The following is a 55766-nucleotide window of genomic DNA, read 5'->3' as shown; positions in this document are numbered from 1 at the left end:
GCGCCGGCCGCGTTGGCCCCGGGTGGCAGGAACTGGACCACGACGTCGCCGCCACCCCGACGGTCGAACGCGTGCACGCACGACCACATGCCCTCCCCGGCCGCCTCCGGCAGGTCGAAGTGCGCGAACTCCCAGTTGTCCACCAGTCGCAGGCCCCGCCCGCGCAGCGTCTCCAGCACACAGGCCGTGCGTGACCACGCGGTCAGCGCCCGCTCGGTCGAGGCCGCCTCCGCCGGCCGGCCGGTGTGCGCGAACTCCGGCGGCGGCATGTAGGTGAGGTGGGTCGCGGACACCTCGCCCAGGTCCGCGAGCAGGTACGGGTGGCCGTCGGCGGCCCGCCTGGACACCAGTTCGAGCACCGGCACCGTCGCGCAGCCCTTGGCCACCGTGTCCGGATCCGGCATCGGGGCGGTCGTTCCGTCGGTGACCGACAGCGGCCTGCTCTTGTCGTCGGGTCGGCGCAGATCCCGCGTCGCCGCCTCGTCCACCCACGGTGCGAGCAACATCCGCACGCCCGCCACGCCCCGGTGCAGCACCACGGCAGAGGCGGAGCGGGCGTCCGAGTCGTCGGCCGCGGCCACGTCGAGACGGTGGCCGCCGCGCTCCTCGGTGTAGCGGGCCAGGCGCGTACCGTCGGTGAGCAGGACCACCGCGGCCCCCTCGACGTCGCCGGCGTACAGAAGGCGCGGCAGGCCGATCGGCGGGCCGGCAGCGGCGCCCTGTCCGAGCGCGACGACGGTGCCGGCCTCGGGCTCGAACCAGGCCCGGACCGCACGCCGGGTCAGCGCCTGGTCGTCGGCGCGCGTCCCTCGGGTGGACCAGACGTCGAAGTCCAGCCGGGTGGTGGTGGTCCAGGCGTCGGCCGGGACCATCCGGGGCGGCTCGACCACGACCCGGGCGGCGGGCGCGACGCGGGCGCCGGACTCGGTCGCGTCGCCGACATACGGAACGAGGCCGGCCGGCACCGCCGCGATTGCGAGCGCACCCAGCACGGCACGCCTCCGGCGCCGTCGGCGCAGCAGGTCCGACGGGGTGGCCCGGAGCGTGCACGGGTCGAAGTGGGCGGCGTGCAGCAGTCGCTCCCCCGCCGATCCGGGCCCGTCGGCGCGGGCCGCGGGGCCGGCCGCGAGCGCGTCGGCCTCGGCCTCCGCGCTCGCGATGTCCTCGACGCCGGCCATCAGCAGCAGTTCGACCACCCCGACCGGATCGAGACCTTCGAGCGCCCGCAACACGTAGGCCGCCCGCCCCGGCCCGGACAGTCGGCCCAGCGCCTGTTCGATCGCCGGCTCGTCGGCGGCGCCGGTCGGCGGGAACAGGCGCAGCCCCCAGACCTGCGGCAGCGCCGCAGGTCTGGCCGCCCACCGCCGGGTGGACCGACATCGCAGCAGCGCGCCGCGCACGATCCGCAGCCGAACGAGTTCCGCGTCACCCATCCCCGCCGCACCCGGTCGACGCCCGACGTCGCGCCACCGACCGGGCAGTGCGTCCTGGACCAGGGCGTGGGCCGCGAGCACCCGGCGGTGCCGTTCCAGGCCGGGCGGCAGGATCAGGTAGGCGAGCCGCACCAGTTCGGGATAGCGGCCGACCACCAGGGCCTCGGTCCGGTGCACCGCGCGCCCGTCGAGCCGCCGCCGACACAGGTCGGCCAGGCCCGCCCGGGCCCGGCGCGCCCGACCCCCGATGCTCGATTCGCTTCCGAGCTCCCGGACGGGCTCGGCCGCCGGTTCGGACACGCTCTCGTGACCGCCGCGTGGCATGTGATGGGTCCCCTCTCGCCGCGCCGTGGTCGACGCCCGCGATGGGGTGCGGGGCCGTGCGCACGGTGGCCAACGAGCGCCCTCGCAAGAGGTCACACATGGTACGAAAATCGCTCTTGTATGACGCCTGCCGCCCGCCTGCCTCCCGAGTCGCGATCGGCAACCTCCCGACCCGCCGCCCGCCCCCGCCCCGGGGTCAGCCCGGCGCGACGAACCCCGACTCGTAGGCCGCGATCACCGCCTGGGTGCGATCACGCGCGCTCAGCTTGGCCAGCAGCGCGCTCACATGGCTCTTGACCGTCTCGGTGCCCAGGTACAACTCCGCGGCGATCTCGGCGTTGTTCAATCCGCGGGCCATCGCCCGCAACACGTCGGCCTCACGATCGGTCAGCTTGGCCCGGGCCACCGCGTCGCTGCGCGCGGTCTTCCCGAAACGCTCGGTCAACGCGCGCAGCTTGGCCGGGAACAGCAGCGAATCCCCCGTGGCCAGCGTCCGCACCGCGTCGGTGATCTCGGCCGGGCGGGCCCGCTTGAGCAGGAAGCCGTGCGCGCCGACCCGAAGCGCCTCGTAGACGTATTCGTCGTTCTCGAACGTGGTGATGATCAGGATCTTGGGCGGCTGATCGAGGTGTGCGAGGAGGTCGCGGGTGGCCTGGATGCCGTCCACCCGAGGCATCCGTACGTCCATCGCGACCACGTCCGGGCGCAGCGAGCGGACCAGCGCGAGCACCCCCGCGCCGTCGCCGGCCTCGCCCACCACCTCGAAGTCGGGCTGTGCGGCCAGGACGGCCCGCAGGCCGGCCCGCACCAGTTCGTTGTCGTCCACCAGCAGAATCCGGATCGTCACGACGCCCACCGTAGGGGCAGCCGGGCATGCACCCGCCAGTAGCCGTCGTGCGGCCCCGCGGTGGCCTCGCCGCCCAGCAGCGCGGCCCGCTCGCGGATGCCGCGCAGCCCGCTGCCGCCGCCCCCGCCGGTCCCCCGCCGCCCCGCCTCCGCCGAGGGAGTGTCGTTGCGCACGGTCAGTTCGACCTCGTGGTCGTGCACCGCCACCGTGACCTCGACCGGCACCGGACCGGCGTGCCGCAGCACGTTCGTCAGCGATTCCTGCACGATCCGGTAGCCCTCGCGCGAGATCACCGCCGGCACCGCGTCGAGCGAGCCCAGCACCCGCACCTCGACCGGGGCGCCCGCGCCGCGCGTGGTGTCGGCGAGCACCTTCAACTCGGCCAGCCCGGGTCGGGGGGCGGCCGGCTCCGGCGCGTCGCGCAACAGCAGCAGCATGCGCTCCAGGTCCTCCAGGGCCTGCCGCCCGGTCACCTCGATCGCGTCCAGTGCCCGGTCGGCGAAGACCGGGTCGGTGTCGAGCAGTTGCCGCGCCGCGCCCGCCTGGAGCACGGTCACCGACAGCGCGTGGCCGATCGAGTCGTGCAGTTCGCGCGCGAGCCGATTGTGTTCGAGCAGCTGCTCGGTGCGCCGTTCGAGGGCGGCCAGCTTCTCGCTCGCGGACGGCCCGAGCAGCCGCTTGGCCAGCACGGTGAGCAGCAGGCCCGCGCCGACCAGGTAGGCCAGCGCCACGACGATGACGGTCAGGCCCAGCGGGACCAGCCACCAGTGCGCGGCGCCGCCCGGGAAGCTCGCCCCGTCGAACGCCAGACCGTCATCGGTGGCGGGCGACCCGATCATCGCCACGGCGGTGAAGATCGCGGACGCCGCCGGCGCGAGCCCGAGCCAGCCCAGTTCGACCCGCAACACCAGCCACAGTGCCGTGCGCCAGCGGTCGGGCCAGGTCTGCGACCGGGTGACCGCGATGTCGCTCTCGTCGCCGGGGCGCAGCAGCAGCCGGGCCTGGAACCCCTCGAACCGGCGCGCCTCGGCGATCAGTCCGAACGCGGTCAGGATCGGGACGGGCATGGCCAGCAGCGCGACGCGATGGCCGAGCCCGCCGCCCTCCAGACCGGGATAGACCATGGCCACCGCGACGCCCAGGAGCAGGCCCGTGAACAGGTGGAAGCCACGCGTGTAGGTGGCGGCCGTGACCAGGGGCCGGGCGAGGCGCCGGAGCCGGGCGCGCGGCGAGCTGCGGGACGAAACGATGCGGAACACCCCGCCATCCTCCAGGGTCGTCCCGGCGCCGCCCTCCCCCGCCCGGGGGAGGCCGTCCCCACGGTTGGGGGATCCGGCCCGAGGTCCCCGGGTCGCAGTCTTGAGGCACCGCAGCAACCGGGCGGCGACCACCGGGTGTCGACGAGGTCTTCGGGCCCGACACCCTCCGCATCGACTCGGCCCGACCGGCCCGGGGAGCACCACAGATGATCCGCATCCGAAACCTGACGAAGCGCTACGGCGACGTCCTCGCCGTCGACGACCTCGACGTCGAGATCGCGGCCGGCACCGTGACCGGCTTCCTCGGCCCCAACGGCTCGGGCAAGTCGACCACGATGCGGATCGCCCTGGGCCTGGACCGCCCGACCTCGGGCGGGATCACCATCGACGGCCGGGCCTACGGCGAGCTGCCCGACCCGCTGCGCCACGTGGGCGCCCTGCTGGACGCGGGGGCGGTACACCGGCGCCGGCGCGGCTACGACCACCTGCTCTACCTGGCCCGGTCCAACCGCATACCGAGGTCGCGGGTCGACGAGGTGCTGGCGCAGGTGGGGATGACCGACGCGGCCCACCGCCGCGCCGGCACCTACTCGCTGGGGATGCGCCAGCGCCTGGGCATCGCCGCCGCGCTGCTCGGCGACCCCGGCGTGCTGATCTTCGACGAGCCGGTCAACGGCCTGGATCCGGAGGGTATCCGGTGGATCCGCGAGCTGATCCGCTCGCTGGCCGCCGAGGGCCGCACGGTCTTCGTGTCCAGCCATCTGATGAGCGAGATGGCGCTGACCGCCGACCACTTGGTGGTGATCGCGGGCGGGCGGCTGCTGGCCGACGCCACACTGACCGACTTCGTCGGCGACGGACCGTCCCTGGAAGACGTCTATCTCCGGCTGACCGCCGGACACGAGCAGTATGTGGGAGGTGGCCGGTGATGACCACGGCAACGCGGGAAACCACGAAAACGCGGGAGACCAGGGCAACGCGTGTGCCCAGGACGAGCTTCGCGGCGGCCCTGGAGGCGGAGTGGATCAAGCTCCGCTCGGTGCCGTCGACGCGCTGGCTGCCCCTGGCCGCGGTGCTTTCGATCGCCGGGGTGAGCGCCCTGGTCGACGCGTTCGTCGCCGAGGGCCAACGCCGCGAGGACGGCGCCGAATACGACGCGTTCACCCTCGTGCACTACGGCGTCAACTTCGGCCAACTGGCACTGGTGGCCTTCGCGGTGCTGGCGGTGGCGGGCGAATACGGCGCGGGCACCATCCGCGCCTCGCTGGCCGCGGTGCCCGACCGGCGGCTCTTCGCCGCCGCCAAGCTGACCGTGATCACCGCCGTGGCCCTGGTCACGGCGATCGCCTCGAGTCTGACCTGCACTCTGGCGGCCCGGTTGTTGATGCCCGCCGGCGACATCTCGTTGACCGCCGCGGCCACCTGGCGCACGGCATTCGGTCAGGTGGTCTATCTGGTGCTGCTCGCGGTGATCTGCGCGGGCGTCACCTTCGTGCTGCGCACCCCGATGGCCTCGATGGGCCTGCTGATCCCGCTGATCTTCCTCGGCACGGCCGCGCTCACCGCGATACCCGGGGTGCGCGAGGTGGCCAGGTTCCTGCCGGACAAGGCCGGGCAACGCATCATGCGACTGCGCGAGTTCAACGCCTACGAACTCGCCCCGTGGCCGGGCGTGGTGGTGATGGCGTCGTGGGCGATCGCGGCGGTGGTCGCGGCGGTGACGCTGTTCCGCCGGCGCGACGTGTAAGCACGACAGCGCTGTAGCCATCACAGCGCTGTCACCACCGCGATACCTCCACCACCGCGACACTCCGGTTACCCACGGTCACTTGTGGGAACTCCAGAGCGCATGTCCAGATGGCGGCGGCGCAAGACGGCGGCAGGCGAGCCCCTGCCGCCGACGCGGCGCAACACCGAATTCCTGCTGCTCGTGTTCGCGGTCCTGGTCCCGGTCTTCGCCTACGCGAACGTCGGCCTGGCCAGGCACGGCTCGATCCCCCCGGACACCGCGAAATACGGCCTGGGGCTGGGCCTGCTGGTCCTGATCGCGCACATCCTGGTCCGCTTCTTCGCGCCCTACGCCGATCCGGTGCTGCTGCCGATCGCCGCCCTGCTCAACGGCCTGGGACTGGTGTTGATCTACCGGCTCGACCTGGAGACGCCGAAGGTGCAGGCCGCGTCCTCGCAACTGGTGTGGTCGGCCATCGGGGTGATCCTGTTCGCGGCCGTGATGATCGCCGTGCGCGATCACCGCTCCCTGGGCAAATACGCCTATCTCGCCGCCGCCGTCGCGCTGTTCCTGATGATCGTCCCGGTCTTCTTCCCCGCCATCAACGGCGCGAAGGTGTGGATCCGACTGGGCGCGTTCTCGTTGCAGCCCGGCGAGTTCGCCAAGATCATCCTGGTCGTCTTCTTCGCGTCCTACCTCGCCGGCACCCGCGAAACGCTGATGATGATCGGGCACCGGTTCTGCGGCGTGAACCTGCCCCGCGGCCGCGACCTGGGACCGGTGCTCGCGGTGTGGCTGGCCTCGGTCGGCATCCTGGTCCTGGAGCGCGATCTGGGCACGTCCGTCCTCTACTTCGGCGCGTTCGTGGTGATGCTCTACGTGGCCACCGCCCGGATCGGCTGGATCCTGGTCGGCCTGATCCTGATCGCCCTGGGCGCGTTCGCGGTCGGCTCCGCCGAACCTCACGTGCACAGCCGCGTACAGAACTGGCTGGACCCGTTCGCGAGCATCCACGCGGGCCTGGGCCCGGGGCAACTCGCCCAGTCGCTGTTCTGTTTCGCCGCCGGCGGTCTGCTCGGCGCCGGGCTCGGCCTGGGCCACTCGATCCTGGTCGGGTTCGCCGCCAAGAGCGACTTCATCCTGGCCACCGTCGGCGAGGAGTTGGGACTCACCGGCATCGCCGCGCTGTTGGTGCTCTACGCGCTCCTGGTCGCCCGCGGCTTCCGGGCCGGGCTGACCGCGCCGGACGCGTTCGGCTCGCTGCTGGCCTACGGGCTGTCCGCCGTGCTGGCGATCCAGGTGTTCGTGGTCGCCGGCGGGGTGACCGCGCTGATCCCGCTGACCGGCATGACCATGCCCTTCCTCGCCCAGGGCGGCTCGTCCGTGGTCACCAACTGGGCCCTGATCGCCCTGCTGATGAAGATCAGCGACCGGGGCCGCCGCCCGCTCGCGCCGATCGAGGAACCCGTACCCCTGCCCGAGGAGGTGCGCGCGTGATCGTCACCGCCCGACGCGCCGCCGGATTCTGCCTGCTGCTGCTCCTCGCGCTGCTCGGCAACGCGACCTGGGTGCAGGCCCACAAGGCCGACACCTACGACCACATGGAGGGCAACCGCCGTCCGCAGATCATCCGTTACCAACAACCGCGCGGCGACATCCTGGTGGCCGACGCGCCGATCACCGGATCGCCACATACGGCCGAATCCTTCGACCTGGCCTACGGACGCAGCTACACCGACGGCCCGCTCTACGCCCCGGTCACCGGCTACGCCTCCCAGCTCTACGGCACCTCACTCCTGGAGGGCGTCGAGGACGACATCCTCGCGGGCACCGATCCGCGCCTGGGCGCCTGGCCGGTGATCACCGCCGTCACCCGCGGGCGCGCCGCCGCCGGCAACGTGGCCACCACCATCCTGCCCGCCGCCCAACAGGCCGCGTTCAACGGCCTCGCGAGCACCGGCAACAAGGGCGCGGTGGTCGCCCTCGACCCCACCACCGGCGCGATCCTGGCCCTGGTCAGCACCCCGTCCTACGACCCGGGCACGGTGGCCGGCGCGAACAAGGCCGCCCGCGCCGCGTGGGCCGCGCTCGACGGCGACCCCGACCGGCCGATGCTCAACCGCGCGCTGCGCGAGACCTATCCCCCCGGCTCCACGTTCAAGGTGGTCACCGCCGCCGCCGCGCTCGCCTCCGGCACGGTGTCCGATCCCGACGAGCCGACCACCACCCCCGACCCCTATCCGCTGCCGGAGACCCACACCCTGCTCGGCAACGAGGCCGACGGTTGCCGCAACGCCTCGCTGCGCTACGCGCTGACCGTGTCCTGCAACACGGTCTTCGCCAAGCTCGGGGTGGACATGGGCGCCGAGGTGATGCGCCGTCAGGCCACCGCCTTCGGCTTCGACGACCCGAAGTTGCGGATCCCGGTCGCGGTCACCCGGAGCGTGTTCCCCAAGAGCCCCGACCGACCGCAGACCGCGCTGTCCTCGATCGGCCAGTTCGACACGCGCGCCACCCCGCTCCAGATGGCGATGGTCGCCGCCGGCATCGCCAACGACGGCGAGGTGATGCGCCCGTACCTGGTCGAACGGCTCACCCGCGACGACGGCAGCACCGTACGCGGCACCGAACGGCAGACCCTGGCCCGTGCCGTCCCCGCGTCGGTGGCCCGCCGACTCCAGCGCATGATGCAGGACGTGGTCACCACCGGCACCGGCGGCAACGCCCGGATCGACGGCGCGATCGTCGGCGGCAAGACCGGCACCGCCCAGCACGGCGAGCACAACCGCGCCGTGCCCTACGCGTGGTTCATCGCATACGCCAAGCCGAGCCCCGACGCGAAGCCCGCCGTCGCCGTCGCGGTCGTCGTGGAGGACGGCGCCGCCGACCGCGCCGACATCACCGGCGGCGGCCTCGCCGCCCCGATCGCCAAGGCCGTGATGACCGCCACCCTTTCCCGATGACCGCCCCGCACCCCGCACCCCGGCCGCGACGGACCCGCCCCCGCTCAGCTCTTCCGCAACCCCGCCAACACCCGGTCGATGACCTCCCCCACCTCGCGCCGCGCCACCGCCGGATCTGCGGCACGCGCGGTGTACAGGCTCGCCTCCGAGATCAACGAGGCCAGCAGCCGAGCCAGCGGCGGCACCGGCAACTCGTCGATCTCGCCGTTGTCCATCGCCTGCCGCAACCACGCCGCGAGCAACCCGTGCCCGTGCTCGTCCACCAGCGCGTCCCACGACCCGGGCCCCAGCACCGCCGGGCCGTCCACCAGCACGATCCGCTGGAAGTCCCCGGTCGTACACACATCCAGGAACGACTGGAACCCGTGTCGCAACTGATCCCAAGGTTCACTCGGATGGTCCTGGGCATGACTCATCTCGTGGGCTACGAGCGCCTCTGCCGCCTCGGCCGCGACGGTCTCCATCACGGCGCGGAACAGGTCGGCCTTGTCCTTGAAGTGGTGATAGAGCGCACCCCGGGTCACCCGGGCCTGCGCCACGATCTCCTCGGTACCGGTCTGTGCGTAGCCCCGGGTCGCGAACAACTCGCGGGCGGCGGCCAGCAGAGCCGCACGGGTGTCTGCGACATGTTGTGCCCGACGCGTGACCGCCATACAACCCCCACGTGACGTACAGCCTGTATGTTGAAGATGTTGTCATCATCGGGCGCCCCCGGGCAACGACGCCACGCCGAGCACGGTTTCAGCGGACGCCGACGCCCCCGGGTACGGGGATAGAGAGGTGCGACGGTCATGGGCCTGCCGCTGAATCTGGCTGTGAAAATCGGTACGCATCTGGTCAAGCAGAAGATCAAGCGCGTGGACAAGTTCGCGATGATCGTGGAGGTCGAGCCGCTCTTCGCGTGCAACCTCAAGTGCGGCGGGTGCGGCAAGATCCAGCAGCCGCACGACGTGCTGCGCAAGCGCATGTCGGTGGAGCAGGCGGTGGCGGCGGTCGAGGAGTGCGGCGCCCCGATGGTCTCGCTGGCCGGCGGCGAACCGCTGATGCACAAGCAGATCGACCTGATCGTCGAGGAACTGCTCAAGCGCAAGAAGTTCGTGATCATCTGCACCAACGCGGTGCTGCTGCCCAAGCACCTGCACAAGTTCAAGCCGAACAAGAACTTCGCGTGGATGGTGCACATCGACGGCCTGCGCGAGAAGCACGACCAGGCGGTGGCCAAGGACGGCGTCTTCGACGAGGCCGTGGCCGCGATCCGGATGGCCAAGGCGGCCGGATTCCAGGTCTACACGAACAGCACGTTCTTCAACACGGACTCCCCCGAGACCATCGTCGACGTGCTGGACTTCCTCAACGACGACCTCAAGGTCGACCGGATCCAGATCTCCCCCGGATACGCCTACGAGAAGGCGCCGGTGCAAAACCGCTTCCTCGGCGTCGAGCAGACCCGCGCGTTGTTCAAGGCGGCCTTCTCCGGCGGCAAGCGCAAGAAGTGGCGGCTCAACCACTCCGCGCTGTTCCTCGACTTCCTCGAGGGCAAGCGCGATTTCGAGTGCACGCCGTGGGCGATCCCGTCCTACTCGCTGCTCGGTTGGCAGCAGCCGTGCTACCTGATGGGCGACGGCTACGTGCAGAGCTACAAGGAGCTGCTCACCGACACCGAGTGGGAGAACTACGGTCGGGGCAAGGACCCGCGCTGCGACAACTGCATGGCGCACTGCGGCTACGAGCCGACGGCCGTGCTGGCCACGATGGGTTCACTCAAGGAGAGCCTGCGCGCGGTGGTCTCGGGCTGAACCGCCCACAAACGCCACACAGCGGAAATTGGGTGGCTCGGGCACCCCTCACCGGCGCCCGAGCCACCACAACCTGATGAAACGTGAGCGTAGCGGAAGCCGCGTTGACACGTGTCGCATGGGGGGCGTCCGAACCAAATCTTGACTCTTTTCTGCACGTGGACACTGGCGTGTCGGGTAGCTTCGTCCCGCTGTCGGCCCACCACGGGGCCGGGGCGACACCGCGAGGCGCGTGTTCCGCGGGGTTCGAAATGGGGGCTTGTCCAGATATGGTTCAACGTTTTCTTCGGCGTCTCGCCGGTCCGATCCTGCTCGCCGTGTTCGCGGCGGTCCTGACCGCGGCGCCCGCGCAGGCCGCGCCCGACCGGGCGCAGGTGCGTCAGGTCTCGTCCGCCTCGACGCAGACCTCGCTCACCTCGACCGGCGTGTCGACCGGCGTGCAGACGCTCGCGGACACCTCTGCTCGAACCAGCGCCCAGCGGGCCTCGGTTCCGCAGCTGCACCCGGTCAAGACGAAGAAGAAAAAGAAGAAGAAGAGCTTCTTCAAGAAGGCCGGGAAGTTCATCTTCGCGATCATCGGCATCATCGTGCTCGCGATCGTCATCTACTTCGTCTGGCGCGCCCTCAAGCGCCGCAGCTGATCGACCGCCGGTCGACCACCGCCGCGCCATACGCCGGCGGTCGCCGACCGATCCACCTCACGAAACACCGCGCGCGCCCGGCCGGGTCCCCCGTCCGGGCGCGCGTTTCGCGTGTCCGGCTCCGCGCCGGACCGCATCAGTGGTGCCACGACGGGGACTTGCCCCCATCGCGCGTATCGGCCGACCGCCCCAGGGCGGACAGCACACCGAGAATCACCGTGGTCACCAGGAAAATCGCCAGAACCGTCATACCCCGAGCATGCCATTTGCTTGCACATGCATCGAGTGGCCGGACTGCCTGATTACCGCAATATCCTGCCACCGCCATCCTGTCCTCACGATCACCGCGCCGGCATGCTGGTCGCATGCTGCGCAATGTGGTCGTGATCGTCCAGGACGGGGTCGCACCCTTCGAACTCGGGGTGCTGTGCGAGGTCTTCGGCATCGACCGAAGCGAGGAGGGCTGCCCGGTCTACGACTTCGCGGTCTGCGCGGTCACTCCCGGCCGGGTGCGCACCAAGGCCGGCTACGACCTGTACGCCGAACACGGCCTCGACCGGGTCGCCGACGCCGACCTGATCGCCATCCCGGCCGCCGTCGAGCACGACGAACGGGTGGCCTCCGACCCGGTTCTCCTGGACGCCTTGCGGGCGGCCGAGGCCCGGGGCGCGTGGATCATGAGCGTGTGCACCGGCGCGTTCACCCTGGCCCGGGCGGGCCTGCTCGACGGCCGCCGCTGCACCTCGCACTGGAAGTACACCGACCGCCTGGCCCGGCAGTTCCCCCGGGCCGTGGTCGAGCCGGACGTGCTCTACGTCGAGGACCGCCGGGTGATCACCAGCGCCGGCACCGCCGCCGGCATCGACGCCTGCCTGCACCTGGTCCGACTGGAGGACGGCAGCCGGGTCGCCAACACGATCGCCCGCCGCATGGTCGTACCGCCGCACCGCGAGGGCGGCCAGGCGCAATACATCGCCCGCCCGCTGCCCGGGCCGACCGGCAGCCCGCTCCAGGCCACGCTCGCCTGGATGACCGAGCGCCTGGCCCGGGATCTGACCGTCGAGCGCATGGCCGAGCACGCGCTGATGTCCCCGCGTACCTTCGCCCGCCGCTTCCAGCAGGAGACCGGCACCACGCCCTACGACTGGCTCATCGCGCAACGGGTGCTGCTCGCCCAGGAGTTGCTGGAGGAGACCGCATTGTCGATCGACGCGGTCGCGGAGCGCTCCGGTTTCGGCAGCGCGGCGACGCTGCGCCACCATTTCCTGCGCCGTCGCGGCACCACGCCGCAGAACTATCGCCGAACCTTTTGCCCGGGGAGCGTCACCGCATGACCGCACCGATGATCCGCGCCGCCCGCGCCGACGACTACGACGCCATCGTCGCGGTCGTCGACGACTGGTGGGGCCGGCCGATGACCTCCGCCCTGCCCCGCCTGTTCCTGGACCACTTCCACACCACGAGCCTGGTCGCCGAGGACGTCGACGGGCTCGGCGGCTTCCTGGTCGGCCTGCTCTCGCCCGCGCGCGTCGACGAGGCGTACATCCACTTCGTCGCCGTCCGCCCGGACCTGCGCCGATCGGGCCTGGCGGCCGAGTTGTACGAGCGCTTCTTCGCGCTCGCGCGGGCGGCCGGGCGGGTTCGGGTGCGGGCGATCACCGGTCCGGGCAACACCGGTTCGATCCGCTTCCACACGACGATGGGCTTCACCGTGCGCGGACCGGTCGCGGATCTGGACGGGCCCGGTCGGGACCGGATGCGGTTCGAGCGGAGCCTGGATGTCGGACCGGGCGCGTAGCCTTCGAGGTTCGACGGTCCGGTCCGGCACTCTCTTGCCCCTGTCCGGCCCGGACCGTCGTCAGGACAGCCGGGCCGCGGCCCGCAGCGCGCGCATGACCTTGAACCGGTTCGGCCCCAGCACCATCATCGGGTGCGCGTGCAGCGCGTGTATGGCGTTGCGTTCCGCGCGCACCGCCGCCGACCACTGCCGGGTCAGTTCGGCGTCCAGTCGCCCCGGGTTCTCGCGCGCGAAGGTGGTGACCACCTCGGCCGCGTGGTCGCGGTCCCGCTGAAGGGCAATCAGCTCCGCCGGGATTTCCGCCGCTTCATACATGCGGATCATCGTAGGTGGCCGAATGCCCGACACCTAGGACATGCGTACGTCACATATGCCGCGAATCCTCCGGGGCGGTCGCCGGCGTCGCCTCCGCCGGCGGCCCCGTCTCCCCGCGCCCCGCCGCGCAGTACAGCGCGACCGCCACACCGAGCGCGGCGGCCCCGAGCAGGATGAGCCGATAGTCCACCACGACCAACAGACCCGCCACGCCGAGCACGGCGAACGCGGTGGGCGCGAACATGACCGTCCCGGCCGTCGCCGCGACCCGGCCCACCAGATGCGCCGGCGTCTCCCGCTGCAACACGGTCATCGCCGCCACGTGCACCGCCGGCAACCCGAACCCGTTCAGCACGCTGCCGGTCGCCACCGCGGGCAACCAGGGCAGCGCCCGCAGCCCCACCGCGATCGCGAACAACACCAGGCCGAGCACCGCGAACCCCTTCGCGCCCAGCCGCCGAATCAGCGCGCCGGCGGCCAACCCGGCCGCCACCGAGCCCGCGCCCTGGGCCATGTACAGCACCCCGGCGAACTCCGGCGAGCGACCCAGCCCCTCGTCGACGACGGCGTAGGTCACCCCGCCACTGATCCCCGACACCACCATCGCCAGCCCGCCGGCGACCACAAGCCGGCGCAGCGGCCGGTGCGCCCACAGGTGGCGCACCCCTTCCGAGGTCTGCGCGACCCATCCGGTCGCCGAGCGTTCCCGCACGGGCTGTTCGAAGCGCATCAACGTGAACACCCCCGCCGCGAGCACGAACGTGCCCGCGTCGAGCAGCGCGACGGTGTGTCCGCCCGACCACGCGAACAGGCCCGCGCCCGCGAGCGGGGCGATCAGTTTCATGCCCTCGGAGGCGCTGAGCCGCAGCCCGTTCAGATCGCCCAGGATGCCCGGCGCGACCGCCGCGGAGAGTGCGGTCGACTCCCCCGCGTCGATCAGCACGAAGCCGAAGCCGTAGCCGAGCATCACCGCGAACAGGATCCACACCTGCGCCTCGGACCGCACGGTGAGGGTGGCGGTGAGCAGTACGGCGAGCATCGTGTTGACCACCACGAGCAGCCGTTTGGCCGGCCATCGGTCCGCGAACGCGCCGAGCACCGGGCCGAGCAGGGTCGGCGCGAACACGCCGAGCGCCATGAGTGCGGCGATGCTGTCCGATCCGGTGAGCGACTTGGCCCAGACCCCGGCGACCAGGGTCATCGCGCTGCTGCCGAAACCGGAGATCACCACCCCGCTCAGATACAGGCCCGCGTTGCGGTCCCGGAGCACTTTTACCCCACTCCACGCCACGCCTTCACCACGCCCCTCGTCGTCGGTCTCGCGGCCGTCATTGCTCTACTTGCAGCCATGAGCAGCGCCGTCAGCCGATTCGTCGCAGAAGTTGAGCCCACCAGACTCAGGCCCGAGGGGGTCGAGCGTAGTGGACCGGAGGCCACCGACGTTGAGCCTTCCGCACTCAATTCCGAGAAACTTGAGCCCAGCGGACTCAAGTTCGACCTTTTCGAAGGTAAAAGTCCCGATCCGGACGCGTTCCGAGTGTTCGGCGGTTGGCTCGTCGCCCAGGCCCTGGCCGCCGCCGGGGCCACCGTCGACGCGGACCGGGTGCCGCACTCGCTGCACGCCTCGTTCCTGCGGCCGGCCGACGCGACGCTGCCGCTGACCTACCGGGTCACCCGGACCCTCCAGGGACGCACGCTGAGCCACCGTCGGGTCGACGTGCTGCAGGGCGACAGGATCGTCGTACACCTGGTCGCGTCCTTCCAGGTGACCCGCCCCGAGAGCGCGTTCGACCACGCCCCGAGCGCGCCCGCCGCGCCCGACCCGCACACGCTGCCCACCCTGGAACAGCTCCTGGACACGCTGCGCGGTCCGCTGCGCAGGCCGGGCCTGGTCCGGTACAACCCGATCGACATGCGCTTCGTCGCCCCGCCGACCTGGGCGGACGAGACGTTCGCCGCCCGCCCGCCACACAACGCGCTGTGGTGTCGCACCGACGGCGAACTCCCGGACGACCCGCTTCTGCACGCGTGCGCCGTCGCCTACGCGACCGACCTGACCTTCCTCGACACGCTGGTACTGCCGCACGCGCACACCCTGGCCGGACGCTGGATGCCGCGGGCCAGCCTGGACCACACGATCCGCTTCCACCGCCCGTTCCGCGCCGACGAATGGTGGTTGTTCGACCAGGAGGGCACCACGCTGCACGGCACACACGGCACGGTGCACGGTCGATTGTTCGACGCGGCGGGAAAGCTGTTTGCGACGGTCGGTCAGGAGGCACTGTTCGGCGAGCCGGTCGAACACCGGTAGCCGGGCCGCCGACGGCCGGTGGCCCCAGCCGAGGGAGTTCGCATGTCGCAGATCGGATTGCAGGTCGGAAAGGTCTCGCTCAACGTCAGCGACCAGGACGCGGCCAAACGTTTCTGGGTCGAGAAGATGGGCTTCGAGGAGGTGCTGGACACCCCCATGGGCGAGGCCGGCAGCCCGCGCTGGATCGAGGTCCGGGCGCCCGGCGACGGCATCACGCTGATCCTTTTCAGTCAGCGCTTCGACATGGAGAAGGTCGGCAGCCTGAACAACGTCCTGTTCACCTGCGACGACGTGCAGCGCACGTACGCCGAGCTGAGCGCGAGGGGCATCGACTTCCCGGACAAGCCCGCGCAGCAGGAGTGGGGTTGGTGGGCCACCTTCCGCGACAACGAGGGCAACTTCTACGGCCTGACCCAGCGCAACCCCTGACCGGCACCACCGCCGCCTCGGCGCGCCCCCGGACCGCACACGGCCGACCCGGCGACCGACCGCGACCGTCACCCCGCGCGGCCGACTGTGATCTTGGCCGCTTGCGCGGCCCCCGGGCCCACGCCTCTCGATTCCTGCGCACCGTTGGGATATCCCAGGGTGTCATGGCGGACAAGCTGCTCCTCGACTACGACGGTGCGATCGCGACGATCACCAACAACAACCCGGACCGGCACAACGCGTTCGACGACGAGATGGACGCGCTGCTCTGGCGGATCCTCGGCGAACTGCGGCAACGCCCCGAGATCCGGGCGGTGATCTGGCGCGGGGAGGGCAAGTCCTTCTCCTCCGGCCGCGACGTGTCCTCGATCGGCGGTCACCGGGTCGAGGACACGCACCACGAGTTGATGACGCGCGGCCATCGCGGCATCCAGCAGTTGTTCGACCTGGACGCGCCGGTGCTGGTCGCCTGCCGGGGCTGGTCGATCGGCGCGTCCTTCCAGCGCGCGCTGCTGTGCGACATCCGGGTCGCCGCCGAGGGCGCCCGGTTCATGCTCCCGGAGACCACCCACGGGGTGATCCCGGACACCGGCGGGGTGGCCCGCCTGTTCCAGATCTGCGGCCACGGGGTGGCGGCCGACCTGGTGCTGACCGGGCGGCCGATGGACGCCGCCGAGGCGTACGCGCACGGCATCGTCTCGCGTGTGGTGCCCGCCGACGCGCTGGACGCCACCGTGCGCGAGATGGCCGAGCGCATCGCCGCCGCGCCGGCCGTGACGATCAAGACCGCCCGCCGGATGCTCGCCCGGCTCGCCGAACCCGCGGTGCGTGCCTCGATGGCCGACGAGTTGATCGCCCAGACCTTCGTCAACAAGTCGGACGACTACGCCGAGTTCCGCGCCGCGCGCGCCGAACGGCGGCCCGCCCACTACACGGGGAGCTGACCCATGACCGAGACGACCGGGACGAGCGGGACGAGCGGAACGAGCGGGGCGTCCGACGGCATCATCGGCCTGCCCGAGCCGCCCGCCCTCGGCGCGAGCGCACTGCCCGCGGGCACCTACGCGGGCCGTACGGTCCTCGTCACCGGCGGCGGCACCGGCCTGGGCCGGGCGATCGCCCTCGAATTCGCCCGCCTCGGCGCGAACCTCGTCGTCGCCAGTCGCAAGGAGGAACACCTGGCGGCGGCCCGCGAGACGCTGGCCGAGACCGGCGCGAAGGTCCGCACCGTGAGCTGCGACATCCGCGAGCCCGAGCAGATCACCGCCGCCTTCGACGCGGCGGTCGACTCGTTCGGGCCACCCGACGTGCTGATCAACAACGCCGCGGCCAACTTTCCCGTACCCGCCGAGGAGATGTCACCCAACGCCTGGCGCACGGTCGTGGACATCACCCTCAACGGCACCTACTTCTGCGCCCGCGAATTCGCCCGCCGACACCTGGCGGCGGGCACCCCCGGCTCGATCGTCAACATCGGCGCCTCCTACGCCTGGACGGGCGGCCCCGGCTTCGCGCACAGCGCGGCGGCCAAGGCGGGCGTGAAGAACATGGTCGAGACGCTGGCGGTGGAGTGGGGCCCGTACGGGATCCAGGTCAACGGCCTGGTCCCGGGCCTGTTCCCGCACGAGGACATGACCGCCGACATCAAGGGCAACCTCGCCGGCACCCACGACAAGGACCCGTGCCAGCCCGCCATGCGGGTCGGCCGGCTGCGCGAACTCGGCTGGGCCGCGACGTTCCTGGCCTCGCCCTACGCCCGCTTCGTCTCCGGGCACACCCTGGTCGTGGACGGCGCCAACTGGCAGCGCCGCGGCCTGGTCAACCCGCCGGTGGTCACCGTGCGGCAGCAGATGGGCAAGGGGCCGTTCGTCCTGCCGTAGCCCGACTCCGGCCGGGCCGGGACGCCTCGATCCGCCCCGACCCGGCCGGTTTCCGCCCAAGCCCACCGGCACATCCCCGACGCATCCCCAGGGGCCCGCACCGGGCGATGCCCTGAATGGCATACATACGCGATATCTGCGCGGAAATGTGGACAATACGAAGAAGAGCCGAACGCGACTCCCGGCGCGAGCGGCCCGATGTGGTGTCCGTGCTCGTCGCCGCCCAGTGTCCCGGAGCCCCGCATGTCCGATCGGCGTCTGCCCTTCCGCACCCGCAGGCACGGCACGCCCGAACCGCCCGAGCGCTCGATGGACCCCCGCGCGGCGGACACCCCCGAACCCCCGCCCGTCGAGCACAGCCTGATCGACTCGGCGATCTACGTGGAGGGGGTCCGCGTCGCCTCGCCGACCACCCTCGCCGACACCTACCGAGAACTGCACGCCCGCCCGGGCGCCATGGCCTGGATCGGCCTGTACCGCCCCTCCGAGAGCCAACTCCTCTCCGCCGCCGAGGAGTTCGACCTGCACGCGCTGGCCGTCGAGGACGCGATCGTGGCCCACCAGCGCCCCAAGCTCGAACGCTACGGCGAGACCCTGTTCGTCGTCCTGCGCGCCGCCCGCTACCTCGACGACGTCGAGGAGGTCGACTTCGGCGAGCTGCACGTCTTCCTCGGCCGCAACTTCGTGGTCACCGTCCGCCATTCCGAGTCCCCCGACCTGTCCGCCGTGCGCCGCTGGGCGGAGGAGCGGCCCGAACTCCTGCGCCAGGGCCCCGAGGCGGTGCTCTACGCGATCCTGGACAGCGTCGTGGACGCCTACGCCCCGGTCGTCGGCGGACTGCAGAACGACATCGACGAGATCGAGGCGGAGGCCTTCCTCGGCGCCCCGAACGTCTCCCGGCGCATCTACGAACTCTCCCGCGAGGTGATCGAGTTCCAGCGCGCGACCCGCCCGCTGCTGCTCATGCTCGCCGACCTGTCCACCGGCTTCGACAAGTACCACGTGGACGAGGAGTTGCGTCGCTACCTGCGCGACGTCCAGGACCACGCGACGATCGCGGTGGAGCGCGTGGTGGGCTTTCGCCAACTGCTCGAAGGCATCATGCGGGTCAACGCGGTGGTGGTGACCCAGGCCCAGAACGAGGAGATGAAGCAGCTCACCGCGGCCAGCAACGCGCAGAACGAGGAGGTCAAGAAGATCTCCGCATGGGCGGCCATCCTGTTCGCACCGACCCTGATCGGCACCGTGTACGGGATGAACTTCGACCACATGCCCGAACTGCACTGGGCGTACGGCTACCCGTACGCGATCGGCCTGATGCTCGTGGTCTGCGCCGTCCTCTACCTGATCTTCAAGCGCCGGAACTGGCTCTGAGGCACCGGGAGCCCCCGACGCGTGCCATTCCCGACATCAAACCTGTCGTGATCTGTCAGGTACACGCGACAGGATCCTGATCGCAGGACGAACACCGAACCACGATCGAGGAGCATCACCATGGCGAACATCGTTCTCGTGCCCGGCTACTGGCTCGGCGCGTGGGCCTGGGACCGGGTCGCCGAACCGCTGCGCGCCGCCGGCCACGAGGTCGTCGCGGTCACCCTGCCCGGCCTGGAGCCCGACCGCACCGACGGCACGGGCGTCGACCTGGCCGCCCAGTCCCGGGCCCTGGTCGACGAGATCACCGCGCGCGACCTCACCGACGTGGTCCTGGCCGCCCACTCGGGCGGCGCGTTCGCCGCGTACGAGGCGCTGGACCGGATCCCGGAGCGGATCGCCCGGATCGTCTACGTGGACGCCGGCCCGGTGGCCGCGGGCGTCTCGTTCGCCGACCTCCAGGAGCCCGAGGAGCGGGCCCGGATCGAGGCCGAGGTCGCCGCCCGCGGCGACGGCCGCTACGTCTACCCCTGGGACCCGGCCGCCGACCCGGTGATGCTCGACGGCCTGTCCGACACCGACCTCGCCGAACTGCGCGCCCGCGCGATGCCCCAGCCGTACGCCGTGGCCGCGAGCCCGCAGCAGGTCGCCGACCCGGCCCGGCTGCGGGTGCCGGCCCACCTGATCACCTGCCTGTTCCCGGCCGAGCAGGTCGAGGCCATGATCGCCGCCGGGCACCCGTTCACGGCCGAGTTCGCCGCGGTCGAGCAGCGCACGGTGCACAGCCTGCCGACCGGTCACTGGCCGATGTTCTCGCGCCCGAAGGACCTGGCCGAATTGTTGTCGGACATCGCCGGCTGACCCCTGCTCCGGGGTGGGCCCAGGCCCACCCCGGTTCGGGGTGCCTCCCCCGTGACCTGCCCGGTCGGCGCCCGACACACTGATGACACCAGCAGTCAGGCAGATCCACGGGAGGACCCCATGAGCACGCTCACGCCAGACAGAGCCGACCCGCCGGCCACCCGGTGGCGGCTCGGCTGGGCGCTGCTGTGCGCCTGGCGCGGCTTCGCTCTGGTCTTCCTCTCGGTCCCCGCCCTCGCGCTGTTCATCACGTGCGTGGTGTTCATGGCGCTGCTGCCGATAGGCGTCGGCCTGCTGTTCTTCTTCCCCCTGATGTTGCTGTTGCGCGCCACCGCCAACGTGACCCGCAAGGCGATGCGCTCGTGGGCGCACGTCCCGATCGACACCCCGTACCGGCGGTTGCCCACGGGCGGCGGCGTGACCGGGCTGTGGGCGCGCACCAAGCGCATGATCACCGAGGCGGCCACCTGGCGGGACCTGCTGTGGGCGCTGCTCTACCTGCCGTCGAGCCTGCTCATCGCGTGCTTCCCGATGATGCTGATCGTCAACGGCCTGCACGGCGTGCTGATGCCGTTCCTGTGGGAGGTGGCCTACCGGCACGTCGACGACGCGCAGTGGTACACGTTCATCAAGGTGAACAGCGTGGAGAGGGCCGGCCTCGCGGTGCCGTGGGGCCTGGTCCAGGTGGCCGCCGGCCTCGCCCTCGCGCCCTGGTTCGCCCGGGTCAACGGCCTGTGGAACCGGTCCCTGCTCGCCCCCACCAAGCAGGCCGAGTTGGCGCTGCGGGTCCAGCACCTGACCGAGAGTCGGACCGACGCGGTGGACGCTTCGGCGGCCGAGCTGCGCCGGATCGAGCGTGACCTGCACGACGGCGCGCAGGCCCGCCTGGTCGCGATGGGGATGAACCTGGGCGCCGCGGAGGCGCTGATGAAGACCGACCCCGACGCGGCCCGCGTATTGCTCGCCGAGACCCGCGAGGCGTCCGCGAAGGCGCTGCACGAACTGCGCGACCTGGTCCGGGGCATCCACCCGCCGGTGTTGTCCGACCGGGGCCTGGCCGACGCGGTGCGCGCAGTGGCCCTGGAGAGCCCGCTCGACGTCAACGTCAACGTCTCGCTGCCGGGCCGGCCCGAACTCCCGCTGGAGTCCGCCGCCTACTTCGCGGTCACCGAGGTGCTGACCAACGCGGCCAAACACTCCGGCGGCCGGCACGTGGAGATCGATCTCACGTACACGGACGGCTCGTTGCGGATCGCGGTCACCGACGACGGCGAAGGCGGCGCCGATCTGATGAAGGGCACGGGACTGCGCGGCATCCAGCGCCGACTCGATACATTCGACGGGACGCTCGCCCTGCACTCCCCGGTGGGCGGCCCGACGACTGTAATCATGGAGCTGCCGTGCGACTTGTCCTCGCGGAAGACCTCGCCCTCCTGAGGGACGGGCTGGTCCGCCTGCTCCAGGCGCACGGCTTCGAGATCGTCGCGGCCGTGGACAACGGGCCCGAACTGCTCCGGGCCCTGGTGCAGCACAAGCCGGACGTCGCGGTGGTCGACGTCCGGCTCCCGCCGACCTTCACCGACGAGGGCCTCCAGGCCGCCCTGGAGGCCCGCAGGCAGGTCCCGGGACTGCCGATCCTGGTGTTGTCGCAGTACGTCGAACAGCTCTACGCCCGCGAACTGCTCGCGGACGGCACCGGCGCGGTGGGGTATCTGCTCAAGGACCGCGTGTTCAACACCGACGAGTTCGTGGACGCGGTCCGCCGGGTCGCGTCGGGAGGCACCGCGATGGACCCCGAAGTGATCTCGAAGCTGCTCGCCCGCAACGTGCGGGACAAACCGCTGGCCCAGCTGACGCCGCGCGAACGCGAGGTCCTGGAGCTGATGGCGGAGGGATGCTCCAACGCGGCCATCGCGGGCCGCCTGTTCGTCTCGGAGGGCGCGGTGAGCAAGCACACCACGAACATCTTCGCCAAGCTGTCGATCGACACCTCGGACGAAACGAACCGTCGTGTCCTGGCGGTTCTGGCCTACCTCAACGGAACCCACTAGGCGAACCCCCACGAACCGCAGGCCGGCCGGCGACATCACGAGCGGGCGATCACCCCACGGTGGTCGCACCCGCTCGGCCCGGGGCGGCGCAGGGACGACTCACCCGTGCCGGACGCACGCGCCGCGACAGGCGGGAGGTCGGCGGGCCGGCGCCCTCGTCCCGGCTCGCTCGGCGATCAGGAGCCGGTGGTCAGGCGCAGCAGGCGGTCCCGCTCCTCCTCGACGATGCGTTGGGCCCGGAGGACGACGGCCTCGGGCACCCCTTCGGGCAGCTCGCCGAAGTCGCGGAATCGGCGGAGGTCGCGTGGACGAACGCCGGTGATGTCGTAGGCCTTCAACGCGGCGAGCGACACGGCGTAGTCGTCGAGTGTGCGAGGCATGGTCTCCTTCTCGCGCGCTGAGAGGTCCGATCCGGGCGCCTCGGGCGAGCCGGCGTGAGCCGGATCAGGGCTGCTGTCGTACACGCTGCCCCCGTCTGATGTTGTCAACGTCATTGCGGCGGTGCGGGTTCCCGATACCAATCTTCCGGACGGGAGGGCGTGGGTCGCTCCCCCGTACGGATGAACTTCGCGACGCCTGTGGCAGGCGGCGCGGGTTTTCGCTACTTCCCCCGCCGCGGTGTGTGCGTCGCACACCCCCGACGGGCCCCCATCACCTCACGGTGTTCGAGGACGCACAGATTGTCATGACGCGGGGTGGAAAGCCAAGCATCTTTGGATACTGGTCCGAATCCGACCCCTTCCGTCCGCATCAACGCCCGGCCCCGGGGAACAAGGGCGCGCGATGATACGTTCGGCGTGGTAAGTGTTTGACCCTGAATTGCCCGTTGAGCAAGGAGCGTGTGTGTCCGCCCAAGAGACGGACCCCCCTAGTACCGGTCCCTCCCGAGACTGTGATCGAAGCCGCGACGTCCGGGAGGCGGTCTCATGACCGCGGCTCTGGGCATAGCCGCGATCGTCGTGCTGACCCTCGGTACCGGTTTCTTCGTCGCCCAGGAATTCGCCTACGTGGCGGCCGACCGGAGCCTGCTGCGTCGTCGCGCGGAGGCCGGTGACAAGGCCGCCGCCCGGGCGATGACCGTGATGGGTCGACTGTCGTTCATGTTGTCGGGTGCCCAGCTGGGCATCACCGTGACGGCCCTGCTGGTCGGTTTCATCGCCGAGCCCGCGCTGGCCGCCGTGATCTCCCCCCTCCTCGAACTGGTCTCGGTACCCGACGGCGCCGTCCCGGTGATCGCCCTCGTCCTCGGCTTCGCGGTCGCCACCGCGATCCAGATGGTGCTGGGCGAGCTGGTCCCGAAGAACTGGGGCATCGCCGAACCGGAGCGTGTCGCCGTCCTGCTGGGCCGGCCGACCATCGTGTACCTGAAGGTCGCCGGCCCGCTGATCCGGCTGTTCGACACCCTGGCCAACCGCATCGTGCGCTCGATCGGCATCGAACCGGTCGAGGAGTTGCACGGTGGGGCCACCACCGAGGAGCTGGCGCACATCGTCGACGAGGCCGGCCGGGACGGCGACCTCGATCCCGGTCTGTCCGGGATCCTGCGCCGCGCGATCGCGTTCGGCGACCTGAGCGTGGACCAGGTGATGGTGCCGCGACCGGACGTGGTCCGCGTCCGTGCCGAGACCACCGCCGCCGAGCTGATCGAATTGGTCGCCGAGTGCGGCCACTCGCACTACCCGGTGGTCGGCGAGCGGGTCGACGACGTACTGGGCGTGGTCGGCGTGGCGTGCCTGCTCGAGGTGGCCCCCGAGGACACCGCGCACGTCACCGCCGGATCCATCGCCCGCCCCGCGCTGCTCGTCCCCGACACCGCCGGGCTGGCCTCGCTGCTTGAACAACTGCGGGCCGCCAACGAGGAGTTCGCGGTCGTCCTGGACGAGCACGGGGGACTCGCCGGGATCGTCACCTACGAGGACGTGGCCGAGGAACTGGTCGGCGAGATCGCCGACGAGAGCGACGACGAGGACCCCGTCGACACCGAGCCGGAGGACGGCTGGTGGCGCCTGGACGCCGGACTGCGGGTGGACGAGACCGAGCGGATCGTCGGCGCCGAGTTGCCCGACGGGCCCTACGACACCCTCGGCGGTCTGGTCATCGCGCACCTGGGTCGGCTGCCCGAGGTGGGCGACCGGATCCGGGTCCCCGACCCCGACGAGGTCCGCGCCGGGCGCTCGGCCGAGGAGGACGACGAGCCGATCCGCTACACCGAGATCGAGGTGCTGGCGGTCGAGCGGCACGTGCCGGCCCTGGTCCGCCTGCGGGTGCTGACCTCCGAGCCCGCGTTCCCCCGCGACATTCCCGAATGGAGCGCCGATCGGCGCTCCGCAGACCCCACACGCACCACAGAGGTGACCGCATGACCCCGTCCCTGGCCTCCGGTGGTGGCCTGGGCTCGATGGAGCTGGGCCTGTGGCCGGCCCTGGCCGTCACGGTCGCGCTGCTCGTGGGCAACGCGTTCTTCGTCGCCGCCGAGTTCGCGATGGTCGCCGCGCGGCGGCACCGCCTGGAGGCGCTGGCCGCCGAGCGCAAGCGCGGCGCCAAGTCGGCGCTGGCGGGCGTACGGGAGTTGTCCCTGATGCTGGCCGGTGCCCAGTTGGGCATCACCATGTGTTCGCTGGGCCTGGGCATCGTGTCGGAGCCGGCCATCGCCACGATGCTCGACCCGCTCTTCGACGCCGTCGGCATGCCGGCCGCGGCGGGGCACGCGGTGGCGTTCGCGATCGCGCTGGTGGTCGTGGTGATCCTGCACATGGTGCTGGGCGAGATGGCACCAAAGTCGTGGGCGATCGCCGGCCCCGAGAAGGTCGCGCTCGTCCTGGCCCCGTCCTTCCGCGGCTACACCCGCGTGGTGCGACCGCTGCTGCGCGCGATGAACGGGGTCAGCAACGCGATCCTGCGGCTGGCCCGGATCGACCCCAAGGACGAGTTGTCGCACCCCAAGGACGCCGAGGGGCTGCGCCGCCTGGTGGGCGAGTCCCGCCGGCTGGGCCTGATCGACAACGCCTCGCACGACGTGCTCTCGGGCACGCTGCGCACGCACACCGAGCCGCTGGCCCGGCTGATCGTGCCGACCGCCGAGATCGACTCGGTGCCGGCCGACGCGGGACCGGAGGAGATCGCCGCGGTCTCGCGCCGCAACGGCCGCAACCGGCTGCTCGTGCGCGGCGAGGACGGCACGCTGTTCGGGGTGGTGCACATCCGCAAGGTGCTCACCTCGCGCACCCAGGCGTCCGGGAACACCGCCGGCGAACTGGCCACCGCGGTGCTCACCCTCACCGTGGACACCCCGATCCAGCGCGCCGTGGCCGCCCTCCAGGAGCGCCGCGCGTCCCTGGCCCTGGTCCACGCCGCCGACGGCACCCTCCTGGGCCTGGTCGGCCTGGACGACCTCCTCGGCAGCGTGCTGGGCGCCAGAGCCGCCTGACCGCGCCCCGGCCGGCCCCGATCGGGTGACACCGGTCGGCCGGTCGGGTTGCTTTGGTCCGGGCCCGGGGGCGGGGCGTGTCACGTTCGCCGCATGAGAGTCGATGTCGGACACGGTCCCGCCTTCGCCGCCGCGCGCCGCCTGCCCGATCCGGGCGAGGCGACGCGGGCCGAATCCGGCCCGATGACGGCGCACCGCGCGGGCGTGGAGGTCTCCGCCGACTCCGCCGGGGTGCGGTTCGACTTCACCGGGCCCGGCCGGGTGCTCACCCGGACCCGCGACCCGTCCGCGTTCGCGTCGTTCGTCGCCGGTCTGTTGCCCGTACGCAACCGAGCGAGGGCGGCCGGCGACGGCTCATCCCGATGCGCGGTACGCGCCCGGGGTGTGGCCGAAGGCGCGCCGGAAGACGTCGATGAACGCGCTCGCCGAGGACCACCCGCAGCGGTGCGCCACGGTGGTCACCGGTATGTCCTCGGCTAGCAGGACCAGCGCGTGGTGCAGGCGCGCCTGGGTGCGCCACTGCGGGAACGTCATGCCCACCTCCGCCGCGAACAGCCGGGTCAGCGTGCGCTCGCCCGCGCCCACCGCCGCGCCCAGAGCGGCCAGTGTGCGCTGATCGGCGGGATCGGCCCGCAGCAGCGCGCAGACCGCCACCAGGCGCGGATCCCGGCCGGCGGGCAGGTGCAGCGCCTGCCGGGAGCTGTGCCGGAGCTGGTCCAGCAGGACCGCGAGGATGCGTCGCCCCTCGTCGGTGTCCACGAGGTCGGGGCGGCTGTAGGCGATGATCAGCTCGCGCAGCAGCGGGCCGACGGCGAGCACCGCCGGGCGGGCCGGGTCCAAGGGATCGGCGTCGGCGGGGATGCCCACCGCGTGCAGCACGGTCCGCCCGTGCGCACGATGCCGGTGCAGGGTGCCGGCCGGGATCCACAACGCGCGGGTGGCGGGCGCGACCCAGGTGCCGGCGTCGGTGCTCACCGACAACACGCCCCGGCCCGCGTAGACGACCTGGTGCACCTCGTGCCGGTGCGCCGTCACCCCGCCCCCGGCCGGCAGGTGACGGGTGTTCGTGCTCAGCCCGGTGGGCGGCTCGGCGAGGGGTTGGCGGGAGATCGGCATCGCCCGGCAGGTTATCGCGGGCCCGCCGACGGCGCCGCCCCACACCGACCCGGCCGCGACGGTGCGCGGGGCGGTGTAGGCCGCCCGCGGATCGGGGACCGGCCGGGCATGAACGTACGCGCGCTGGCCGTCGACTTCGGGGACACCCTGGCGATCCCCGGGCCCGACCCCGACGGCCGTCTCGTCCTGGAGGTGTTGCGCGAGTTGCCGGGCACACACGTCCCGGACACCTTCGTGGCCGCCTACGACCACGTGCACCGGATCACCCGCGAGGGCGACCGGGTCCGGGACACGCACACCTCCTTCGCCACCGAGATCCACTGGGCCGCCCGGTTGTGCGGGGCGCGCGTCCCGGACCCCGGGGCGGCCCTCGAACCGGTCTTCGAGCGGGTCCCCGACTCCCGGGTGATCCGCCGGGCCGCCGAGGCGCTGCTGCGCATCCGGGCCCGCGGCGACCTGGTCTGCGTCCTCGCGTGCGACACCCAGCGACCCGAGTCGGTACGCCGGCGCACGCTGGCCGAGGCGGGCATCGAGGACTGCTTCGACGCCGTCGTACTCTCCTGCGCGATCGGCCTGCGCAAGCCGCACCCGCACTTCTACGCCGAGGTCGAACGCGCCTGCGGCGTCCCGCGCGAGGGGATCATGTTCGTCGGCAACACCCCGAGCAAGGACGCCACCGCGCCGCACGTGTACGGGATGCGCGCCGTGTTGATCGCGCCGACCGGGCGCCCGCCGGGCCTGGCCCCCGCGATCGGGGTGATCGGGCACTTCGCCGAGCTGCCCGACCACCTCGATCGCACCGCCGCCGACCGGCCCACGCTCAGCGGCGAATCTCCGCCACGTGCTCCACGTTGAGCACGTCCGCGACCTCGCGGCTCGGCGCGGTCGCGAACCACGCGTCCAGGATCTCCATCAACACCGGCCCCGAGGTCAGCCGCATGCTGAGCGCCAGGACGTTCGCGTGGTTCCAGCGCCGCGCGCCGGCCGCCGTCTCCGCGTCCGAGCACAGCGCCGCCCGGATCCCGTCCACCTTGTTCGCGGCGATCGACGCACCGGTACCGGTCCAGCAACACACGATCGCCTGATCGGCCCGCCCCGCCGCCACCTCGCGCGCGGCCGCGGCGCTCACCGGCGCCCAGTCGTCGGCGAACTCGGGCGTGTGCGCCGGGTCGAAGGCGCCGAAGGCCAACACGTCGTGGCCACGCTTGCGCAGTTCGTCGGCGAGGTACAGGCCGCAGCCCTTGATCTGGTCGGCCGAGATCGCGATGCGCATCGGATACTCCCTGGTCGGTGCTTCGTCTGGTCGGTGGTCGGCACCTTGTCGGCACCGGGTGTGAGACTGGACAGCATGGTCCCCACGGACACTCTGCACCTGACCCGACACACCTCCGCGCTCGGGTCCATGGCGGCCGTGTCCGCGCCCGCGCATCCCGCGCTCGCGCACCTGTTCGACTCCTATCTCGGCTACGACGAGCACACCCACGCGCCGCTGCGCCGCCGCGAGGTGGCCACCGGTTCGATCACCGTGATCATCGGATTCGTGCCGATCCGGGTCCACTCCCCGCACGGGGGGCTGGACACGCCGGGCACCACCCGCTCGTTCGTGGCCGGGCTGCACGACGGGCCCACGCTCGTCGAGCACGACGGCCGACAGGCCGGCGTCCAACTCGACCTGACCCCGCTCGGCGCCTACACGCTGCTCGGTCTGCCGCTCGCCGAGATCGCCGACCGGGTGGTGCACCTCGACGACCTGCCCGGGTGGGACGGCGACGCGCTGGTCGACCGGCTGGTGTCCGCGCCCGACTGGTCGACCCGCTTCGCCCACCTCGACGAGATCCTGCTCCGCCGCCTGGCGATCGGCCCCGAGCCGCTGCCCGAGGTGATCCGCTCCTGGGACCTGTTGACGGCGAGCGCCGGTCGGATCGACGTCACCACGCTGGCTCGGGAGACGGGATGGAGCCGACGCCACCTCGGCGCCCGCTTCCGGGAGACCGTCGGCCTGCCGCCCAAGACGGTGGCCCGGGTGTTGCGCTTCCGGCACGCGATCACGCTGCTGGAGGCAGCGCCGCGCTCGTGGGCCGAGGTCGCGGCGGAGGCCGGCTACTACGACCAGGCGCACTTCAATCGTGATTTCAAGGTGCTCGCGGGCTGCACGCCCGGCGCCTACCTGGGCTCCCGGCTGCCCGCCGGCGGCTTCGCGGCCTGACCCGCGCCGGCCGACGGCGCTCGTTCCCGTTTGTCCAATACCGCGCGGGGTCCTCCGCCGGAGGCTGGTCTCGACCCACCCGGCACCCGCCGGACCCACCGGAACAGGCCGCCACACCCGGCCTCGAGGAGCGCACCATGAGCGACAACACGCTGATCTCCGACCTCGTCCCGACCCTGCGCTACAACGACGCGTCGGCGGCGATCACCTTTCTCCGGGAGGCGTTCGGGATGACCGCGGTCATGGTGGTCCCGGGCGACGACGACACCGTCGCACACGCCGAGCTGACCTTCGGCAACGCCGTGGTCATGCTCGGCAGCAACCCGCCGGAGGGGTCCGACGCGTTGCTGCGGTGGCCCGTCGGCGGCTCCGCGCTCTACGGCGTGATCGACGGCGACGTGGACGCGCACTGCGCGCGGGCGGTGGCGGCGGGCGCGACCGTGGTGCTGGAGCCGAAGGACCAGGACTACGGCGGTCGCGACTACACCGTCCGCGACCCCGAGGGCAACCTCTGGAGCTTCGGCAGCTACCGCCCGAAGGTCTGAGCCCGCGTGCGTCGGCGGGCCGGTGCGCGACCGGGCCCGAGCCCGCCGATGATCGCGTCGTCCCCACGGGCTAGCGTCGTTCCGTGGAGATCGAGACTCTGGGGTACGACCACCCCGATGTGCGCAAGCTGGTGGCGGATGTGCAGCAGGAGTACGTGCACCGCTACGGCGACCCCGACGAGACGGCGGTCGACCCGGGCGAATTTCTGCCGCCCCAGGGCCTGTTCTGCGTGGCATACGACAACGGCGCCCCGATCGCCTGCGGGGGCTGGCGGGCCCGCGGCGCGTCGCCGGAGGATCCGAGCCTGAACGACGGCGACGCCGAGCTCAAGCGGATGTACGTGGTGCCGCACGCCCGCGGGCGCGGTCTGTCCCGGGTGATCCTCGCACACCTGGAGGAGAGCGCCCGGGCGGCGGGCCGGCTGCGGGTGGTCCTGGAGACCGGCGCCAAGCAGCCGGAGGCGATCGCGCTGTACCGGTCCTCCGGATACGAGCGCATACCCGGGTTCGGCTACTACAGGGACTACCCGAGCAGCATGTGCTTCGCGAAGGCGCTCTGAGGTCCGCCGGCGGGGGCGACCCCGCCGGCGGACCGACCGTCAGTGCTCCACGTCGGACCCGGCGGTCTGCGCGCCGCGCAGCATGAACCAGGCCGCGACGGCGGCGGCCAGCAGCACCACCGCGCCCGCGCCGGCCGCGATCCGCAGTCCCTCCAGGAACGCGTCGTTCGCCGAGTGGGTGAGGTCGGCGGCGACCTGCCCGGACACCGTGTCGGCCGCCTCGGCGGCGCCCGCGAGCGACTCGCGCGCACCGTCGGCCGCCGACCCGGACACCCCCTCGGGCACCGTGAGATGGCCCCGGTAGATCCCGGTGACCACCGAGCCGAGCAGCGCGATGCCCAGCGCCGCGCCCAGTTCGTACGCGGTCTCCGAGACCGCCGAGGCCGCGCCCGCGTTCTCCTTCGGCGCGCTGCCCAGGATCAGGTCGGCGGTGACCGTGAACGAGAAGCCCGCGCCGACACCGACCAGGAGCAGCACGCCGCCCAGGTAGAGGTACGGCGTGTCCTCGGCCAGCACGGTGAGCGCCCCCAGGGCCAGCCCGATCGCGGTCAGGCCCGACGTCACCACCACGCGCGGGGTGAGCCGGCGGGCCGCCGCGCCGGCGAGCAGACCCGACACGATCGCCCCGACGGTGGCCGGCAGCTCGGCCAGGCCCGCCTGCAACGGGCTGCGTCCCTGGACCAGTTGGAGGAACTGGGACAGGAAGAAGATCAACCCGGACATGCCGAGCACGGTGAGCAGGTCGGCCAGTACCGATCCGGAGAACGCCCGGTTGCGGAACAGGCGCATGTCGAGCAGCGGCACCGGCAGCGACAACTGCCGGCGGCCGAACCACACCAGCGCGCTCACCCCGATCGCGAGCGCCGCCCACACGTCGGGGCGCAGCAGGCCGTGGGTGGCGGCCTCCTTGACCGCGTATACGGTCGCGATCATGCCGACCAGGGACAGTGCGGCGCTGAGCATGTCCCACGGGCCCGGGTTCGGGTTGCGCGACTCGGGGAGCATCTTGACGCCGACGGCGATCAGTACGGCCATCACCGGCAGGTTGATCAGGAAGACCGAGCCCCACCAGAAGTGTTCGAGCAGGAAGCCGCCGACGACCGGCCCGAACGCGGCGCCGGCCATCGACATCGCACCCCACACGCCGATCGCGAAGCTGCGTTCGCGCGCGTCGGGGAAGATGTTGCGGACCAGGGCGAGGGTGGAGGGCATCAGCGACGCACCGGCGACGCCCATCGCGACCCGGGCCGCGATCAGCGCCTCGGCGCTGGGCGCGTAGGCGGCGGCCACGGACAGCGCGCCGAACGCGGCCGAACCGAAGAGCAGCAGCTTCTTGCGGCCGATCCGGTCGCCGAGGGTGCCGGCGGTGACCAGCAGACCGGCGATGACGAAGGAGTAGACGTCGCCGATCCACAACAGCTGGGTGCCGGTCGGCTCCAGGTCCTCGCTGAGGAACGGGATGGCCAGGCCGAGCACGGTGGCGTCGATCGCCACGAGCAGTACCGACAGGGTCAGTACGCCGAGCGCGATCCAGCGGCCCGGCGCGCCCTTGGCGGGGTTGCCGGTGCCGGTATGGGCGGGAGCCGAGGAAATGGGAGCTGCCATGATCGAAAGTCCAAAAAAAGAGATGGAACCAGGGGTGGGGCGACGGATCGGGTGTCGCGTCGCCCCGGGGGTCAGTCGGGGTTGCCCGGGGTGCGCCGGGCGCCGCCGAGCAGGAGTTCGGTGACCGAGCGGGCCGCGTCGCGGCCGGCGAGTCGGCCCTCGTGCACGGCCCAGCCGGCGGCGGCGACGAACGAGAACAGCGCCTCGGTGACCCACTGGGCGGTCAGGTCGACCCGCATCGAGCCGTTCTCCTGGCCGCGCCGGACCACGGCGGCCACCTGCTCGTCCATCACGCTCCAGGCCCGCTCCAGGTCCGGGTCGCCGACCAGCGAGCTCTCGCCGTACAGGAACGCCAGGTAGTCGGCGCAGGGCATCAGCTGCTCGACCAGGTCGCGCAGCGCCCGCGGCACGTCGTCGGCGCTCAGGTCGGCGGTGTCGATCGCGCGTCCGATCCGGGCGGATGCCTCCGCGCCGAGCGCGGTGATCAGCGCCGGGCGGCCGGGGAACATCCGGTGCAGCGTGGCTCGGCTGATCCCGGCGGCGCGGGCGATCTCGTCCATGGACGAGGCGGGGCGCCGGAGCAGCAGGGTGACGGCGGCGCGCAGCACCTGCTCGTTGTCGGTGGGCATGGATCAATTCTAGCCCAGATGAGACAACTTTGTCTCAGGAATTACGCGACGGGCTCAGCCGGCACGCTGCGGCATCAGGGAGGTGTCGCGAGGTCGGGGGCACGCCGCGGGGTCGGGGGCACGCCGTGGCGGCGGGGCGGCGCGTCGTGGCGGCGGGTCAGCCCGCGCCCTGCGGGGTCAGCTCCGGGCGGGGCTCCTGCCAGGTCAGCACCGCGCTGCCGAGCCCGGCCTTGAGTCCGGCGCCCGGAAACACCCGCAGCCGCCACGGCGACAGGCGCATCACCGCGAAGTCGGGCGAGGAGGGCTTCTCCCACCCGGGCACCCCGGCCGGGTCGTAGCCCAGCGGCTCCGGGGTGTCCCGGAACAGGTGCCACACCCGCTCGCGGACCTCCTCGTCGAAGAGCAGGTCCGCGCGGCATTCGGCGGCGCACGTGTCGTGCGTGGGCGACCAGTAGTTGCAGGACACGAACGGGTTGCGGGCGATGTGCGCGCGCTTGGTCGCGGTCGGCGCGGTGGCCACCCAACCGGTGAGTCGACCGTGCTCCCACACCCAGTAGGGGTGCAGGATCCGGGTACGCGGGCGGCCGGCGCTGTCCACGGTGGCGATCGAGGCCCACACGATCGAGTGGGCCATGGAGACGAAGGCCGGGGCCGCGGTTTCCAGATCGGTCATGGCGGCAACCCCTGTCTCGTCGTAACGGCCCGACACCCACCCCCATACTGTCGTGAACGAGCGCGACCCTAAAGGCCCATCGGGAAGTCGTACGAGGCCGGCGGCTTGATCCGCACCTGATCGCCCTGGAACATCACCGAGATCTGGTCGTGCGGACGCAGCTCGATCCGGGCCGGATCGCCGGTCACCAACTCGCCGTTGAGGTAGGTGCGGTAGGTGTGCGTGGCGTCGGGGGTGAGTGCGCCCAGGTGGGTGTCGTCGAACCTGACGTTCCACATCGCGAACAACTGCCCCAGGACGAAGCGGGCGTTCGCGTCGTGGCTCTCCACGTGCAGTACGCCGCTGTTGTCGTGGGTGTGCAGGTCGGCCAGCAGCCCGGACCGGTGGTCGATGCCCAACTCGGGGGCGACCTCGACGCGCTCCAGGCCGACGAAGATGTCCAGATGCACATGGAAGTGCTGCTTCGCACCCTCCATCGTGTCCAGGGCCAGCCCCACGTCGGCCCCGCGCTGCGCGCTGTCGGCGGGCACCGGCCAGGGCGGCAACTCGGCGTTGGTGGAGGCCTTCGGCCGCGGCAGTGGGGGCCGGGCGTCGGCGGCCACGGGGGCGCCGGCGGCGAGCGAGCAGGCGGACAGGAGCGCGGCGGCGACGCCGACTCCGCCGCGGAGGTGACGGTTCATCAAGGGCCTTCCGGAAGCGGGACGAAATCACCAACCTGGCGGCTTCGGCGGCGCCGACGAAAGCCGATCGGGCGCGTCGGGGCCCGACTTCACCCATACGGGGCACGGTGCGGCGCGCCGCCGGCGGCGTGCGAGATTCGGGCCGAACGGGGGGCGGCTCGCTCTGGTATGCGCTCGGGTGTTCGGGTTGAGTACCGCCCTGGAGACCCGCCCCGGAGATTCGCCCCGACGTCCACATGGATGGAGTTGCCGGCCGATGCCCACCCCCTCTCACCTCACGCCGTTCCGGATCGAGATACCCGAGGCCGAACTGGTCGATCTGCGGGAGCGCCTGGCGCGCACCCGATGGCCCGAGGCGGAGCCCGTGGCCGACTGGTCGCAGGGCATCCCGCTCGGGTACACGCGGGAGTTGGCCGAATACTGGCGCACCACCTACGACTGGCGCAGGATCGAGGCCGGGTTGAACGCCCATCCGCAGTTCAGGGCCGAACTCGACGGTGTGGGCATCCACTTCCTGCATGTGCGCTCGCCGTACCCGGACGCGATACCGCTGATCCTGACCCACGGCTGGCCCGGTTCGATCATCGAATTCCTGGACGTGATCGGCCCGTTGACCGATCCCGTCGCCCACGGCGGGGACTCGGCGGACGCGTTCCACGTGGTGCTGCCCTCGCTGCCCGGCTACGGATTCAGCGATCGGCCGACCGAAACCGGGTGGGGCGTCGACCGGATCGCCCGGACCTGGGCGCGGCTGATGGCCGACCTGGGCTACGAGCGCTACGGCGCGCAGGGCGGCGACTGGGGATCGATGATCACCGCGTCGCTCGGTCGCCAGGACCCGGAGCACGTGCTCGGGATCCACCTGAACATGCCGGTGGCGATGCCGGACGCCGACGCGATGCGAGACCCGACGCCCGAGGAGCGCCAGGCGCTGGCCGACCTGGCCACGCACTCCGAATGGGACTCCGGCTACAGCAGGATCCAGTCCACCCGGCCGCAGACCCTCGGCTACGGCCTGACCGACTCCCCGGTGGGCCAACTCGCCTGGATCGTGGAGAAGTTCCGGCAGTGGACCGACTGCGAAGGGCACCCGGAGAACGCGCTGCCGCGCGACCACATGCTCGACAACGTGACGCTGTACTGGCTGACCGGCACCGCCACCTCCTCGGCCCGCCTGTACTGGGAGAGCTATCGCGACCCCGACCTGGCCGAGGTCGACGTGCCGACCGGATGCTCGGTCTTCCCGCACGAGATCATCCGCGCCTCACGTCGCTGGGCGGCCAACCGCTTCCGCGACCTGCGCTACTGGAACGAACTTCCCCGAGGGGGCCACTTCGCCGCCTTCGAACAACCGGAGCTGTTCGTGGAGGAGATCCGCCGCTTCTTCCGCCTGCTGCGTTAGCCGTGTGACGGCGAGGGACTCGGAGCGAGCGGCGTCGGCTACGACGAAGCCGCCGGGCTCGGGTGTGTCGTCGGCAGGAGTGCCTCGCAGATCTTCAGGGCTTCGGCGACCGCCGGCTCCGTGCGGTCGAGGGCCGACGGGCCGCCCGGGGGCAGGTCCACCCTGTGGTCGTGGAGGCAGCTTGCGAATGCCCGGATGCCGGAGTCGTTCGGGGCGGCTGTGCCTCGGCTGCCCGGAGCGCGGGAGGGGCGCAGCGTCGCGCAGGTCTCCTCGGCCTTGCGGAGCGCGGGATCGGTCGCGCGTGGGCGGCCGGGGAAGCCCGAGGGGCGTTCGCCGGCCGGGCGGCTCGGGCGATCGGATGGGCGGGCGGTGCCATCGGGCCGACCCGACGGGCGGGCTCCCCCACCCGGCCGTCCGGTCGGCACCGTGACCCCGTTCGCGCGCAGACAGTCGGTGTACGCCTTCGTGGCGTCGGCACCGGCGCTCGGCGCGCTCGACGGACCCGCGACGCTCGTGCTCTTGCCGCTGTTCCCCCCACCACATCCGGCCAGCAGCAACACGAGTGCCGAGGCGGCGACCGGCACCACCGCCGTGGTCCACGCCGATCGACCCGGGTACCTCGTCATGACGTCCTTCCCACGCGACTCGGGAACGGCCGCCGGACGGCGCACCACCCATCCGCCCCGGACTCAAGCACGGCGGGATGGTGGTTGGCCGCGCGCCGCCTGGGAGTTCGCTGGGAGCCCGGACCCCTTCGGGCGGACGACTTGTCGCGATCGAAGCGCTTTCAACCGGTACGCGCACGGCTCGCGGCCTCGATTCGCCGTCGCGTTGCCGGCCGATTCCCAGACGGCCGACAGCCTTCCGGTACGTGTCCGGTTCAGTCTTGGCCGCCATGAGGCGTGTACGACTACGACGCAAGTCGGTCCTGCTCAACCTGACCCTGGCCGCCGCGTTGGTCACCGGCGCCGGCTTCGCCTACGCGGCGGTGGACGACGGGGGCGGATCGACGCGCGCCGGCCGGGTGCGTACGGGCAAGGTCACCAAGGGCACGGTGATGGCCACGGTGTCCGCGGCCGGGTCGTTGAGTTCGCCCTCCGACACGGGGGTGGCCTTCACCGCCGCGGGCAAGGTCACCGCGGTCGCGGTCAAGGTGGGCGACCGGGTCACCGCCGGCCAGGTGCTGGCCCGGATCGATCCGGCCCAGGCCCAGGAGGCGCTGGACGCGGCGAAGTCGGCCGTGAGCGTGGCCCAGGCGAATCTGACCAAGGCCCGCGCGGGCACCCCGGTCCAGCAGGGCGGGGGCGGCAACGGAGGCGGCAGCAACGGCGGTGGCGGCGGCAACCAGGGCAGTGGCAACCAGAGTTCCGGCATCGAGAACACGGCCGTACGCGGCGGCACCGGCGATACCGCCTCCCGCGATGTGCCCGCCGCCACGCCCACGACGGCGCCGCCCGGGTCCGCGTCCACCCCTGTCGCCCAGCCGCACCCGACCGTCACCGTCACCGTCACCAAAACCGCGACGGCCACCCCGTCGCCGAGCACGACGGTGGACGCCGCGGCGGTCAGCCAGGCCGAATCGGCCCTGGTCACCGCGAACAACAAGGTCGCCGACGCGCAACGGGCCCTGGACGGCTGCACCCTGATCGCCCCCTCCGACGGCGTGGTGGCCTCGGTGTCGGGCAAGGTCGGCGACAACGTCTCCGCCGGCGGCTCGGGCGGGACCGGCGCTTCCACCGGCTCGGGCGGGTCCGGCGGGTCCGGCGGCCAGGGCGGCTCGTCCACGGCCTCGAACAGCACGGCGAGCGGATTCGTGGTGCTCGCGAATCCGACCGGCATGGAGAGCCGGGTGTCCTTCTCGGAGGCCGACGCGGCCAAGGTCAAGGCGGGACAGCCGGCCACGGTCACCCTCAACGTGAACTCCGCGATCCGGCTGAACGCCAAGGTGGTGAGCGTCAATCCGCTCCCGGACGGCGGCGGGTCGACCGGTTCGGTCAAGTACGGCGCCACCATCGCGCTCCAGGGCGACGTGTCCACGCTGCGCACCGGCCAGACCGCGAACATCTCGGTGATCGTCGCCCAGGCGGACAACGCGCTCCAGGTGCCCTCGGCGGCCGTGACCGGCGGCGGCACGGGCGGCTCCGGCGGCACGGGTGGCTCCGGCGCCTCGGTACGCGTCCTCGTCGACGGCGTCGAGCAGCGCCGCACGGTGACCCTCGGCGTGGTGGGCGACCAGACCACGCAGGTCCTCTCCGGCCTGGCCGAGGGCGACGAGATCGTGATCGGCACCGTCGCCGCCGGCACCGGCTCCACATCGGGCCGCTCCGGCCAATCCACCCGCGGCGGCACCGGCGGCGGCGGAATCCCGGGCGGCGGCGCGGTCTTCCCCGGCGGCGGTGGCAACGGCGGCGCGACCGGTGGCGGCTTCCCGCGCGGCGGCACACGATGAGCGGGCCGCACGCGGGCCGCCCCGCGCCGGTGATCGACGTCCGCGCGGTGACCAAGTCGTACGGCCACGGCGCCGCCGCCGTACAGGCGCTGCGCGGCGTCGACCTGACCATCGAGGTCGGCGAATACGTGGCCATCATGGGCAGTTCGGGCTCGGGCAAGTCCACCCTGATGAACGTCCTGGGCTGCCTGGACATCCCGTCCTCGGGCCGCTACCTGCTCGACGGCCTCGACGTCGGCCGGCTCGACGAGCACCAACTCGCCCTGGTCCGCAACCGCCGCATCGGCTTCGTCTTCCAGTCGTTCAACCTGATCCCGCGCACCACCGCGCTCGCCCAGGTCGAACTCCCGCTCTCCTACGCGGGGGTGCGCGCCCGGGAGCGCCGCCGCCGCGCCCGCGCCGCGCTCGACCTGGTCGGCCTGTCCGACCGCGCCGACCACGCGCCCAACGAACTCTCCGGCGGCCAGCAGCAACGGGTCGCGCTGGCCCGGGCCCTGGTCACCGCCCCGGCGCTGCTGCTCGCCGACGAGCCCACGGGCAACCTGGACAGCCACAGCACCCGCGAGGTGCTGGGCATCCTGGACCGGCTGCACGAGGCCGGCCGCACCATCGTGATCATCACCCACGAGGACGAGGTCGCCGCCCGCGCCGAACGGGTCCTGCGCCTGGTCGACGGCCTGGTGGTATCCGACCGGCGGCGCTCCCCCGCGTCCGCGCCGACCGCCTCCGAGCCCGTCGCGGCCGGCCCGCTCGTGGAAGGTCCCCGTCGGTGAACCCCGTCGAAGTGCTCCGATTCGCCGTCCTGGGCCTGGCCGCGAACAAGATCCGGACCGCGCTGACCATGCTCGGCGTGCTGATCGGGGTCGGCGCGGTGATCCTGCTCGTGGCCGTCGGCAACGGCTCGTCCAAGTCGGTACAGGCCTCCATCCAGCGCCTCGGCACCAACCTGCTCACCGTCTCGCACACCGCGGGCGGCGGCCGATTCGGCGCGGCCGGACAGGGCGGCACGCTCAAGGACCTCACCCCCGACGATGCCCGGGCCCTGGTCGACAAGGCCCTGGCCCCGCACGTGAAGTCGGCGGCCCCGGTGCAGACCACGTCCCAGAGCGTCACCTACGCCGGCCAGTCGGTCACGGTGTCCCAGATCGTCGGCACCACGCCGGACTGGTTCGCCACCACCAACCACGACCTGGGACAGGGCGCGCTGTTCGGCGCCGACGACGTCGACTCCCGGCGCAGGGTGGCGATCCTGGGCAGCACCACGGTGGAGAACGTGTTCGGCACGGAGAACCCGATCGACAAGGAAATCCTGGTCGGCGGCGTGCCGTTCCGCGTCGCGGGCGTGCTGCGCACCAAGGGCGGCAACGGCGCGGCCGACTCCGACGACACGATCGTGCTGCCGGTGACCACCATGCGCGACAGCCTGACCGGCTACGGTTCGTTGTCCGCGATCGCCGTACAGGCCACCTCCTCCGACGACACCACGCTCGCCCAGGACGAGATCACCTCGATCCTGAACAACCGGCACCGGATCACCGATTCGACGCAGAGCGACTTCCGGATCACCAACCAGCAGTCGCTGCTGAGCGCCAACGACGAGACCAACAAGACCTTCACCGTGCTGCTCGCCGCGGTGGCCGCGATCTCGCTCCTGGTCGGCGGGATCGGCATCACCAACATCATGCTGGTGACGGTCGCCGAACGCACCCGCGAAATCGGCATCCGTAAGGCGATCGGCGCGCCGCGCGGGGCGATCCTGGGCCAATTCCTGGCCGAGTCCACGCTGTTGTCGGTGATCGGCGGCGGCCTCGGGGTGGCCGCCGGGCTGTTCGCGGCCCGCTTCGAGGTGGTCGGGATCACGCCCGTCGTGGTGCCGAGTTCGGTGGTCGGCTCGTTCGCCGTGTCGGTCGCCATCGGCCTGTTCTTCGGCGGCTACCCGGCCGCGCGCGCCGCCGCGCTGCGGCCGATCGAAGCACTGCGGCACGAATAGCCCGACCATCCACCGCCGTTCCGGAGGAGAATCCCGACCATGACGCCGAAGCCCGGCCTCGACCCGCACGACACCCGCCCACTCGACCCCGCACCGGGAGAGCCGGCGCCCGACCCCGGCACGCCCGGCTTCGTCGGCGGCTTCCACGCCGAACCGGCCGCCGCCGACGCGCCGGACGAGTCGCCGGAGGACATCCTCGCCCGACCGCCCGCCGCCCGCGACGTCGCCGACGAGTTGGCCGCGCCGCCCCGCCGCCGCCTGCCCGCACTGACCCTGGCCCTGGGCGCGGGTGTGCTCCTGTCCGCGGGCTTCCTGGCCGGCGTCGAGGTACAGAAGGACCACGCGGGCGGCGGCACCGGGCAGAGCGCGGCGCAGCAGGGCGCGAACCCCTTCACCGCCCGCACCGCCGGCGGCAGCGGCACCCAACCGGGCGCCCGCCCGGCCGGCGGCACCACGTCCGGCGCGGGCTCCGGCTCCGGCTCGGATCTGACCACCGGGACGGTGAAGGTCGTCGACGACTCTTTCATCTACGTCTCAGATTCGGCCGGCAACATCGTGAAGGTGAAGACCGACGCCGGAACGAAGATCCAGGTGACCCGCGACGGGCGCACCGTCGACCTGAAGCCGGGCGACACCGTCGTGGTGCGCGGCGCGACCGGCGCCGACGGCGCGGTGACCGCGACCTCCGTCGCCCAGGGCACCACTCCCCTCGGCCGCGGCGGCGCGGGCACGGCGGGCGGCACCGCCGGCGCGACCGGCGGGGCGGGCTAGATGGCCACGCCCGCCGAGGGCGCCCGTACCCGCCTGCTCGTCGTCGACGACGAGCCGAACATCCGCGAACTGCTCTCCGCCAGCCTGCGTTTCGCCGGATTCGAGGTCGACTCGGCGGCCGACGGCGCCGACGCGCTGGCCGCCGTCGCCCGGTGTCGGCCGAACCTGGTCGTGCTCGACGTGATGCTCCCCGACCTGGACGGCTTCGAGGTGGTCCGCCGACTGCGCGCCGACGGCACCCGACTGCCGGTGTTGTTCCTGACCGCGAAGGACACCACGAAGGACAAGATCACCGGATTGACCCTGGGCGGGGACGACTACGTCACCAAGCCGTTCAGCCTCGAGGAGCTGATCGCCCGGATCCACGCGGTGCTGCGGCGGGTGCACGGCGGCGAGGGGGTGCCGACGTCCTCCAACCGGATCGTGGTCGCCGATCTCGAACTCGACCCGGACGGCCACGAGGTGCTGCGCGGCGGGCGGCCGGTGTCGCTGTCGCCCACCGAGTTCAAACTGCTGCGCTACCTGATGCTCAACACCGGCCGGGTGGTGTCCAAGACGCAGATCCTGGACCACGTCTGGCAGTACGACTTCGGCGGCGATCTGAGCATCGTCGAGTCGTACATCAGCTACCTGCGCCGCAAGATCGAACTCGACGTCGGCGGCGGCAAGTTGATCCACACCGTGCGCGGGGTCGGATACGTGCTGCGGCGCCCGCAGCCGTCGGCCTGACGGCGCCGGGATGCGCCTCCCGCACCCGAGCCGATCGTCGCTGCGCGTCCGCGTGCTGGTCATCGCGATGACCCTGGTCGCCGTCGCCCTGCTGGTCAGCCAGACGGTCGTGGTGGGCTCGCTGCGCGGCTACCTCACCGACCAGGTGGACCGGCAGCTGCACCAGGCCGCGCGGGGGATGGCGTACCGCCCGCCCGAGCCCCCCGGCGAGCCGCGCGGCAACGGGCCGCCGCCCGGCGGTCGCGGGCGGGCGTTCGGCGTGTTGCCGAGCCGGATCGTGGCCGAGTACCTGAACCCCGACGGCACCACCCGCCAGCGGGTGCGCTCGCCCGGTGCCGAGGAGGAGTTGGGCCCGCGGCTGCCCCGCCTGGACGCGGTCACCGTGACGGCCCTCGACCGGCGTCCGTTCGAGACCGACTCGGTGTCCGGCGACACCCGCTGGCGGGTGCTCGCGGTGCCGACGGCGGGCGGCGAGGGCAGCGTGGTGCTGGCCCAGCCGCTGAACGACGTCCGGGCGGCGGTCGACCGCATGCGCACGGTGTGTCTGCTGATCGGCCTGACCTGCCTGACCGTACTGGCGGCGGCCGGCTGGTTCGCGCTGCGCGGCGGACTGCGTCCGCTGCGCCGGATCGAGGAGACGGCGGCGGCGATCGCGGCGGGCGACCTGTCCCACCGGGTCCCGGTACCCGCGCCCGGCACCGAGATCGGCCGGTTGTCCACGTCGATCAACGGCATGCTGGCGCAGATCGAGACCGCGTTCGCGGCCCGCGCCGAGTCGGAGACCCGGATGCGCCGGTTCGTCGCCGACGCCGGGCACGAGTTGCGCACCCCGCTGGCCAGCGTGCGCGGCTTCGCCGAGTTGTACCGGATGGGCGCGCTGACCGATCCGGCCGAGGTGGCCCGCACGATGCGGCGCATCGAGGACGAGGCGATCCGGATGGGCGGCCTGGTCGAGGACCTGCTGCAACTGGCCCGCCTGGACGAGCAGCGGCCGCTGTGCAACGAGCCGGTGGACCTGCGCATCCTGGCCGCCGACGCGGTACACGACATCAAGACCCTGGCGCCGGACCGCGCGGTGACGCTGACCGGCCTGGACGGCGGCCCGGCGCATCCGGTGACGGTCTTCGGCGACGAGTCCCGGCTGCGCCAGGTGGTGGCCAACCTGGTCTCCAACGCGCTGACCCACACCCCGGCCGGGACCACGATCCGGATCGCGGTGGGCCGGACCGGGCCGCCGGACCGGTGCGCGGCCTTCGAGGTCGCCGACACCGGCCCCGGCCTGACCCCGGCCCACGCCCAGCGGGTGTTCGAGCGTTTCTACCGGGTCGACTCCTCGCGCAGCCGCGCCGCCGGCGGCGGCTCCGGCCTCGGCCTGGCCATCGTCGCCGCCCTGGTCAACGCGCACGGCGGCCGGGTCGAGGTACGCACCGCCCCGGGCGAGGGCGCGGCGTTTCGGGTGCTGCTGCCCGAACCGGGACCGGCGGCCCGGCTGCCGGCCTGACCCCGGACGGGCGCCCCACACGCCCGTCCCGCCCGGCCCCTCAGCCCACCGGCGCGCCCACCCGCTCCTTCTCCCCCGCCGGCTTGGTGTCCCCGTGCCCCGGCCACCACGCCGTGTGGCCGATCAGCGCGGTCAGGCTCGGCGTGAAGATCAGCGCCATGATGAAGGCCGCGATCGCGATCCCGCTGGAGAGCGCGAAGCCCATCTGGGCCAGCGTCGAGTTGCCCGCCAGCATCAGCGTGGCGAAGGTGCCCGCCAGGATCACGCCGGCGGCGGCGATGGTGGGCCCGGAGTGCTTGACCGCCACGGCCGCCGCGTCGTGCGGGTTGTGCCCCTCGCGGGCCTCCTCGCGCAGTCGGGACACCATCAGGATGTTGTAGTCGGTGCCCAGCGCGACCACGAACAAGTACATGATCACCGGCAGCATGAACATCAGCCCGGGCTGGTCCCCGATCTTCTGGAACAACACCGAGGTCGCCCCGAGGGTGGCGCCGAATCCGAGCGCCACCGAGGCCATCAGGTACCACGGCGCGACCAGGCTGCGCAGCAGCAGTCCCAGGATGATCATGATGCACACCGCCGCGACCGGGAAGACCACCGAGTAGTCCCGGTCCACCGCGCGGTTGATGTCCACGTAGACCGCGGTGATCCCGCCCACCAGCGCCTCGGTCCCGTCCGGCGCGGCCCGGTGCATGGTCGGCCGCAGCCGGTCCTTCACCGTGGACAGCGCGGCGTCGGTGGCCGGCGAGTCGGACAGCACCACCGAGTAGAACGCGGTCGCCAGGTCCGGGGTGAGCACCGGCTCGGCCACCGAGCCGACCCCCTTGACCGCGCGCAGCTCCGCCTCGAAGGCGGCCCGCTCCTGCGGGGTGAGCGGCCGGCCGGTGGTGGACTCGAGGTAGACCTCGGTCGGGTCGGTGGTCCCCGGCGGGAAGCCCTTCTCCAGGTCCTTCATCGCCTTGACCGACTCCTTGTTCGACGGCAGCGAGGAGCCGGCGAGGTCGAAGTTGGCCTTGTAGCCCAGCGCGCCGATCGCGAGCACCCCCATCACCAGCGCCGAGGCCACCGCGAACGCCACCGGCCGCCGGCCGATGCCGCGCCCGAGTCGGGCGAAGCCGGTGCCGTGCGGGGCCACCCGCCAGGACTTGGACGGCCAGAACACGCGCGTGCCGAGCAGCGAGACCACGGCCGGCACCAGGGTCAGTCCGGCCAGCAGCGTCACGAACACCGCGATCGCCAGCGCCGGCCCCATCGAGCGCAACATCCCCAGGGTGGACAGGGTCAGCGCGGCGAACGCGACGATCACCGCCGCCGCGGCGGAGGCGATCGCCTCGCCCACCCGGGAGACCGCGCGCACCATGCCGTTCTTCGGGTCGACCCCCTCGCGCAGCACCTCGCGATATCGGAACAGCAGGAACAGCACGTAGTCGGTGCCGACGCCGAACAGCACCACGGTGAGCAACTGTTCGATCGAGCTGTCGGCCTTCATGTCGAAGGCCTTGTTGGCCGACGCGATCAGTCCGGTGGCCATCGGCGAGATCAGTCCGATGATCACCACCGGAAGCAGCGCGATGATCGGACTGCGGAAGATGATCAGCAACAGCAGCACGATGATCACGATCGTGCCCACCGCGACCAGGGTGCCGGCGGTCTCGGACGAGTCCCGTTCGTCCAGCGCCTGCGCGGCGGAGCCGGTGATCCCGGCGGTCAGGTCGGTCCCGGCGACCTGCGCCTTGACCTCCTTGCGCATCGCCTCGACCGCGTCCTGCGGGGTCTCGTCGTTGGGGTCCTTGACCTCCGGCATGGCCACCATCGCGGTCTGCACCAGCCCGTTCGGCGAGACCTGGCCGGGCGTGACCCCCAGTACGTCCTTGATCCCGCGCGCCTCCACGGCCGTGGAGACCCGTGCCACCGCGGCGCTGTCCGCCGGGGTCAGCGGCTTGCCGTCGGCCCGCTGGAAGACGATCACCGCGCCCACGTTCTCCTGCTGCGGGAACGCCCGCTCGCGCAGGTCGGACGCGCGGACCGACTCGTAGGACTTGGGGAGGAAGCTCTTCTCGTCGGTGGAGGAGGTCAGCTTCGGCGCCAGGCCGATCACCACACCGGCCGCGATCACCCACGCGAGGATGACCCACCATGGCCTGCGTACGACAAATCCCCCCAGGGCCGCGAACATGGGCGCCTCGCTTCCTGCTCGTGCCGGATCCCGCTCACCTCTCGTCACCATCGAACGGACCGGTCGGCCCCGCCGGCGGGGTGATCCGTGCGGGTGACGCCGCGTAACCGGCGACGGAACCGGGCCCCGGGGTGACGGTCGCATGTCCGGTCGGTACGGTTTGCCCTGCCGTTGCGGGAGCGGCCGGGTGTACGGGCGGCCCGACATCGCGTCCGTGGAGCGCACCGGTTGTCGGCACGGGAGAGTCATGGCGTCGAGGGGTCGTCGCAGCGTGCCGCGGATCGCCGCCGGTCCCCGGGACGACGCCGCGTGGGCGCCGGTGCTCGCGCGCGTCGTGGTCGCGACCGTGACCTGCGGCTTCTTCTTCGGCGGCTTCGTCGGTCTGGTCCAGTCGACCCGGCTGTCCACGACGGCCAAGGGCGCCGCGCTGGCCATGCTGCTCACCCTGGTCGCCCTGCACATGCGCAACTGCGTACGGCCGGCCGACGGCTCCCGGCCGCGCGGTTGGGTCTGGACGCTGGGCGCGCAGGCGGTGCTCACCTACCTGCCGATGACCTGGTTCCACGACACCTGGTACGGCAACCCGGGCTTCCTGGCCGGCGCCGCGCTGCTGCTGCTCCGGCCCGCGTGGGCGGGCTGGGCCGGGTTCGCGGCGGTGGTGGCCGTCCAGGTGCCGGTGGGTCTCGCGGTGCGGCCCACCGTGGTCGAGGCGCTGTACCTGGTCTTCGGCCAGGCCGCGCTGGTCGGGCTCGCGGTGTACGCGCTGGCCGGGCTCACCGATCTGGTGGCCGCGCTGGCCGCGACGCGCACCGCGCTCGCCGACGCCGAGGTGGCCCGCGAGCGGCTGCGCTTCACCCGGCACCTGACCGACGGGGTCGGGGCCAGTCTGACCCGCATCGTCGAGCGCGGCGAGGCGCTGGTCGCCGAGCTGCGCGAGTGTCCGGAGCGGGCCCGGGCGGCGCTGACCGAGGCGCTGGCCGAGGCCCGGGGCGCGATGACCGAGGTGCGCGCCTACGCGCACGCGCACAAGAGCGTCGCGGGCACGCCGCCGCCGGCCATCGTGGTCGAGCCGACGCCGCGGGCGGTGTCGGTGCTGCGCGTGGTGATCCTGGTGCTGATCGTGGTGCCGCTGCCGGTGCGGATGTTGGCCGCGAGCCACTACTCCCCCGCGCGGCAGGCGCTGTTCCTGCTGCTGCTCGCCGGCTTCGTCGCGCTGTACATCCGCAACTGCACGCCGGCCTCGGCCGGTCGGCCCCGGGGGTGGCCGTGGACGTTCGCGGCGCAGGTCGCGCTCGCGTACGTCCCGCTGGTGGTGTTCGACGCGAAGACGTGGTCGCTCGGGTTGTTCCTGGCCGGCATCGCGCTTGTGCTGCTGCGCGGGCCGTGGCGGGTGCTCGCGGTGATCGGGTTCGCCTGCCACGACCTGTACTTCGGGACGTGGAGTCCGACCGCGCTCGACCACGTCTACCACGTGGTGTGGATCCTGGAGCGGGCCGCGCTGGTGTACGGGCTGGTGCGGATGGCCGACGTGGCGCGGGCGCTGAACGCGGCGCGCGCCGAGTTGGCGGCCGTGCGGGTGGCCCGGGAGCGGCTGCGGTTCGGGCACGATCTGCACGACCTGCTCGGATTCAGCCTGTCCGCGCTGGTGTTGGAGAGTCAGCTGGCGCTGCGGCTGGCCGATCGGGACCCGGAGTCGGCGGCGGAGCGGGTCGCCCAGGGGCTGACCATGGCCCGGCAGGCACTGGCGGACGTGGGCACGGTCGCGGGCGGGTATCGCGGGATGTCGCTGGCCGTGGAGGCGCGCTCCGCCCGGGACGTGCTGGCGGCGGCCGGGATGACGGTGGAGCTCTCGATCGAGGTCGGCGCGTTGCCGGTCGGCGTGGACACCGCGCTGGCCACCGTGTTGCGCGAGGGCACCACCAACGTGCTGCGGCACAGCGACGCGAGGCGGTGTGCGATCACCGCGACGGTGGACCCGTGCGGCGAGGTGGTGTTGGTGCTGACCAACGACGGGGTCCGCGCCCCGGTGGGTCCGGCGCCGACCGCGGCGGGCATGGGGCTGGGCTCGCTCGGACGCAGACTGGCGGCCGAGGGGGGCACGTTGTCCGCCGGGGTGGTCGACGGGGGTTTTCGACTGGCCGCCCGAATACCGGGCCGGACGTCCGGAGGCGTACCCGGCGAGGAGCCGACGGAGCCCGTGCGCGGGTGACGCGCGGGCGCGCGAACCCCCACGACAACGGCGGATGTGGCGGAATCGACGGAACCGCACCCACAGTTCGGCAGCCCGTTGTCGTCCACCCGTGGTGGGATGGGGTATCACTGCATGGGCGATCCCACGACGCGCGTCATGCGCGCGTCACGGCGGCGCACATCGGACTTCTACATTCCTGTAGATTCATCCCGGTGGGCGGCCGTCGCGGTGATCACCCGATCCGCCCGTACCCGAATATGCACGAGGGAAGGAAGCACTGCCATGGGAGTCAGTCTCGCCAAGGGCGGCAACGTATCCCTGTCCAAGGCCGCGCCCGGCCTCACCGCCGTCGCGGTGGGTCTCGGATGGGATGCGCGCAGCACGACCGGTGCGGACTTCGACCTCGACGCGAGCGCGCTGCTGCTCGGCAACGACGGTCGGGTGCTGTCCGATCTGCACTTCGTCTTCTACAACAACCTGACCAGCCCCGACGGCTCGGTCCAGCACACCGGTGACAACCTCACCGGTGAGGGCGAAGGCGACGACGAGACCGTCAACGTCGACCTGGCCTCGGTGCCGGCCGACGTGCAGCGGGTCGTCTTCCCGGTCTCCATCCACGACGCGGTGGCCCGGGACCAGTCGTTCGGCCAGGTCCGCAACGCGTACATCCGCGTGGTCAACCGCGCCGACAACAACGAACTGGCGCGCTACGACCTCACCGAGGACGCGTCCACCGAGACCGCGATGGTCTTCGGTGAGCTGTACCGCAACGGCAACGAGTGGAAGTTCCGGGCCGTCGGCCAGGGCTACGCGTCCGGTCTCGCGGGCATCGCGAAGGACTTCGGCGTCAACGTCTGAGCCGGCTCCCCGTCCGGGGATCCGCTCGGGCACGGCCCGCGGACCCGCCACGCGGCAGGGTCGCACCGCGTTTCGGTGCGGCCCTGCCGCGGGCTCGGGGAACGAATCGGCCCGGGGGGAACGATTCGCCCCGGTCCGCGGTTGATCCTGAACCAGAGCAACACCGAACCACGGCGGTGGCGACCCGATCGCCCCGCGAGGAACAAGGAGTGGGCGTCATGGCCGGTCTCGACAAGCTGATCAAGAAGGCGACCGACTACGCCAAGCAGAACCCGGACAAGGTCAAGTCGATCGTCGACAAGGTGAAGAAGCAGGCGGACAAGCGCAAGGGTCGCTGACCCTCGACCGTCGCACGCGCGGCCGTCTCCCCTCCTGCCCCTCGGGAGCGGCCCGCCACCCTCACTCCGTCGCGTCGGGCCCGGCGGCCGGATCCGGCCGCCGCAGCCGGTCGGCGAGCGCGTCGAACGCCGCCGTGAACGCGCCGGTGGTGGGCGCCGGTCCGGGGCCGCGCAGCCGCCCGACCAGTGCCGATCCGAGCCCCGCCATCCGGGTCACCTCGTCGGCCATGGTCTCCACGTCGTCCGGCCACGGATAGTCGGGCCGGGCCAGATACAGCGCCACCAGGCCGTGCAGCGCGGCCAGCATCCGCAGCGCCAGCCGGGTCGGGTCGCCGACCAGGACGCCCGCCTCCAGACACGGCCGGATCGCCTCGCCGACCCAGTCCAGGCACGCGTCGGCCGCGCTCCACTCGGCCTCCTCGCCCGAGCGCGGGCGCATCATCAACAGGCGGTACTGCACCGGGTGTTCGAGCCCGAAGCGGACGAACGCGGCACCGTGTCGGCGCATCGCCTGGTACGGATCCTCGATCCCCGCGCCCGCGTCGCGCATCCGCCGCCCCAGGTCCTCCCACACCGCCAGGCACACCGCGTCGACCAGTTCCCGCTTGTTCGCGAAGTGCAGGTACACCGAGGGCGTGGTCACCCCGGCGCGGGCGGCCACCGCGCGCAGCGTCAGCGCCGACTCGTCGCCGGCCTCGTCGAGCAGGGCGGTGGCGGCGGCCAGGATCTCGTTGCGCAGCAGCGCCCCGTCGCCGGGTCGGGCGCGGGCGCGGGATCGACGGGTGTCGGGCACGCCCCCAGTTGACAGCCGGCAAGTTGACGTTGTCAACTTGACAACGTCAACTCAGGTGAGGGGTTCGGGATGAGCACTATGTCGTCGACCACGGGACCGACCGGTCTGGAACAGCTGCTGGCCCTGCGGGACCACGGCATGCCCACGGGGATCGGCCCGTTCATCGGGATGGCGCCCGAGGAGGTCGAGGACGGCCGGGTCGTCTTCAGCGCGAGCGCGCGACCCGAGTTCGCCAACCCGATCGGCACCATGCACGGCGGCATCGCCGCCACGCTGCTCGACTCGGCGATGGCCTGCGCGGTGCACACCACGCTGCCGCCCGCGACCGGCTACACCTCGCTCGACATCTCCGTGCGCTACCTGCGCCCGGGCCCGCTGGACGGCAGCACGCTGCGCGCCGAGGGCCGCGTCGTCCACCGGGGGCGCACCATCCGCACCGCCGAGGCCGAACTCACCGACGACCGGGGCCGGGTGCTCGCGACGGCGACCACGACGTGCCTGGTCATGGCGCTCGACTGAGACCGCCTGCGGCGGGCGTCACCCGCCCGGGGTCGCCCGCCCGATCCGCTCGACACCCGGCGGCAGTCGCTCGGGGGTCAAGAACGCCACCAGCTCCTCCCGAAACGCCCGCGCCGCGTGGGTGAGCGCGGCGTCGCTGCGACGCGCGAGCGCGATGGTGCGGGACAGGCCCGGCGGGGCCAGCGGCGTCGCGGTCAGGCCGGGTCGCCCGGCCAGCACCATGCTCGGCACGATGGCCGGCCCCAGCCCCACCTCGACGAACCGCAGGACCGCGTCCATCTCGCCGCCCTCGATCGCGAACTCCGGCTCGAACCCCGCCTCGTGACACGCCGTCAGGGTCGCCTCGCGCAGGTCGTAGCCGTCCCGGAACATCACCAGACGCACTCCGCGCAGCGCCGCGATCGGCACCGTCGGGTCGGCCACCGGCGGGCGGCCCGCGAGCACCAGGTCCTCGCGCAGCAGCGGCTCGGTGGTCAGCGCCGCGCCGACCCCCTGCGGCGGCACCACGATCAGCGCCAGGTCCAGATCGCCGCGCAGCAGCGCGCGCACCAGATCGCGCGAGCCGTTCTCGTCGACGAGCAGCCGGATCCCGGCGTAGCGGTCCTGGAAACCGCGCAGCACCTCGGCCAGCAGACTCGCCGACAACGACGGCGTGGCCCCGATCCGGACCCGCCCCGAGCGCAGCCCGACCAGCTCGGCCACCTCCAGGTGGGCCACGTCCACATCCGCCAGGATCCGCCGCGCGATCGGCAGCAGCCGCTCCCCCGCCGGGGTGAGCGCGATGTTGCCGCGCACCCGTGTGAACAGCTCGGCCCCCAACTCGTGCTCCAGGGCCCGGATCTGCTTGGACAACGACGGCTGCGCGACGTGCGTGCGGGCCGCCGCGCGGGTGAAGTGTCGGGTCTCGGCGACCGCGACGAAGTAGACGAGCTGCTGGAACTGCATGGATCAAGCCTTGCATAGCCTGCGGCTATCGAAACAAGGCATTTCCGATCTTGGACGGCATGACCTCGGTCCCCCTACGGTCGACGACATGGCGACCCTGACCCGCGCTCCCGGCTCCGCCGGACGGCGCAGGCAGGGAGCGTCGCACCGCTCCACCGTGACGATGAAGATCGCGATGGCGCTCAGCGGTGCCGTGCTCCTTGCCTATCTGACCGCCCACATGCTGGGCAATCTGAAGATCTTCTTCGGCGAGTCGAGCTTCGACCACTACGCGCACTGGCTGCGCACCATCGGCGAGCCGCTGGTGCCGCACGAGGGCACCCTGTGGATCATCCGCGTCGGGTTGACCGTGAGCGTGGTCGTGCACATGACGATGGCGATCCTGCTCACTCGCCGGGCCCGGCGGGCCCGGCCGGTGAAGTACGTACACCGCCCGCCCGTGCAGGGCTCCTACGCCGCCCGCACGATGCGCTGGGGCGGAGTGATCATCGCCCTGTTCGTGGTCTACCACCTGCTCGACCTGACCGTCGGGGTGGCCAACCCGACCGGCGCCGCCGGCAAGCCGTACACCAACGTCACGGCCGACTTCGAACACTGGTACATCACCGCGATCTACACGGTCGCCGTGGTGGCGGTGGGATTCCACCTGCGCCACGGCGTGTGGAGCATGACCCGCACCCTCGGCCGGCAACGGCCGGGCACCGAGCGGCTGATGGGTCGCGTCGCGACCGGCTACGCCGTGTTGATGACGGCCGGATTCCTGTCCGTGCCGTTCGCCGTGACCGTCGGAATCGTGGGGTGAACGAGATGACCGAGCACATCGAAGACAGCGAGCACACCGAGCACACCGGACCCGGCGAGTACGCGCGGTACACCGTCGGCGCCGAGATCGCCGACCACGCGGCGCCCGAGGGCCCGTTGGCCGAGCGCTGGGAGCGGCGCCGGTCGGGCGCGCGGCTGATCAACCCGGCCAACCGGCGCCGACTTCCGGTGATCGTGGTCGGTACCGGTCTGGCCGGCGCCTCCGCCGCCGCGACGCTCGCCGAACTCGGCCACCCGGTCGTCTCGTTCTGCTACCAGGACTCGCCGCGCCGGGCGCACAGCATCGCCGCGCAGGGCGGGATCAACGCCGCGAAGAACTACCGGGGCGACGGGGACAGCGTGGCCCGGCTGTTCAAGGACACGATCAAGGGCGGCGACTTCCGCGCCCGCGAGTCCAACGTGCACCGACTGGCCGAGTCGAGTACGCAGATCATCGACCAGTGCGTGGCCCAGGGTGTGCCGTTCGCGCGCGACTACGGCGGTCTGCTCGACACCCGCTCGTTCGGCGGGGCCCAGGTCTCCCGGACGTTCTACGCGCGTGGGCAGACCGGTCAGCAGTTGTTGCTCGGCGCGTACCAGGCGATGTCGCGCCAGGTCGCGGCCGGCAACGTCACGGTGCACGCGCGCACCGAGATGCTGGACCTGGTGGTGGTGGACGGGCGGGCGCGCGGCGTGGTGGTGCGCGACCTGGTCACCGGCGAGGTGTCCACCCACCTGGCCGAGGCCGTGGTGCTGGCCACCGGCGGCTACGGCAACGCGTACTTCCTGTCCACGAACGCGATGGGGTGCAACGCGAGCGCGATCTGGCGGGCGCATCGGCGCGGCGCGCTGTTCGCCAACCCGTGCTTCACCCAGATCCACCCGACCTGCATCCCGGTCTCCGGCGCGCACCAGTCCAAGCTCACCCTGATGAGCGAGTCGCTGCGCAACGACGGTCGGGTGTGGGTGCCGGTGGCCGGCGGCGACACCCGCGCGCCGGGCGCGATCCCGGCGGCGGAGCGGGACTACTTCCTGGAGCGCATGTATCCGGCGTTCGGCAATCTCGTCCCGCGCGACATCGCCTCGCGCGCGGCCAAGCGGGTCTGCGACGAAGGGCGCGGGGTGGGTCCGGGCGGACTCGGCGTCTACCTCGACTTCGCCGACGCCATCGAGCGCCTGGGCGCGGCGACGGTCGAGGAGAGGTACGGCAACCTCTTCGCGATGTACGAGCGGATCACCGGCGAGGACCCGTACACCGTGCCGATGCGGATCTTCCCGGCCGTGCACTACACGATGGGCGGCCTGTGGGTCGACTACGACCTCCAGTCCACGATCCCGGGGCTGTTCGTGGTCGGCGAGGCCAACTTCTCCGACCACGGCGCGAACCGGCTGGGCGCCTCGGCGCTGATGCAGGGGCTGGCCGACGGCTACTTCGTGCTGCCGACCACGCTCACCCACTACCTGGCGGCGGGGCCGTTCGGGGCGGTGGACGCGGACGATCCGGAGGTGGTGGCGACCGAACAGGGCGTCCAGGACCGGGTCAAGCGGCTGCTCGCGATCGACGGCGACCTGTCCGCCGACCACTTCCACCGCGAGTTGGGCCTGCTGATGTGGGAGAAGTGCGGGATGGAGCGCGACGCGGCCGGGCTGCGCGAGGCGCTGGCGCGGATCCCCGAGTTGCGGGCCGAGTTCTGGGCGCGGTTGCGGGTGCCGGGCAGCGGGGCGGGGCTGAACCAGTCGCTGGAGAAGGCCGGCCGGGTGGCCGACTTCCTGGAGTTGGCCGAACTGATGTGCCTGGACGCCCTGCACCGCGAGGAGTCCTGCGGCGGCCACTTCCGCGCCGAGCACCAGAGCCCGGGCGGGGAGGCGGCGCGGGACGACGACTCCTTCGCCTACGTCGCCGCCTGGGAGTACACGGACGGCCCGCCGGTCCTGCACCGCGAACGACTCACCTTCGACAACGTCACCCTGGCCACGAGGAACTACGCATGAAGCTCACCCTGCGCATCTGGCGCCAGAAGGGCCCCGAGGACCGGGGCGGCATGGTCGCCTACGACGTGCCCGACGCGTCGGCCGACATGTCGTTCCTGGAACTGCTCGATGTGCTCAACGAACGGCTCACCGAGTCGGGCGAGGAGCCGGTGGCGTTCGACCACGACTGCCGCGAGGGCATCTGCGGGGCGTGCAGCCTGGTCATCGACGGGGTGCCGCACGGGCCGCAGAAGGCCACCACGACCTGCCAGTTGCACCTGCGCCACTTCCGGGACGGGCAGAGCATCGACGTCGAACCGTGGCGCGCCGCGGCCTTCCCGGTGGTCAAGGACCTGGTGGTGGACCGGGGTGGCCTGGACCGGATCATCGAGGCGGGCGGCTACGTCACCGCGCCCACCGGCTCGGCGCCGGAGGCCCACGCCACGCCGATCCCCAAGGCGGACGCGGACGCCGCGTTCGAGGCCGCGACCTGCATCGGCTGCGGGGCGTGCGTGGCGGCGTGCCCGAACGGCTCGGCGATGTTGTTCACCGCCGCCAAGGCCACCCATCTGGGCCTGCTCCCCCAGGGAAAGGTCGAACAGGACACCCGGGTCGACGCGATGATCCACGCCCACGACGAGGCGGACTTCGGCGGCTGCACGAACACGGGCGAATGCACCGCGGTCTGCCCGAAGGGCATCCCCCTGGGCGTCATCGGCCGCTTCAACGCCGACGTGCTCGGCGCCACATGGCGGGGCCGCTGAGGCGGCGTCGGGCTCGGGCCGGGACACCCGAGCCGACCTCGGGCGGGCGGTGCGCGGCCGGGCGGGCCCGCCCACCGGAGGCGGTGGGCGGGCCGGACGTGTCCGGTGTCGGGGAGTTACCGCGACGGGGTCGGCGGGAGGGCGTCAGCGACGGCGGCGATCAGGGCGCGGAGGAGGGGGGTTTCGTCGATCCAGGCGACCGCGTCGCCGCGGCGGCGGGGGTCGGCGTCGGCGCGGATCGCCGCCGCGTTGCGTTGGAGCCAGGCGGCGGCGTTGGCGCAGTGGTACGGGTGCATGTCGGCGATCTCCAGCACGTCGCCGCTCGCGGTGGTCCAGGTCAGTTCCTGGTCCAGGAGCGCGGCCCACGCGCCCTTGCGGTGCCGACCGCGGGCGATCAGAGCCTGGCGGCCGGCGCGGGTGATGCCCATGTTGCGGCCGCGCAGCGGTACTTCGGTGCCGAGGCGGACCAGTCGGCCGCGCTGGAGGGTGGCCAGGGTGCGCAGCGAGATGCCGGGGGCACCGGGCCGGCCGCCGTCGGGGTGGGTGCGCACGGTCTTGGTGTCGATCCGGGTCAGGGCCCGGCGCACGGTCGCGGGTTTCACGGGGGTCAGCCGGGTCATGGTGTTGATCGTGGACATGGAGGATCCTCCTCTGCGTCGAGCCGCGGCGGGTCGGCCGCGGTGGCGCTCAACCCATGCGTCAAGCATCCCATCCGGCACCGACACCGGGCTCGCCGCGACCTGCGCGTATGTGTGACCAAGTCCGGCTTGCGGGGCGGGAGTTGCCGCCGGGTCAGGTGGGTCGCCAAACCGGTTCGGCATCGCCCCACGGGGTCGGCGGGTGCGGCCACGCGGCGGGCAGGCCCGGGAGTTCGAACGGCGGCCGCGCGTGGGCGAGTCGGCCGATCGCGGTGTCGGTCTCGCCGAGGTGCGGCGCCGGGTCGAAGGGTTCGGCGACGTCGGGTTCGCCGGGCGTGTACCCGGACATCAGCCAGTGCGCGGTCCGGGCGAGGGCGAGGTCGATCCGGCTGCCCCGCCCGTTCGCCCGGCGTTGGCTCAGCGCGCGCAGCACGGCCGCGGCGAGCAGGTAGCCGGTGGCCCGGTCGAGCACCTGGGTGGGCAGCGCGCCCGGGTTCGGGTCCGCGCCGGCCTCGATCCGGGCGATCCCGCACGCGCCCTGGACCAGGCTGTCGAAGCCGCGCCGGTTCACCCACGGGCCGGGCCCCCAGGCGTTGAACGCGGCGGTGATCAGGCCGGGGTGTCGGGCGGCCAGGGTGTCGTGGTCCAGGCCGAGCGCGGCCATCGCGTCGGTGCGGTATCCGGTGATCACCACGTGTGCGCCGGCGAGCAGTTCGTCGAAGCGGGCCCGGTCGCCGTGCTCGCGCAGGTCGAGCAGCGTGGAGCGTTTGCCGAACGCGTTGTCCCAGTATTCGCCGGGGTTCTCCGGCAGGTGCGGGGAGTCCACGCGCAGGACGTCGGCGCCGAGGTGGGCGAGGGTGCGGGTGCCGGTGGGGCCGGCGAGGACCCGGGTGAGGTCGAGGACGCGGACCCCGGCGGCGGGTGCGGCCGCGGGCCCGGCGCACCACGGGTCGCCGACGTCGGTGGGGGTGAGGTCGAGCAGCGGCAGGGCGGCCGCGGTGGCGCCCTGCGGGTGGGCGGCCCACTCCGCGGGTTCGCGGACCGCGAAGCCCAACGCGCCGTGTGCCGCGAGAAGTTCCTCGATCTCGGCGCCGGTGCGCGCGGCCAGGGCGTCGATCGCCGCGGCCGGGGTGTCCACGCCGAGCGCGGCGAACGCGGCGGCGCGGTGGTGCGGGTAGTTCCCGTGCAGGCGCACCCAGCCGTCGGCGCAGCGGTGGAAGCGGGAGAGCGGGTGCATCGACACCAGCGGTTGCCCGGCCAGGCGCAGATGGCGGTCGCTGCTCACCGCGACGGCCGCGGCCCGGCTGTCCAGGACCACCTGCGCGGGCTCGGATCCGCCTCGGGCGAGGCCGAGTTCGCGGGCGGCCAGGGCGGCGGCGGCGATCGACGCCTGGGCGAGCGCGGTCACCGGCAGGGCGGAGGACAGCGTGTGGGCGGGGCCGGTGAAGGTGATGTGCGCGCGCTCGGCGGGGTCGCCG

General features: G+C 72.4%; 54 protein-coding genes (1 of these 54 cut by a window edge). 35 read left to right on the top strand and 19 right to left on the bottom strand.

The genetic code is table 11. The features are described 5' to 3' along the window. From ACFRCG_RS13455 to ACFRCG_RS13445, 3 genes are all read right to left on the bottom strand, one after another. Window positions 1-1757: the 5' portion of a hypothetical protein gene (locus tag ACFRCG_RS13455; RefSeq protein WP_380031057.1), read on the bottom strand. Its footprint begins 277 nt before the window's first position; 1757 of the gene's 2034 nt are visible here — the first part of the coding sequence; it begins with the start codon at window positions 1755-1757; its stop codon lies off the left edge, out of view. A gap of 196 nt (window positions 1758-1953) precedes the next feature. Continuing rightward, a complete protein-coding gene (locus ACFRCG_RS13450; RefSeq protein ID WP_380031054.1) occupies window positions 1954-2604 on the bottom strand; it encodes a response regulator in 651 nt (216 codons plus the stop codon). After that, on the bottom strand, window positions 2601-3863 hold the full coding sequence (locus tag ACFRCG_RS13445) for a sensor histidine kinase (protein ID WP_380031052.1): 1263 nt from the start codon (window positions 3861-3863) through the stop codon (window positions 2601-2603). The genes ACFRCG_RS13450 and ACFRCG_RS13445 overlap by 4 nt, the downstream gene beginning before the upstream one ends. Before the next feature lie 206 nt (window positions 3864-4069). On the opposite strand from ACFRCG_RS13445, the gene ACFRCG_RS13440 reads away from it, so the two are divergent. The 4 genes from ACFRCG_RS13440 to ACFRCG_RS13425 all read left to right on the top strand — a co-directional run bounded on the left by ACFRCG_RS13440 (window position 4070) and on the right by ACFRCG_RS13425 (window position 8555). Continuing rightward, window positions 4070-4792 carry an ABC transporter ATP-binding protein gene (locus ACFRCG_RS13440; protein WP_380031049.1) on the top strand — a complete coding sequence of 241 codons (723 nt, stop codon included), beginning with the start codon at window positions 4070-4072 and terminating at the stop codon, window positions 4790-4792. Next, a complete protein-coding gene (locus ACFRCG_RS13435; protein ID WP_380031047.1) occupies window positions 4792-5610 on the top strand; it encodes an ABC transporter permease in 819 nt (272 codons plus the stop codon). The genes ACFRCG_RS13440 and ACFRCG_RS13435 overlap by 1 nt, the downstream gene beginning before the upstream one ends. A 102-nt stretch (window positions 5611-5712) precedes the next feature. Beyond that, window positions 5713-7089: an FtsW/RodA/SpoVE family cell cycle protein gene (locus ACFRCG_RS13430; RefSeq protein ID WP_380031045.1), complete on the top strand. Its 1377-nt coding sequence runs from the start codon at window positions 5713-5715 to the stop codon at window positions 7087-7089. Beyond that, window positions 7086-8555: a penicillin-binding transpeptidase domain-containing protein gene (locus ACFRCG_RS13425; RefSeq protein WP_380031043.1), complete on the top strand. Its 1470-nt coding sequence runs from the start codon at window positions 7086-7088 to the stop codon at window positions 8553-8555. Before ACFRCG_RS13430 ends, ACFRCG_RS13425 begins: the two co-directional genes overlap by 4 nt. Before the next feature lie 44 nt (window positions 8556-8599). Here the strand turns inward: ACFRCG_RS13425 and ACFRCG_RS13420 are convergent, their stop codons facing one another. Then, the gene (locus tag ACFRCG_RS13420; RefSeq protein WP_380000690.1) at window positions 8600-9208 is read right to left on the bottom strand and encodes a TetR family transcriptional regulator; all 609 of its coding nucleotides are present in this window, start codon (window positions 9206-9208) and stop codon (window positions 8600-8602) included. A gap of 138 nt (window positions 9209-9346) precedes the next feature. Between ACFRCG_RS13420 and hpnH the strand changes: the two genes are divergently transcribed. The 4 genes from hpnH (at window position 9347) to ACFRCG_RS13400 (ending at window position 12790) form a co-directional block, all read left to right on the top strand. After that, window positions 9347-10351: an adenosyl-hopene transferase HpnH gene (gene hpnH, locus ACFRCG_RS13415; protein ID WP_380000692.1), complete on the top strand. Its 1005-nt coding sequence runs from the start codon at window positions 9347-9349 to the stop codon at window positions 10349-10351. Between the two features lie 317 nt (window positions 10352-10668). After that, window positions 10669-10992 carry a hypothetical protein gene (locus ACFRCG_RS13410; protein ID WP_380031041.1) on the top strand — a complete coding sequence of 108 codons (324 nt, stop codon included), beginning with the start codon at window positions 10669-10671 and terminating at the stop codon, window positions 10990-10992. Between the two features lie 365 nt (window positions 10993-11357). Continuing rightward, entirely contained in the window at window positions 11358-12326 is a 969-nt protein-coding gene (locus tag ACFRCG_RS13405) for a DJ-1/PfpI family protein (RefSeq protein WP_380031039.1), read from the top strand. Then, window positions 12323-12790 carry a GNAT family N-acetyltransferase gene (locus ACFRCG_RS13400; RefSeq protein WP_380031036.1) on the top strand — a complete coding sequence of 156 codons (468 nt, stop codon included), beginning with the start codon at window positions 12323-12325 and terminating at the stop codon, window positions 12788-12790. The genes ACFRCG_RS13405 and ACFRCG_RS13400 overlap by 4 nt, the downstream gene beginning before the upstream one ends. A gap of 60 nt (window positions 12791-12850) precedes the next feature. On the opposite strand, the gene ACFRCG_RS13395 is transcribed toward ACFRCG_RS13400, so the two are convergent. Together ACFRCG_RS13395 and ACFRCG_RS13390 are read right to left on the bottom strand one after the other, a co-directional pair. Beyond that, entirely contained in the window at window positions 12851-13105 is a 255-nt protein-coding gene (locus ACFRCG_RS13395; protein ID WP_078978779.1) for a hypothetical protein, read from the bottom strand. A 49-nt stretch (window positions 13106-13154) separates the two neighbouring features. Continuing rightward, entirely contained in the window at window positions 13155-14375 is a 1221-nt protein-coding gene (locus ACFRCG_RS13390; RefSeq protein ID WP_380031033.1) for an MFS transporter, read from the bottom strand. Between the two features lie 267 nt (window positions 14376-14642). Between ACFRCG_RS13390 and ACFRCG_RS13385 the strand changes: the two genes are divergently transcribed. The 8 genes from ACFRCG_RS13385 (at window position 14643) to ACFRCG_RS13350 (ending at window position 22011) form a co-directional block, all read left to right on the top strand. Then, window positions 14643-15416 (top strand): acyl-CoA thioesterase, encoded by a 774-nt coding sequence (locus tag ACFRCG_RS13385; RefSeq protein ID WP_380031030.1) that lies wholly within the window; start codon window positions 14643-14645, stop codon window positions 15414-15416. A 42-nt stretch (window positions 15417-15458) separates the two neighbouring features. Continuing rightward, the gene (locus tag ACFRCG_RS13380) at window positions 15459-15845 is read left to right on the top strand and encodes a VOC family protein (protein ID WP_380031027.1); all 387 of its coding nucleotides are present in this window, start codon (window positions 15459-15461) and stop codon (window positions 15843-15845) included. A 164-nt stretch (window positions 15846-16009) separates the two neighbouring features. After that, window positions 16010-16789, top strand: a complete 780-nt coding sequence (locus ACFRCG_RS13375) for an enoyl-CoA hydratase/isomerase family protein (protein WP_380031024.1) — start codon at window positions 16010-16012, stop codon at window positions 16787-16789. A 3-nt stretch (window positions 16790-16792) separates the two neighbouring features. Further along, on the top strand, window positions 16793-17725 hold the full coding sequence (locus ACFRCG_RS13370; RefSeq protein WP_380031022.1) for an SDR family oxidoreductase: 933 nt from the start codon (window positions 16793-16795) through the stop codon (window positions 17723-17725). A gap of 243 nt (window positions 17726-17968) precedes the next feature. Next, entirely contained in the window at window positions 17969-19099 is a 1131-nt protein-coding gene (locus ACFRCG_RS13365) for a magnesium and cobalt transport protein CorA (protein ID WP_380031020.1), read from the top strand. A gap of 120 nt (window positions 19100-19219) precedes the next feature. Next, complete coding sequence (locus ACFRCG_RS13360) at window positions 19220-19960, top strand: alpha/beta fold hydrolase (protein ID WP_380031017.1); 741 nt, start codon at window positions 19220-19222, stop codon at window positions 19958-19960. A gap of 120 nt (window positions 19961-20080) precedes the next feature. Beyond that, the gene (locus ACFRCG_RS13355) at window positions 20081-21397 is read left to right on the top strand and encodes a sensor histidine kinase (protein ID WP_380031015.1); all 1317 of its coding nucleotides are present in this window, start codon (window positions 20081-20083) and stop codon (window positions 21395-21397) included. Continuing rightward, the gene (locus ACFRCG_RS13350) at window positions 21361-22011 is read left to right on the top strand and encodes a LuxR C-terminal-related transcriptional regulator (protein ID WP_380031014.1); all 651 of its coding nucleotides are present in this window, start codon (window positions 21361-21363) and stop codon (window positions 22009-22011) included. The genes ACFRCG_RS13355 and ACFRCG_RS13350 overlap by 37 nt, the downstream gene beginning before the upstream one ends. 176 nt (window positions 22012-22187) lie before the next feature. Here ACFRCG_RS13350 and ACFRCG_RS13345 read toward each other — a convergent pair whose 3' ends face one another. Continuing rightward, window positions 22188-22391, bottom strand: coding sequence for a hypothetical protein (locus tag ACFRCG_RS13345; RefSeq protein ID WP_126640583.1), 204 nt, complete (start codon window positions 22389-22391; stop codon window positions 22188-22190). 546 nt (window positions 22392-22937) lie between these two features. Between ACFRCG_RS13345 and ACFRCG_RS13340 the strand changes: the two genes are divergently transcribed. Together ACFRCG_RS13340 and ACFRCG_RS13335 are read left to right on the top strand one after the other, a co-directional pair. Further along, the gene (locus tag ACFRCG_RS13340) at window positions 22938-24374 is read left to right on the top strand and encodes a hemolysin family protein (RefSeq protein WP_380031012.1); all 1437 of its coding nucleotides are present in this window, start codon (window positions 22938-22940) and stop codon (window positions 24372-24374) included. Beyond that, on the top strand, window positions 24371-25438 hold the full coding sequence (locus tag ACFRCG_RS13335; RefSeq protein ID WP_380000718.1) for a CNNM domain-containing protein: 1068 nt from the start codon (window positions 24371-24373) through the stop codon (window positions 25436-25438). Before ACFRCG_RS13340 ends, ACFRCG_RS13335 begins: the two co-directional genes overlap by 4 nt. Before the next feature lie 354 nt (window positions 25439-25792). Here the strand turns inward: ACFRCG_RS13335 and ACFRCG_RS13330 are convergent, their stop codons facing one another. Then, a complete protein-coding gene (locus ACFRCG_RS13330; RefSeq protein ID WP_380031010.1) occupies window positions 25793-26554 on the bottom strand; it encodes an AraC family transcriptional regulator in 762 nt (253 codons plus the stop codon). Between the two features lie 108 nt (window positions 26555-26662). On the opposite strand from ACFRCG_RS13330, the gene ACFRCG_RS13325 reads away from it, so the two are divergent. Next, a complete protein-coding gene (locus ACFRCG_RS13325; protein WP_380031008.1) occupies window positions 26663-27409 on the top strand; it encodes an HAD family hydrolase in 747 nt (248 codons plus the stop codon). On the opposite strand, the gene ACFRCG_RS13320 is transcribed toward ACFRCG_RS13325, so the two are convergent. Continuing rightward, entirely contained in the window at window positions 27375-27827 is a 453-nt protein-coding gene (locus tag ACFRCG_RS13320; RefSeq protein WP_380031006.1) for an RpiB/LacA/LacB family sugar-phosphate isomerase, read from the bottom strand. The two genes, ACFRCG_RS13325 and ACFRCG_RS13320, sit on opposite strands and share 35 nt — an antisense overlap. Before the next feature lie 75 nt (window positions 27828-27902). Between ACFRCG_RS13320 and ACFRCG_RS13315 the strand changes: the two genes are divergently transcribed. From ACFRCG_RS13315 to ACFRCG_RS13305, 3 genes are all read left to right on the top strand, one after another. Then, entirely contained in the window at window positions 27903-28760 is an 858-nt protein-coding gene (locus ACFRCG_RS13315; RefSeq protein ID WP_380031004.1) for a helix-turn-helix domain-containing protein, read from the top strand. 137 nt (window positions 28761-28897) lie between these two features. Continuing rightward, a complete protein-coding gene (locus ACFRCG_RS13310; RefSeq protein ID WP_380031002.1) occupies window positions 28898-29305 on the top strand; it encodes a VOC family protein in 408 nt (135 codons plus the stop codon). Window positions 29306-29388: 83 nt separating this feature from the next. Continuing rightward, entirely contained in the window at window positions 29389-29865 is a 477-nt protein-coding gene (locus ACFRCG_RS13305; RefSeq protein WP_380031000.1) for a GNAT family N-acetyltransferase, read from the top strand. A gap of 39 nt (window positions 29866-29904) precedes the next feature. Here ACFRCG_RS13305 and ACFRCG_RS13300 read toward each other — a convergent pair whose 3' ends face one another. The 4 genes from ACFRCG_RS13300 to ACFRCG_RS13285 all read right to left on the bottom strand — a co-directional run bounded on the left by ACFRCG_RS13300 (window position 29905) and on the right by ACFRCG_RS13285 (window position 33452). Beyond that, the gene (locus tag ACFRCG_RS13300) at window positions 29905-31470 is read right to left on the bottom strand and encodes an MFS transporter (RefSeq protein WP_380030998.1); all 1566 of its coding nucleotides are present in this window, start codon (window positions 31468-31470) and stop codon (window positions 29905-29907) included. A gap of 71 nt (window positions 31471-31541) precedes the next feature. Further along, window positions 31542-32099, bottom strand: a complete 558-nt coding sequence (locus tag ACFRCG_RS13295; RefSeq protein WP_380030996.1) for a TetR/AcrR family transcriptional regulator — start codon at window positions 32097-32099, stop codon at window positions 31542-31544. A 157-nt stretch (window positions 32100-32256) separates the two neighbouring features. Continuing rightward, window positions 32257-32772: a pyridoxamine 5'-phosphate oxidase family protein gene (locus ACFRCG_RS13290; RefSeq protein ID WP_380030994.1), complete on the bottom strand. Its 516-nt coding sequence runs from the start codon at window positions 32770-32772 to the stop codon at window positions 32257-32259. Between the two features lie 68 nt (window positions 32773-32840). Continuing rightward, window positions 32841-33452 carry a hypothetical protein gene (locus ACFRCG_RS13285; RefSeq protein ID WP_380030992.1) on the bottom strand — a complete coding sequence of 204 codons (612 nt, stop codon included), beginning with the start codon at window positions 33450-33452 and terminating at the stop codon, window positions 32841-32843. A 256-nt stretch (window positions 33453-33708) separates the two neighbouring features. Between ACFRCG_RS13285 and ACFRCG_RS13280 the strand changes: the two genes are divergently transcribed. After that, window positions 33709-34854, top strand: a complete 1146-nt coding sequence (locus ACFRCG_RS13280; RefSeq protein ID WP_380030990.1) for an epoxide hydrolase family protein — start codon at window positions 33709-33711, stop codon at window positions 34852-34854. A 38-nt stretch (window positions 34855-34892) separates the two neighbouring features. On the opposite strand, the gene ACFRCG_RS13275 is transcribed toward ACFRCG_RS13280, so the two are convergent. Next, window positions 34893-35480 (bottom strand): hypothetical protein, encoded by a 588-nt coding sequence (locus ACFRCG_RS13275; protein ID WP_380030988.1) that lies wholly within the window; start codon window positions 35478-35480, stop codon window positions 34893-34895. A gap of 269 nt (window positions 35481-35749) precedes the next feature. Between ACFRCG_RS13275 and ACFRCG_RS13270 the strand changes: the two genes are divergently transcribed. Genes ACFRCG_RS13270 through ACFRCG_RS13245 form a run of 6 tightly spaced genes read left to right on the top strand, consistent with a single transcriptional unit; the run spans window position 35750 to window position 42294 of the window. Continuing rightward, window positions 35750-37303 carry an efflux RND transporter periplasmic adaptor subunit gene (locus ACFRCG_RS13270; RefSeq protein WP_380030986.1) on the top strand — a complete coding sequence of 518 codons (1554 nt, stop codon included), beginning with the start codon at window positions 35750-35752 and terminating at the stop codon, window positions 37301-37303. Next, window positions 37300-38076, top strand: coding sequence for an ABC transporter ATP-binding protein (locus tag ACFRCG_RS13265; RefSeq protein ID WP_380030984.1), 777 nt, complete (start codon window positions 37300-37302; stop codon window positions 38074-38076). Before ACFRCG_RS13270 ends, ACFRCG_RS13265 begins: the two co-directional genes overlap by 4 nt. Next, complete coding sequence (locus ACFRCG_RS13260) at window positions 38073-39293, top strand: ABC transporter permease (protein WP_380030982.1); 1221 nt, start codon at window positions 38073-38075, stop codon at window positions 39291-39293. Before ACFRCG_RS13265 ends, ACFRCG_RS13260 begins: the two co-directional genes overlap by 4 nt. Before the next feature lie 39 nt (window positions 39294-39332). Next, window positions 39333-40064, top strand: a complete 732-nt coding sequence (locus tag ACFRCG_RS13255) for a hypothetical protein (RefSeq protein WP_380030980.1) — start codon at window positions 39333-39335, stop codon at window positions 40062-40064. After that, entirely contained in the window at window positions 40065-40793 is a 729-nt protein-coding gene (locus tag ACFRCG_RS13250) for a response regulator transcription factor (protein WP_380000752.1), read from the top strand. 10 nt (window positions 40794-40803) lie between these two features. Then, window positions 40804-42294, top strand: a complete 1491-nt coding sequence (locus ACFRCG_RS13245) for an ATP-binding protein (protein WP_380030978.1) — start codon at window positions 40804-40806, stop codon at window positions 42292-42294. 40 nt (window positions 42295-42334) lie between these two features. Here ACFRCG_RS13245 and ACFRCG_RS13240 read toward each other — a convergent pair whose 3' ends face one another. After that, window positions 42335-44410, bottom strand: coding sequence for an MMPL family transporter (locus tag ACFRCG_RS13240; RefSeq protein ID WP_380030976.1), 2076 nt, complete (start codon window positions 44408-44410; stop codon window positions 42335-42337). Between the two features lie 307 nt (window positions 44411-44717). Here ACFRCG_RS13240 and ACFRCG_RS13235 point away from each other — a divergent pair, with 307 nt between their 5' ends. Beyond that, complete coding sequence (locus ACFRCG_RS13235; RefSeq protein WP_380030973.1) at window positions 44718-46679, top strand: histidine kinase; 1962 nt, start codon at window positions 44718-44720, stop codon at window positions 46677-46679. A 264-nt stretch (window positions 46680-46943) separates the two neighbouring features. Further along, entirely contained in the window at window positions 46944-47519 is a 576-nt protein-coding gene (locus ACFRCG_RS13230) for a TerD family protein (protein ID WP_020548622.1), read from the top strand. Window positions 47520-47918: 399 nt separating this feature from the next. On the opposite strand, the gene ACFRCG_RS13225 is transcribed toward ACFRCG_RS13230, so the two are convergent. After that, a complete protein-coding gene (locus ACFRCG_RS13225) occupies window positions 47919-48650 on the bottom strand; it encodes a TetR/AcrR family transcriptional regulator (protein ID WP_380030971.1) in 732 nt (243 codons plus the stop codon). Between the two features lie 69 nt (window positions 48651-48719). On the opposite strand from ACFRCG_RS13225, the gene ACFRCG_RS13220 reads away from it, so the two are divergent. Further along, the gene (locus ACFRCG_RS13220; protein ID WP_380030969.1) at window positions 48720-49169 is read left to right on the top strand and encodes a PaaI family thioesterase; all 450 of its coding nucleotides are present in this window, start codon (window positions 48720-48722) and stop codon (window positions 49167-49169) included. 18 nt (window positions 49170-49187) lie between these two features. Here ACFRCG_RS13220 and ACFRCG_RS13215 read toward each other — a convergent pair whose 3' ends face one another. Next, window positions 49188-50114 (bottom strand): LysR family transcriptional regulator, encoded by a 927-nt coding sequence (locus ACFRCG_RS13215; protein ID WP_380030968.1) that lies wholly within the window; start codon window positions 50112-50114, stop codon window positions 49188-49190. Between the two features lie 88 nt (window positions 50115-50202). On the opposite strand from ACFRCG_RS13215, the gene ACFRCG_RS13210 reads away from it, so the two are divergent. From ACFRCG_RS13210 to ACFRCG_RS13200, 3 genes are read left to right on the top strand one after another with little or no spacing between them, the layout of a single operon-like run. After that, window positions 50203-50916: a succinate dehydrogenase cytochrome b subunit gene (locus ACFRCG_RS13210; RefSeq protein ID WP_380030966.1), complete on the top strand. Its 714-nt coding sequence runs from the start codon at window positions 50203-50205 to the stop codon at window positions 50914-50916. A 5-nt stretch (window positions 50917-50921) separates the two neighbouring features. Next, window positions 50922-52907, top strand: coding sequence for a fumarate reductase/succinate dehydrogenase flavoprotein subunit (locus ACFRCG_RS13205; protein WP_380030964.1), 1986 nt, complete (start codon window positions 50922-50924; stop codon window positions 52905-52907). Further along, window positions 52904-53650: a succinate dehydrogenase/fumarate reductase iron-sulfur subunit gene (locus ACFRCG_RS13200; protein ID WP_380030961.1), complete on the top strand. Its 747-nt coding sequence runs from the start codon at window positions 52904-52906 to the stop codon at window positions 53648-53650. Before ACFRCG_RS13205 ends, ACFRCG_RS13200 begins: the two co-directional genes overlap by 4 nt. Window positions 53651-53766: 116 nt before the next feature. Here ACFRCG_RS13200 and ACFRCG_RS13195 read toward each other — a convergent pair whose 3' ends face one another. Further along, window positions 53767-54288, bottom strand: a complete 522-nt coding sequence (locus tag ACFRCG_RS13195) for a hypothetical protein (RefSeq protein ID WP_380030958.1) — start codon at window positions 54286-54288, stop codon at window positions 53767-53769. A 154-nt stretch (window positions 54289-54442) separates the two neighbouring features. Then, on the bottom strand, window positions 54443-55766 hold a 1324-nt coding region (locus ACFRCG_RS13190), incomplete at its 5' end, for a CoA transferase (RefSeq protein WP_380030956.1).

It is taken from the genome of Embleya sp. NPDC056575, from assembly GCF_042793325.1.
Classification (GTDB): Bacteria; Actinomycetota; Actinomycetes; order Streptomycetales; family Streptomycetaceae; genus Embleya.
The sequence above is the reverse complement of the archived record's forward strand: the minus strand, read 5'-3'. Positions and strand labels throughout refer to the sequence as shown.

What these genes read in the sequence shown, in the direction of transcription:
- ACFRCG_RS13440 (WP_380031049.1), top strand. Translation starts at nt 4,070, where the DNA reads ATGATCCGCATCCGAAACCTGACGAAGCGCTACGGCGACGTCCTCGCC.
- ACFRCG_RS13435 (WP_380031047.1), top strand. Translation starts at nt 4,792, where the DNA reads ATGACCACGGCAACGCGGGAAACCACGAAAACGCGGGAGACCAGGGCA.
- ACFRCG_RS13430 (WP_380031045.1), top strand. Translation starts at nt 5,713, where the DNA reads ATGTCCAGATGGCGGCGGCGCAAGACGGCGGCAGGCGAGCCCCTGCCG.
- ACFRCG_RS13420 (WP_380000690.1), bottom strand. Translation starts at nt 9,208, where the DNA reads ATGGCGGTCACGCGTCGGGCACAACATGTCGCAGACACCCGTGCGGCT.
- hpnH (WP_380000692.1), top strand. Translation starts at nt 9,347, where the DNA reads ATGGGCCTGCCGCTGAATCTGGCTGTGAAAATCGGTACGCATCTGGTC.
- ACFRCG_RS13405 (WP_380031039.1), top strand. Translation starts at nt 11,358, where the DNA reads ATGCTGCGCAATGTGGTCGTGATCGTCCAGGACGGGGTCGCACCCTTC.
- ACFRCG_RS13400 (WP_380031036.1), top strand. Translation starts at nt 12,323, where the DNA reads ATGACCGCACCGATGATCCGCGCCGCCCGCGCCGACGACTACGACGCC.
- ACFRCG_RS13395 (WP_078978779.1), bottom strand. Translation starts at nt 13,105, where the DNA reads ATGTATGAAGCGGCGGAAATCCCGGCGGAGCTGATTGCCCTTCAGCGG.
- ACFRCG_RS13380 (WP_380031027.1), top strand. Translation starts at nt 15,459, where the DNA reads ATGTCGCAGATCGGATTGCAGGTCGGAAAGGTCTCGCTCAACGTCAGC.
- ACFRCG_RS13375 (WP_380031024.1), top strand. Translation starts at nt 16,010, where the DNA reads ATGGCGGACAAGCTGCTCCTCGACTACGACGGTGCGATCGCGACGATC.
- ACFRCG_RS13370 (WP_380031022.1), top strand. Translation starts at nt 16,793, where the DNA reads ATGACCGAGACGACCGGGACGAGCGGGACGAGCGGAACGAGCGGGGCG.
- ACFRCG_RS13365 (WP_380031020.1), top strand. Translation starts at nt 17,969, where the DNA reads ATGTCCGATCGGCGTCTGCCCTTCCGCACCCGCAGGCACGGCACGCCC.
- ACFRCG_RS13360 (WP_380031017.1), top strand. Translation starts at nt 19,220, where the DNA reads ATGGCGAACATCGTTCTCGTGCCCGGCTACTGGCTCGGCGCGTGGGCC.
- ACFRCG_RS13355 (WP_380031015.1), top strand. Translation starts at nt 20,081, where the DNA reads ATGAGCACGCTCACGCCAGACAGAGCCGACCCGCCGGCCACCCGGTGG.
- ACFRCG_RS13345 (WP_126640583.1), bottom strand. Translation starts at nt 22,391, where the DNA reads ATGCCTCGCACACTCGACGACTACGCCGTGTCGCTCGCCGCGTTGAAG.
- ACFRCG_RS13340 (WP_380031012.1), top strand. Translation starts at nt 22,938, where the DNA reads ATGACCGCGGCTCTGGGCATAGCCGCGATCGTCGTGCTGACCCTCGGT.
- ACFRCG_RS13335 (WP_380000718.1), top strand. Translation starts at nt 24,371, where the DNA reads ATGACCCCGTCCCTGGCCTCCGGTGGTGGCCTGGGCTCGATGGAGCTG.
- ACFRCG_RS13330 (WP_380031010.1), bottom strand. Translation starts at nt 26,554, where the DNA reads ATGCCGATCTCCCGCCAACCCCTCGCCGAGCCGCCCACCGGGCTGAGC.
- ACFRCG_RS13325 (WP_380031008.1), top strand. Translation starts at nt 26,663, where the DNA reads ATGAACGTACGCGCGCTGGCCGTCGACTTCGGGGACACCCTGGCGATC.
- ACFRCG_RS13320 (WP_380031006.1), bottom strand. Translation starts at nt 27,827, where the DNA reads ATGCGCATCGCGATCTCGGCCGACCAGATCAAGGGCTGCGGCCTGTAC.
- ACFRCG_RS13315 (WP_380031004.1), top strand. Translation starts at nt 27,903, where the DNA reads ATGGTCCCCACGGACACTCTGCACCTGACCCGACACACCTCCGCGCTC.
- ACFRCG_RS13310 (WP_380031002.1), top strand. Translation starts at nt 28,898, where the DNA reads ATGAGCGACAACACGCTGATCTCCGACCTCGTCCCGACCCTGCGCTAC.
- ACFRCG_RS13300 (WP_380030998.1), bottom strand. Translation starts at nt 31,470, where the DNA reads ATGGCAGCTCCCATTTCCTCGGCTCCCGCCCATACCGGCACCGGCAAC.
- ACFRCG_RS13295 (WP_380030996.1), bottom strand. Translation starts at nt 32,099, where the DNA reads ATGCCCACCGACAACGAGCAGGTGCTGCGCGCCGCCGTCACCCTGCTG.
- ACFRCG_RS13290 (WP_380030994.1), bottom strand. Translation starts at nt 32,772, where the DNA reads ATGACCGATCTGGAAACCGCGGCCCCGGCCTTCGTCTCCATGGCCCAC.
- ACFRCG_RS13285 (WP_380030992.1), bottom strand. Translation starts at nt 33,452, where the DNA reads ATGAACCGTCACCTCCGCGGCGGAGTCGGCGTCGCCGCCGCGCTCCTG.
- ACFRCG_RS13280 (WP_380030990.1), top strand. Translation starts at nt 33,709, where the DNA reads ATGCCCACCCCCTCTCACCTCACGCCGTTCCGGATCGAGATACCCGAG.
- ACFRCG_RS13275 (WP_380030988.1), bottom strand. Translation starts at nt 35,480, where the DNA reads ATGACGAGGTACCCGGGTCGATCGGCGTGGACCACGGCGGTGGTGCCG.
- ACFRCG_RS13270 (WP_380030986.1), top strand. Translation starts at nt 35,750, where the DNA reads ATGAGGCGTGTACGACTACGACGCAAGTCGGTCCTGCTCAACCTGACC.
- ACFRCG_RS13265 (WP_380030984.1), top strand. Translation starts at nt 37,300, where the DNA reads ATGAGCGGGCCGCACGCGGGCCGCCCCGCGCCGGTGATCGACGTCCGC.
- ACFRCG_RS13255 (WP_380030980.1), top strand. Translation starts at nt 39,333, where the DNA reads ATGACGCCGAAGCCCGGCCTCGACCCGCACGACACCCGCCCACTCGAC.
- ACFRCG_RS13250 (WP_380000752.1), top strand. Translation starts at nt 40,065, where the DNA reads ATGGCCACGCCCGCCGAGGGCGCCCGTACCCGCCTGCTCGTCGTCGAC.
- ACFRCG_RS13245 (WP_380030978.1), top strand. Translation starts at nt 40,804, where the DNA reads ATGCGCCTCCCGCACCCGAGCCGATCGTCGCTGCGCGTCCGCGTGCTG.
- ACFRCG_RS13235 (WP_380030973.1), top strand. Translation starts at nt 44,718, where the DNA reads ATGGCGTCGAGGGGTCGTCGCAGCGTGCCGCGGATCGCCGCCGGTCCC.
- ACFRCG_RS13230 (WP_020548622.1), top strand. Translation starts at nt 46,944, where the DNA reads ATGGGAGTCAGTCTCGCCAAGGGCGGCAACGTATCCCTGTCCAAGGCC.
- ACFRCG_RS13220 (WP_380030969.1), top strand. Translation starts at nt 48,720, where the DNA reads ATGAGCACTATGTCGTCGACCACGGGACCGACCGGTCTGGAACAGCTG.
- ACFRCG_RS13215 (WP_380030968.1), bottom strand. Translation starts at nt 50,114, where the DNA reads ATGCAGTTCCAGCAGCTCGTCTACTTCGTCGCGGTCGCCGAGACCCGA.
- ACFRCG_RS13210 (WP_380030966.1), top strand. Translation starts at nt 50,203, where the DNA reads ATGGCGACCCTGACCCGCGCTCCCGGCTCCGCCGGACGGCGCAGGCAG.
- ACFRCG_RS13205 (WP_380030964.1), top strand. Translation starts at nt 50,922, where the DNA reads ATGACCGAGCACATCGAAGACAGCGAGCACACCGAGCACACCGGACCC.
- ACFRCG_RS13200 (WP_380030961.1), top strand. Translation starts at nt 52,904, where the DNA reads ATGAAGCTCACCCTGCGCATCTGGCGCCAGAAGGGCCCCGAGGACCGG.
- ACFRCG_RS13195 (WP_380030958.1), bottom strand. Translation starts at nt 54,288, where the DNA reads ATGTCCACGATCAACACCATGACCCGGCTGACCCCCGTGAAACCCGCG.